Origin of the sequence: Proteus sp. G2609, from assembly GCF_963896135.1 — a bacterium.
Classification (GTDB): Bacteria; Pseudomonadota; Gammaproteobacteria; order Enterobacterales; family Enterobacteriaceae; genus Proteus; species Proteus mirabilis.
Window position 1 is genome coordinate 1 of record NZ_CAWQNB010000041.1, and the last position, 57,671, is coordinate 57,671.

The window sequence follows — 57,671 nt, forward strand, 5'->3', positions numbered from 1 at the left end:
GCCGTGCTTGCCTGTGGAGGGAGGGTGCAGTCAGACCGCCCGTCGAAGCAGGAACCCGCCGAGTTGATTCAGACATCAGTCTGAACGCAGTAGGGATCCACGTCCTTTAGAGCGTGGAGGATGTCAAAGAAGGATATCATTTATTGTCGATATCCTTTTTCTATATTAATTCTCATCCCTTATCTAAAATTTGGTTATTTTTAACACATCCGAATAAAATATTTCTGTTATTGCTTAATAATTAAGGCAATTTTTATCTTTTATGTCTGTTAGTTGCTGTAAAAACCTTTTATACTTAAGCACTGTATAAATGAACAGCAAGCGGTAAAAACCGCATATAGGCATAGATAAGGAATGACAGCCGAAGGACATTTACTTTTTTCTGTTGCAACACTCGTCTTAGCACAGAAATTAGAAATAACCCCCGTTCTTGCTCAAGGTGATTGGTTTCACATGATCCCTGCTGTCTTATTAGGTTCACTACTACCAGATTTAGATCATCCAGGCTCTATATTAGGACGCCTCTTTCGGATAATCTCATTACCGCTATCAAAACTCTGTGGTCATCGTGGCTTCACACATAGCCTACTCGCCTTTTGTGGTTTAGCCATTTTATGGGAAACACAAGTTGCGCCTTATATAGCGATTTCGGCTGATTTTTTTCACGCCCTTTTGCTAGGTTACTTAAGTCACCTACTGGCAGATATGCTAACACCATCAGGTGTACCTTTTTTATGGCCACTAAAAATGCGTTTTGCCTTACCGATTTTAGCGAAAAAAAATAGCAAAAAAGGAGAACGATTTATTTCTGTCATCATCTTAGTTGGTGCACTATTTCTGCCCCCACACCTAACTTTTTCTCTTCCCACACAAATAAATCACTGGTTACAAATGTACCACGATAAACGTACACCTTTTTAACTCTCCTTGACAGTTCTCTACTTTCCTCTATCTATTTATAGTTAATTAGTCTTTTTTATACTAATCTTCCTTGTTTTTATAACTAAACGACTATATAAAAGAATAATTGATTATAAAAAGTTATTAACAATACTGTTACCATATAGCGAGTTGATGCTGTTATATCCTTTCTTATTACCTAAGAACTCATATCGCATACAATCGCCAAATTTATATATAAAAATCTCGTTGGAGAGTTAAGATGAATTTTCCGTTAATTATTAACGTACTCGTCTTTGTTGTGCTATTACTCATCTTGGCTAAATTAAGCCAACGTCAGTGGAGCCTGTCAAAGAAAGTTCTTGTCGGTTTGGTCTTTGGGGTGGTGTTTGGGCTGGCGTTACATGCATTCTATGACGCACACGATCCTATTATTAAAGAATCTATCCTTTGGTTTAACATCGTTGGTAACGGTTACGTACAACTGTTACAAATGATCATTATGCCATTGGTATTTGCTTCTATTTTAAGTGCAGTATCACGTTTACACCAAGCATCATCATTGGGAAAAATTAGTGCACTAACCATTGGTACACTTCTATTTACAACGGCAATTGCTGCTCTTATTGGTATTGTTATAGCCAATATCTTTGGTTTAACAGCTGAAGGTCTTGTTCAAGGGGAACAGGAAGCGCAGCGTTTAGCCGCTATTCAACATAATTATATAGGTAAAGTGTCTGACTTAACTGTACCTCAATTAATTTTATCTTTTATTCCTAAAAATCCATTTGCCGATTTAACTGGTGCAAGCTCAACCTCGATTATTAGTGTAGTTATCTTTGCGGTATTCCTAGGAATGGCTGCAATAAAACTGCTTAAAGAAGATAAACCTCGCGGTGAAAAAGTATTAGCAGCGATTGATAGCTTACAAGCGTGGATCATGAAGTTAGTCCGTATCGTTATGGCATTAACACCTTACGGTGTAATGGCACTGATGACTAAAGTTGTGGCAAGCTCCAATCTGCATGACATTATTCAACTCGGTAGCTTCGTTGTTGCCTCTTATGTTGCGCTGGGCTTAATGTTTGTCGTTCATGGTTTATTAGTTGGATTTACTGGCTTAAGCCCAATTAAATTCTTCAAAAAAGCAGGACCATTATTAGCATTTGCATTTACAAGTCGTTCGAGTGCTGCCAGTATTCCATTAAATATCGAAACACAAACTCGTCGCATTGGTGTTCCTGAATCGATTGCCAGTTTCTCATCGTCTTTTGGTGCGACAATTGGTCAGAATGGTTGTGCCGGTATTTATCCTGCTATGTTAGCCGTTATGGTGGCACCAACAGTCGGTATTAATCCTTTCGATCCTCTTTGGATTGCCACTTTGGTGGGTATCGTAACCATTAGCTCAGCAGGTGTTGCGGGTGTCGGTGGTGGTGCAACCTTTGCAGCCCTGATCGTTTTACCAGCAATGGGATTACCTGTAACACTGGTTGCCCTACTGATTTCTGTGGAGCCTCTTATCGATATGGGTCGTACTGCATTAAATGTCAGTGGCTCTATGACCGCAGGTACTATTACTAGCCAAATGATGCGCCAAACAGATAAAGAGATCTTTAATCAGGAAGAAGAAGCTGAACTTAATGTGAAGTAAACCACATTAACAATTAAGTTAAATCTCTTAAAGCCAGTTTAATTTTAAACTGGCTTTTTTATTTTGATATTAATTTAACTGCCTTTTATCATTCAATAGATATGATGATCATGCATCACTAGCTCTGAGGCTTAACTTAATACCTATAAAAATATTAAGCGATGAGGATATTTGGCTGAACCAGAACGGTCTGTTAAATAAAACGAAAAGCGATTGTAGGAATTAATTAAAGCTAATGAATCACCAACAAAAATGCCAGAAACATTTCTGTCTCTGGCATTTGTAAACTGATAATTAAAAATTATTTATCGCTAATAGTTTCTTTTACTTGAGATATTCGCCATTACGTAGTGCTTCAATACGTTTATCTAATGGTGGGTGTGATAAAAATAACTCACTAAATGACTTATTACGGCCATTAATACAGAAAGCCATCATACTGCTCTCTTCTTGTGGCTCATAGCTGGTTTTTAAGCGTTGTAATGCCGCTATCATCTTCTCACGGCCAACCAGTTTTGCAGAGCCTGCATCCGCATGAAATTCACGGTAGCGAGAGAACCACATCGTAATAATACTTGCCAAAATGCCAAAGACAATTTCAAGCACCATAGAAACGCCCATATATACCCATGGGTTTCCGTTACTGTTTTCACTCTCTTCATCGCTCGAAATAAAATTCGCCACAAATTGAGCAATGATACGGGAGATAAAGATCACGAAAGTATTCACAACACCTTGTAATAAGGTCATCGTTACCATATCACCGTTGGCAACATGGCTAATTTCGTGTGCAATAACAGCTTCCGCTTCGTCACGGCTCATACTGGCTAATAATCCGGTACTCACCGCCACCAGCGAAGCATCACGACGAGCTCCAGTTGCAAACGCATTAATATCTGGTGCATCGTAGATTGCAACTTGAGGCATTTTAATCCCCACTTGCTCAGACTGACGTCTTACAGTATCAAGTAACCAACGTTCTACTTCAGAGGTTGGATTTTCAATCACTTGACCACCAACGGATCGTAATGCCATCCATTTTGACATAAGTAAAGAAACAAATGCACCACCAAAACCAAATAGGCCAGCCATGATCATTAAACCCTGAACACTGCGGCCTTGAATACCTGTTAAAGATAAGATGATCCCGAACACAAACATGACAGCTAAGTTTGTTAACAGGAATAAGGCAATCCTCATCATATTGATACTGTTCCTATTTTATCTAATTACCACATTGCAAAAACTATCTTATAAATAAGGCTTTTTTTTATTTTATCAAGTCTTTTAACTTGTTTGCTACTAAAAACGATATAACTTTACATTTTAATAAAAGAAAATGTAATTAGTAGCTAAATTATGGAGGATTATTTTCACATAGAGGAGGAATAACAGTCTAGGCAAGATAGGCCCAAAAATAAATGCCTAGTGATGAAATTTTAACAAAATAAATTAATTGAAGGCGTTTTGTTAGATTAAAGGCTTGGATGCCAGCTTTATCTATTTTTGTACATGGCTTACCATCAGGCAAGCCATGCACCTATACAGGGATGAATTCTGTTATCCCTTACCCTATAAACAATTACATTTTAAAACGATATGTCGTTGTCATAGAGCCTGATAATGAGTGAGCACGTCGTGAGTGACCATCATACAGTTTTGGTGTGGTGTAATCATTTTCTTGTTGATGGTGCCAACCAATACCGCCACTTAAAGAAATAGAAAGATTAGCCGTTGGCTTCCAGTAGCTAAATAAGCCAAACTGCCCTTGTTTTAATCTTTCGCCGGAGTAACTAAATTCACTATAGTTAGTCCGTGCACCAACAGACAACTCATTGTTAACTTTGTATGCAGCTTCTAATGCCCCCATCACTTCACCATCACGCACATAGTCAATATCTGCATAAGCTGGTGAGTTAAAGCGTCCACGAGTATTCCCAATTGGGTTACGCGCAAATTGACCAACACCATTGGCTTTTTTCGCATCGGTATAAGTCACACCCGTACGAATGGTCCACGCTGATTCAGGAATACGCCATTCCATAGTACCAGCAAAGTGCCATGCATCCTTATCAAAGTTACGTTTACCTGCATTAGCATTGGTTAATGTGCGTTTTCCTTCACTGCCATAATCGTGGTAATAAACAACACCACCTAGAGTAACGTCTGATGTTAACTTATATTTTGTTTCTAAACCGTGTTGACGGAATACATCATCCGCCTGACCATAGAAATAATAGACTTTTAATGGTTTGGAATTATAGTTAACTCCCCCAGTAATAACATGGTCAATATTATGTCTAACACCATTACCATCACTGAAATACATTCTATCGATATTTGGGCTATCACGACGCATAACTTTTCCGTCGAGATACAGCAAATCTAAACTCCAATCACCCATCGCCGTATTAGTGTAATAGCCGTTATAACTGTTTAATGATAAGCGCTGTGAGTTAGTAAAAATACCTGTATTCTTCAAGGTAAACCAACCCGCTTTACCATTAATTAAAACAGGATCTAAATCGAATCTCACTTTTGCAAAACGTTGACCAATTTTGTTATAGCCTTTTGCTTCGCCATCATCATTATATAATATGGCACGAGAAGCGAAGTCTTTACTTGCTCCTAATTTAATACCACCATAATAAGAAACATCGAATCCAAGAATGCCACCTAAATAACCAGATCTGAAATCAGCTTGGAAGTTTTGACCCCAAGCATTAGCAACTTGTTTTCTATAACGTTGCTCTTGTTTATCAAAACGGTTTTCTGTTTTTAGGTATTTCCACATATTAATGGTAGTCAGCTCAAGTTCAGAATCAGAAATAAATGAGCTTTCTTTAATTGTATTTTCCCAATTCCCAGCATTAGCAGCGCTCACAGCTAAAAAACAAGGGGAAAACATAAACAACACCATTCTTTTTAGTTTCATTTTAAATTCAACCTGGTTAATAACTATTTAAATTTATTTATATTCAATAAGTTAAACAAAGTACTATTTTTATATTTAGCTAAAAGTAACGCTCGCTTAAATTGTATAAACTTAAGCCAAATCGCTATTTTTTTAGCATCAATAATGCTAGGTAGTCATCTCACCACATTGTTATTTACTTTTTTGAGCAATGAAATGCTTAAGCAAATTATAAATAACTTACCTTCTAGTCATTAGTCCTTAATGAGAAAATCTATTCTAAAATCAGCGCATTCTAGCGTTTATATAACTGCGCCGATGAGAAGAGATTTTGCACTTAGCATTTGGGTGAGATTTTTAATCTGTTACTATTACCTTAGTATGTCAGAATGATACAAAATTTTATGATCTGTATGCTATCGTAATTTTATGTCAACTAGAGCGATCATTGTCACAACATGTTACATTTATTGCAATAAGTAAACCATTAAATGTGAATTTAATCACATTTAATAAGGCATTTATTTTTTTATCTTATTTAATAGATAAAAATCTAGTTTTTATTTACCTTATAAAAGATTTTTTATCTAAAACCCCTTGTATTCCATTTGATTATATTTTTCAAAGCTAGCATCAAATAGATTTTAAATAAAAACTTAGATTACATGATATTAAGAATATTTTTATATAAAAGCAGTTAAATACCTTAATGAATTCTTATGTTACTGGTAACTAAATGTGACTACTAAGAAAAATAGCCAAATAATAGTATGAGATGATTTTCTCACTAAAGATATAACTAAGGTTATTATAAAGCATTAGATACCAGATACTTTTTCAGACAAATATAGGGAAATAAAAACCCCCAATAATTGATTAATCAACTATTGGGGGTAAATTTGAATCACTTTCTTAAGTAGAAAAACTTAATTTAATAACTTCTTAGGTTTTAATACCTTTGCAAGATCATCCGCAATATTAGCCGTTTCATCTAAGTAAGGATCAGGGCCTTCATAATCCTTCGGCAAATCATCAAGTGATTTTAGTGGTGGCTTACCCTCTAACTTAAGACGTTGGTTAATACGCTGTAATTTTATGGCTTCTAGCTCTTTATTCTCTTTTTCGCGCTCTGCAAAATTAAGAATAATAAACTTATCTTCACCTTTGGCTTTAGCTTCATTGTAGCGCTTGATGTCGTCAAAGATATATGAAAACTCTCTATCATTCGCGATACGTTTAGCATGTTGATCCGCCAATGTAGGTAGTGCTTGTTTTATTTTCTCTGAATACTCAGACAGCTTATAATTAGCCGGTGGAATACTGTCCCAAGGTAAAGCATTATCTTCATTGCTTTCCCCCATTTCTGAATTATCAAAGCTTGGTAATAACAAGTCTGGTGTCACCCCTTTTAATTGGGTACTTCCGCCATTAATACGATAGAATTTTTGGATAGTGTACTGAACTGAACCTAAACTAGGCCAATCAGGACTTAACATCTGATCATAAACTCGTGTCAATGAACGATATTGTTGCACCGTTCCTTTACCAAAGGTTTGCTCACCGACAATTAATGCGCGCCCATAATCTTGCATTGCAGCAGCAAAAATTTCAGAAGCAGAAGCACTAAAGCGGTTAACAATAACCACTAGTGGCCCTTTATAATAGACAACATCATCACGATCATAATCTTGGCGTACTCGACCATTATTATCACGGACTTGAACGACGGGACCACTTGGAATAAATAAACCCGATAATGCAATAGCTTCCGTTAATGCACCGCCCCCATTACCTCGTAAATCAATAACTAAAGCAGATACATTGTCTTTAGCCACTTTTTGTAGTTGGGTTTTAACATCATTAGTTAAGCCGACATAGAAACTAGGAATATCTAAAATAGCGATTTTATCACCATTAATCACTTTTTCGGTTAACTTGACCGCTCTATCTTCTAGGCGGATCTGTTCTCTTGTTAAAGTGATAGTTCTTGGCTTCGCCCCTTTTTCATCAGAGATAACTTCTAGTTTAACTTGGCTACCTTTAGGGCCTTTGATTAACGCGACAACGTCATCTAAGCGCCAACCAACCACATCAACCATGGGTTTATTATGTTGACCGACAGCGATAATTTTATCACCTACTTTTAGCGCTTTACTTTTAGCAGCCGGTCCGCCCGTTACCATGGAATTAATCATTGGATAATCATCATCCATTTGTAATACGGCACCAATCCCTTCTAATGAAAGGCTCATCTCTGAATCAAAGGCTTCCGTATTTCTTGGTGATAAATAACTGGTATGAGGATCAATTTCACGCGCAAAAGCCGTCATGATAATTTGGAATACGTCTTCACTTTGGCTTTGTGTTTGGCGACGTAATGCAGCTTTATAACGTTTTGTCAGTGTTTCTTTGATTTCACTGTCTGTTTTGTCAGAGAGTTTAAGTGTTAGCCAGTCGTATTTTACTTTTTCATCCCAAAGCTTATCTAATTCAGCTTGCGTTTTCGGCCATGGCGCTTTGGTTCTATCTAACTGAAATTTATCTTGTCCAGTGAGATCGATAGGTTGATTTAATCGATTTAAAGCATATTGAAAGCGCTCAAAACGTCTTTTTTGCGCAAGATTAAATAGATCATATAAGGGACCTAATTCACCTGTTTTTAAATATTCACCCACTTTAGTTTTATCTTTATCAAACTGGGCAATATCTGACGCTAATAATACGTTATGGCTATAATCCAATAAATTAAGATAGCGATTAAAAATCTTTTCGGAAAAACTCGCGTCTAACGAGAATTGACGATAGTGGGAACGTTCAAAACGAGCGGTGACACGTTCACTCACTGTGGAATGTTGTGGCTCTTGCTTTAATGTCGGTAATTGATTAATAGTCACCATGGCTGGCGTGGCTGGTTTATCAGCCATGACAGCAGAAGTGCCTGTTAACGCTAATCCGATAGCAAAAGCCACATTTAAAAGTTTGTTCATGCTCTGGTTGGCCTCCGTATCAGAACTTTAAATGTTCCGTGCGTACATTCATTGCCAAACCGTTAGGCAATTGTACACGTACACCCTCTTTCGCTATTTCTAGCACTGTCGCATCCATCACGCTACTTCCAACGTTAACTTTCAGCGATTGACCTACAGTAAGCACTGAGATGTCTTTGACTGGGGTTAACTTTTCAGTATTTTGGCGTGGCGCTTTGCGAGGCGCTTGATTAGCTTGCTTTTGAGGGCGAGGCTGTCGTTTTTCACCATCTTTAGGTGCTTGACGACGAGGATTTGGCTTTTTCGCTGCCGGACGTTTACTGGTCTCCTTATCACCTTCAGCTTCGCGCTTTTTAGCACGTTGCTCAGCTCGTTGAGCTTGAACGCGCGCTTTCGCTTCGGCTAATTGTGTACGAGCATGTGCAATATGCTCTGCTTCCAGCTCTCCGCAGTCGTTACCATTCAAGTCGACACGTTTAGCCCCTTCTTTTACACCATAAAGGTAGCGCCAACTTGAGGTATACAAGCGTAAGGCAGAACGTAACTGTGTCTTACTCAGCTGAGTTTCATCTTTTAGATGCTCAACGAGATCTTGAAAAATACCGACTTTCAAAGGGCGTGCTTCACCCTCAGCGATAAAACACTTAGGGAAACGTTCCGCTAAAAAAGCGATGATTTCTTTACTACTGTTCAACTTAGGTTGATTTTCCATGAAATTTCCTGATTACAACGGTTTTGCCAACCAGCGCAGGCATGAACAAGCGACATTATAATAGTGTTGCCAACAATTTCTACGGCAAACGCCTGTTATCTTACACAAAATTCACAATATTTTGCGGTATGACACGTTTTTAAATGCTCGCAGAGCACGTCACACAACGCTTTAAGCCCATTTTCATCTTTTTTATCAAAACGACCAAAAATAGGGCTATCGATATCGAGAACGCCGATAATTTGTCCATTTACCTCTAAAGGTAGAACAATTTCAGACTGACTTGCACTATCACATGCAATGTGTCCACTAAATTGGTGCACATCATTAACTCTTAGAATTTTGTTTTCTGAGAATGCCGTTCCGCAGACTCCTTTTCCAAAACCAATCCTGACACAAGCCACTTTACCTTGGAAAGGACCAAGAACTAATGAGTTACCATCATTAAGATAAAACCCGACCCAATTTATCTTGTCTAACTTCTCGTAAATCAATGCACTGGTATTAGCAAGTGATGCGATAAAGTCATTTTCACCAGACAACAAGGCTGACAAATTATCAGTGAGTTCCTGATAAAAATTTAATTGTGGCATCAGAAGATCCTATTTGCATAACGAAAGCATAACTAAAATAGATAACATATCTTGTAATTTAGCTTATTTTATCTTGAGGTTGAATACAGACTTTTCAATAAGTCTACAAAAAAACGATAATACACACTAAAAGCGCACAAAAAAAATCAGATACTTATTATTGTAAAATGAAAAGCGTAAATATAATAAAAATGGTAATTTGTGACCCACTGAGTATAGAGGTTTTTTTTGGGCTTAAGCTAGGATAAGCGAGAAGAAAGACCAAATAGGCGGATAAATGAGCGATTTAGTCACCAAAGAAAACAAATCAATACATTGTCAGGAGTGTGACCACCTCGTATCACTTCCTACAGACCTCAAGCGCGGCGAAGACGCCTATTGCCCACAATGTCAAGCCAAGTTAGCGACCTATCGTGATTGGTCATTAACCCGGCTATTAATTCTTTCTATCACCATGCTGATATTCGCGTCTATCGCTTTTACTCAACCTCTTATCAAGATCCATTTATTAGGGACCATGATATCAGCCAATGTTCTTGACGGTATTCGCTTAATGTCACAACAAGGCTCTCCATTAACGGCAACAATGGTTGCCTTTTGTGCCGTTGCCGCTCCTCTTAGTCTACCCATTGCCATTTTATATCTCCATTTAGGGGCTCGTTTACATCTAAATTTACGTCCCGTGCTATTAATGTTAGGTAAGCTAAAAGAATGGGTAATGCTGGATGTTTATTTAATTGGCCTTGGTGTTGCCACCATAAAACTGGGCGATTATGCCACAATCTATATTGGTCATGGCTTAGTTGCTTTTTCAGCTTTAATGGTTTTAAGTCTATTAATGCTTATTAACATTAATATGGATCAACTATGGCAACAGTTTTATCCACAAAAAGAGATAAAAACGAGTCCAGCAACCTGTCATGCATGTCATTACCATTTTAAAAAACCACCTTCGAGCCATTGCCCAAGATGTAAATCTTGCTATAGTGCTCGTCAACCAATGAGTTTGCAAAAAACCTGGGCAGCACTCATCACAGCGATGATCTTGCTATTACCGGCAAATCTATTACCTATCTCAATCTTTTATTTAAATGGCCAGCGTAATGAAGACACTATTTTTTCTGGCGTTCTCTCTTTAATTAATTCAGGTAATACACCTATTGCAATTATTGTGTTTATTGCCAGTATCTTTGTGCCTTTCTTTAAGATAATCATTATGCTGGGGTTACTATTGAGCATTCATTTTAACTCACGTATTCACCCTCTATTGCGCATGAAACTTTATCGATTTGTCTCTTGGATCGGCCGATGGTCAATGCTCGACCTGTTTGTGATTGCGCTGATGATGTCATTAATTAATCGAGATCAGTTAATGACATTCACTATGGGACCTGCAGCTTTTTATTTTGGTACAGCTGTCATTCTCACTATCCTTGCCGTTGAATGGTTTGATAGTCGTTTATTATGGGATACTTATGCAACAAGAAGAAAACAACACACAGGCAACCCAAGCCGAAATACGTCGCAAACGTAAAATTTCGACTTTTTGGTTACTCCCTGTTATCGCTATTTTTATTGCGAGTTGGTTGCTTTTCCAACACTGGCAAGAAAAAGGCGTACAAATCACCATCGATTTTCAATCAGCCTCTGGTATTGTTTCAGGGAGAACACCTATCCGTTACCAAGGTGTTGATGTAGGTATTGTACAGGACGTGACGCTCAGTAATGATTTACGTCGAGTCATTGTTACCGCTGATATTCGAAAAAACCTTGCTAATGCATTACGTAAAAATACGCAATTTTGGCTTGTTACCCCAAAAGCCAGTCTTTCTGGTGTTTCGGGATTAGATGCCTTAGTGGGAGGCAACTATATCAGTATGCTTCCTGGAGATGGGGAAAAGCAGTTTCAATTTGTTGCTCAAGAGGTTCGTCCTAAAGCCAACATTGATAAAAACCAACAAATTATCACCTTAACGGCGGATAATTTAGGCTCTCTTAATGTCGACTCTCAAGTTTATTATCGCAAAGTTCCGGTCGGTAAAGTTTACAGCTATGCCATACGTCCAGATAATCAAGGTATTTTTATCGAGCTGAGTATCGATAAACAATATGCTCATCTGATCCGCCAAGATAGTCATTTTTGGAATGTATCCGGCTTTCAGGGCAACTTTAATCTAAAGAGTGGTGCTTCTATTAAAATGGAAAGTGTTTCTGCTTTAATTAATGGTGCTATTGCCTTTGATTCTCCGGAAAATAGTCCCCCTGCCCAAGAAAATCAACAATTTGTGCTACAGTCTGCCACTTCCGTGGATGCAGGCAAAGCCTTATATGGTGAAGATGGATTAATTATCTCATTAACCAGTGAAGAGAGCTGGGGTGTAGATGCCGGGCAACCTATTCTATTTAGAGGCATTACGATAGGACAAATTATTCAGCGCAACATCAGTGATGATGGGGTTATTTTCGATGCCATCATTGCACCTGAATATAAACACTATATTTACGAAAACAGCAAATTTGTCGCTAATAGCCGAATTAACGTCAATATGGGCTTAAATGGTATTGAGATCCAAGGAGCCACACCTCAAGAGTGGCTTGAAGGCGGTATCCACCTTATTCCGGGTAGCCAAGGCACCCCTAAAGAACAATATCGCCTTTATCGCAATGATTTTTATGCTAAAGCAAGTATTGAGGGCAATGAGTTACCTGTCACTTTGACACTTAAAGCAGCTAGTCTACCGGGTATTCAAAAAGGTTCCGTGGTGCTTTACCACCAATTCCAAGTTGGAGAAATCGTCGATGTACGGCCTTTAATGGATGAATTTGATATTGATGTCCATATTTCTAAACAATATCGTCACCTGCTTACTGAAAAGAGTGTGTTCTGGACTGAAGGTGCTGCGAAGGTTTCATTAAATGGTGCGGGATTAACGGTAGAAGCAACGCCGCTAAACCGTGCCTTAAAAGGCGCGATAAGCTTTGATAACTTTGAAAATATTAATAACAATGTTTCAAGATATAAACTTTATCCTAGCGAAACGAGTGCTAGAGCCATTGGTGCTCAAATTACTTTAAAAACCTACGATGCCAGTAAACTTTCTGAAGGAATGCCTATTCGTTATCTAGGTATTGATATCGGTCAGGTGGAAACGCTAACCCTTTCTGCGGATAAAAAAGCGGTGAGTGTATCAGCGGTACTCTACCCTGAATATGTGAAAACTTTTGCACGTTCAGGAAGCCGATTTGCGGTAGTCACCCCTGAGTTAACCGCTTCAGGCCTCGATAATTTAGATTCTCTTATTCAGCCTTATATCAAGGCAGAGCCAGGCAATGGTGGCGTATACCGCATATTTGAATTACAAACGGCAAATATTACCGACTCTCGGTATCTAGATGGCCTTAACCTTGTATTGAATGCGACTGAAGCAGGATCTGTGCAAATTGGCACACCTATCTATTATCGTGGTTTAGAAGTAGGTGCGGTAACCGGACTAGAATTAGGTAATATGTCTGACAGAGTATTGATCCACATTAGAATTAGTCAGAAATATCAATATCTGGTACGTAATAACACAGAGTTTTGGCTTTCATCAGGTTATAACTTCTCATTTGGTTTAACTGGTGGAGTATTCCGCAGCGGTACATTTAAGCAGTTTATACGTGGTGGCATTACATTTGCTACACCGCCATCAACCCCACTCCAGGCTAAAGCAAAACAAGAGCAGAATTTCATTCTCAATGCTAAAGAGCCAAAAGAGTGGAATGAATGGGGTACTGCGATACCTAAGCCATAAACGGTAATATCATCAACTTTATTTAACACATTTATTTAAAACGGATCACAAAATTTGATCCGTTTTTTTTATTGCTAAAAAATACTTTGGAAATGACTTCCATTTATACTATGCTTAAAACTGTCCGATTAAAAAGTGCTCACCATGCTGTTCACTTTTAAGCTTAAACTATGAAAGCACAACACAACATCGCATAACCTTGGAGCTATAGCATGAATAAAACAACCTTAAAAATTGCTTGTTATGAAATTGAAGATGTTACTTTGAAACACTCTTCCGATAACCAACTCACTTATGTTCATATTCCATGTGATTATGATAAAGAGTTTTGTATGCAATTAGATGGATGGGATGAAAACACCAGCATTCCTGCGCAACTGAAAGATAAAAATATTCTGCTTTATCGTCATGCCTATGACAAAGAAAACCACCATTGGATTTTAAAAGTAGCCTAATCGCATGTTAAAGCATCATAAAAAAAGCCAGGTAAATCATTTACCTGGCTTAGGGAAAAGGCTCATTGCGAGCCGTGCGCTAAAAAGTGATACTGAATGAGAAAATAGCGTGTAAAAAACTGCTTATGCCACATCTATTTCACAACCTTATTGTTAAATAATAGCTAACAATATGTAAAGATCCAGTAAACACTCCTACCACACTTCATATTCTTTATAAAAAATCAAATAACTCATTTTTTATCTTTTAAATCAAACAAATAACAAATGTGTTTTTTTTATTGCAACTCAATCAAATGATTAGTTTTTTTCACAAAGAGACAAAAATGCACTTTCTATAGCTTCCAGTGATTTTTTCTTATCAGGTGTATTGGGATCAGGAAGTAGAATACTATCAATTAGTTGAGCATTAACTTTGCCACTTTTCATTTGTTCCATGGCAATATTATTAAGTGGATATTGAGCTAAAGTTGCGGGATTAATCACAAACCAAGCACCATCTGCACGACAATTTAGCATGACTTCTTCACGGGTGAATGGCCAAGCATCACCAAACTGAAGCTTACTGACTGTTGATATTGGTGCACTGAAAGTTTGAAAAGAAAAAAGCATCAATATGCCCGCAAATAAAAAACGTTTCATGGTTATCTTCCACTTAAAAAATTGATTAATACAAGTATATATCAATCTATACAGGTGAGTTAATCGCAAAAATGGCCACTGTCAAAATAACCATAGTACCAAGTAATAACTCAAACCAACTATTAATAAGCAACCATTGAAAGTTATTCTTCTTACGGATATGAGGCACTAATACATACCTATTCACTAATGCCAATCCTAACATCAAGGCAACAAAGGCTATTTTTAGCCATAACATACTTTGGTACTCTGAGGAAAGTTGTGTTGTTGCAGGCCAACCGGGGAGTAACATAATGGCACTCACAATCCCACTAGCTATAACCAATAAAACAGCGAAGTGACCAAATAATGAGAAGCGTTTCATGGTGGCAATAATAGGCTTGATCATGCCATCAGCTAATTCATCTTTATTACGTAAAAACTGTAGGCACACAACAAAAGGCCATAAACCACCAAACCAATACGCTCCACTAATAAGATGGATACTCTGATTTAGTTTATAAATTACGGCTTCACTACCTGTAAACATGGCACTATGGCCAATAAAAGCATGTAGCACAAGCATCAATGTTGAGATAAATAACAGACTAATATTTCTAATGCTACGTTGATGAATAAAGAGAGCGATTAATGCGAGAGAGGATAAAACTAATTGCCATTGCCAAATTTGTCCAAAAGAGGTTCCCAATACGGCTTGCCATATTGTTAGTGACCAAGCGTCTTGCCAGCCATCTCCCATAATGCCTGATTGCACTATCATCCATAAATAAGTGGAAACAAATACAGTGATAGTGCTAATCGCCAATGCTGGACGTAAGCGTACTTGAATAAGAGGAACAAACTTTTCTTTAGCGAGAATGGCAGCCGAACAGCTCAGTCCGAACATGAACATGACTGCCACAAAATGAAAAATTCGGCATAAAATATAAACGTCTTCAGGAGTCATTATTTTACACTAAATTGATAAGAACCTTTTGTTTTGTGCCCATCGACAGAAACAACACTCCAATCTACAGAGTAGTTCCCTTCTGCTAATTCACCTTCTAATGGCAATAACAATTTTGTATTGTTAACGGGATCAAGACTTAATTTACCGACAGTAATTTCTTTACCCTCTTTATCAGTGACTTTTACTTTACTAAAGGCCAACTCAATCCCTTCAGAGAAATCGAGTGTAATCACTTTTGGTGCTTGCGCTTGTTCAATAGCCGCACCCTCTGCAGGTAATTGTGATTTTAGATGTGCGTGTGCTAAGGCTTGTTGGCATGACATGCCTAAAAATAAAACAGCGATGGCGGATAATTTACCCCATGATGTCTTAAGTGTGTTTAATGACATAATAACCTCTTAAATTACAGGTGATTTTTCTATTTATGATAAAGAAGATTTTATAGCAAATTGACTTTAATATCTGCGCTTCTTTATCGTTGAAATAAAAGGTTGTGAACTAGCACTCAAAATATAACTTATTTAGCGCCATTTTTGTTTCAAATATCACCCTTTTTACACTTAACAAAAATATAATACTTTAATTGACACACTACACAGTTCAATACATAACCAAATAATCTAAAAGCCAAACTAAAATAGGCTATAAATCGACGACTCAAACTAGAGAATAGAAAGAACAGAAAATAGACAAAATAATAATCAGCAAAGCTTAAGAAATGATTAAATTAAAGGAGTAGAAAAATAAAAAATCGATTACGTCTATATAAAATAGTTATATGGATATGCAATATTGCACTAACTGGGTCGATAAAAAAAGCTCTACTGTGCGATTACAGTAGAGCTTGTTATGTTAATCTGAGCAATGCTTATATGCACTTAGCCAACCAGGTTAAAACAGCAGTATAGTTATTCTTATTATTTAAATATGTGCGGATGTAGAAAGAGCACTTAAGTCTTTATCTAACAAGAACAATGCCTTACCACCATCACCGACCATAGCAAGTTTATCCAGAATAGATTTAAATAACTTCTCTTCTTCATGTTGTTCAGCAACATACCATTGTAAGAAGTTAAATGTTGAGTAATCTTGTGTTGTCATTGCTAGGTGAGCAAGTTTATTAATTTCAGCTGTAATAAACTTCTCGTGCTCATAAGTTTTAGTAAATAAATCAGATAAAGATAAAAATTCAGCGGGTGGTGCTTCAATAGTCCCTAACAAAGGCATAGCACCTGTATCACTTAAATAATCAAATAAGCGTTGCATATGCTCCATTTCTTCACGGGAATGTGCTTTTAAAAATTTGGCAGCACCATCAAATCCTTTATCATCGCACCAAGCGCTCATCTGCAGGTAAAGGTTAGCTGAATAAAACTCAAGATTCAGCTGTTCATTGAGTTTATTGATCATATCTTGATGTAACATATTTTACTTCCTAACCATGAAAATTAACATTATGGATATTATGCACAGCTAAAAATAAAAATATAGTAAATTTAAATATACTTTTTATATATTTTATACTTTTAGAGAGAATAAAAATAAAAACCAATCTCATTTATGATGACTTAAAAACAAATAATAATTAATGGAATTGATTATCATTAACCATTATGGCCAAAATAAATATCAACTACACACAACCCATTGTATGTAAAGGATATTTTTAGTTACAATCATTTCTTCAAAAATAAATTTTATTAAAAACAAATAAATTCACTTTTTATAGTCTTCTATTAAATTTAGTAACGCTCTAAAACTGCACACTCTAATTTATATTAAATATAATTTATCATATGGAATATCGATATTTACTAAAAACATCAAGATATTTTCCTTTATTTATTATCTTTTTTATTGCGTTTTCTACCATCAATAGCAATCTTATGATAGATCAACCTTTTTACATAAAATAAATATGAATATCTCAAAAAATGAAAATATTTCTATTTTTTTATACCGTTTTTTATTTGCACTGATAATATTAAGAGGTGACTGATTTTTGGTGCGTATAATAACAACCCGCTAAAGCCCCCAACATATAAAAGGTTAATGAGGAGCCACTATGACAAAAACTGTATTAGTTCCCATCGATTTTACTGAGCTTGGTTTATTGGATAAAGTTGTCACTCATCTCAAAGCATTAGCGATGGCCGATAAACTAAATATCCACTTTTTATCTGTTATTCCTAGCTATGAGTCCTTTGTCGGATTTGCTTTTGGCAGCCAAGACCGTCTTGCCAATGATAAGCAACGTATTGAAATTGCATTATCTACGTTAAATGATAGTTTATCTCATATTGAAATTCCCAATAGCACATCCCAATCTTATATTTCCGTAGGTAACCCACGCGACCGTATTTTAGAGACCGCAAAAAAAATCCAAGCTGATCTGATTGTGATAGGCTCACGTAACCCTGGAATGAAAACCTACTTACTAGGCTCGACAGCGTCTTCTGTTGTTAGCTATGCAGAATCTTCTGTATTAGTTGTTCGATAACTCAACGCCAAGATTTTTCCTATCAGAAGTCAGGTTACGCCAATAACCTGATTTCTTATTTTTTATCTAAATAATCGCTTTAGAATAAAATTTTATTGTCTCAAAATCTTATTCTTCCTATAAAAAAGAAATAAACATTTTAACAATAAGAATTTTATGAAAATAAACTCATATCGAGCGTAAGATAATATTTATTATACAAAACAATATATTAATAAAATGTTAATAAATTTATATTGTTTGCAAAGTTACTTTATGTAAAAATGCGTTTTTTTATGACTACAATTAAATGACCCTCTAACAGGAATTATGATGAATAAAGAATATTCTGCCAAATGGGAAGAGCGTTTTGATTTCTTCGAAAAATATGGTTCTCCTAAATCTCCAGAATACAAGGCTGCATATAAAGCACTGACTTTCGGTAAGCGTATTCTAATTGGGATGAATATCTGGGCTTTCTTCTTTGGCTTTATTTATTTTCTTATCCTTGGTTTATGGCGTAAAGCATTAACTTTATTCGGGATTAATGTTGCTATTATCATTGTGGTAAGTTTTATCGTGGAAGGACTTTCCCTAAGCCCTTCAATTCTCAATGTAGTCAGTATTGTGCTCAACTTCTTATGGGCGGCGACAGCTAATTATGCTTACTACTTAAAAGAAAAGAAAAATGATCAAGGTTGGAACCCGTTCACCGGTGTATTCTAAAAATAGATCAATAAGTTAAGTTAAATTAAATTAACATTAATCAAATTAGCAGAAAATCAGTGGTTTTTGCTACCTAAAAGGGCTCATCAGTAGCCCTTTTTTATGGCTTAATCCTCATTTTTCACCTTTTCCCTCGCCCTTCTCACATATGAAAAATTTACCCAGCGATTTGTGATCATTTAATGAGTTAAGAATTTCACTTTAATATTAAATAAAATACAAGATTTGTCCCTAAATCAAAAACATAAATTATTTTTATAAAATAAATAATTTCACTAAAAAATAACACATAAAAAACACTTATCACTATTTATACAATATTCAATTTATCATTTGCTATATTTTAAATTTAATAACAATATTTATAACCCAGTTAAATCTTAGGGTTATTCTTTAATATGAACAACCAACAATAAATAATGCTATATTGAATAATAAATTGATAAGGAAAAGAGATGTCTGAACACTTTCAAGGTAAATTTGAAGCAGAATTGAAATACCACTTAAAACGACCTCAAGATTTTATTGATGCATTACAACTCGCTGGAGCAACTTTATTTATATCGAAAAATGATGAAACAGATTGGTATTTAGAACATCCAAATACGCCTTTCCCTGCTCCCTCTATAAGTTTGTGCGTAAGAAAAATGGTCCCCTCTGGTATCAATTTATTAATTGTAAAAGGCCCAGAACAAGCCCAATGTGAAGCAGTAAAAATAGAAGATGCAGAAAAAACGGTTTCGATGTTTAAAACATTAGGTTATCACTGTATTTTAAACTATACAAAATCCCGTCAAATCTACTTTCTAGAACAATTTCATATCACTATCGATAAATTAGACAATCTTGGCTACTTTGCTGAATTTGCTATTATGACTGATGATGAGAGTAAACTTGCTGACTATAAACAACAGTTACATAACTTAGCATATCAATTTGGCTTTAATGATAGTGAGCAAGAGCATCATAACTATAAAACAATGCTTTTAAGCAAGTTAGCTTAACTAACACGATGCACAATCTCGAGCAAATAAGATACTTGAAAAAAGCTAACATTTAATAATGCTAGCTTTTAAGCTTTTTCACTATCTCAAAGATGTTGAAACGCTGTGATCTCTTTTTTGCCATGAGCTTGTAAAAAATCAAGCACCTTTCTTGGTGATGTATTCAATATCTTCTGTTGTGGAAATTGGATCTCCGCCAATACTTCTAATACTCGCTCAAAATTCCCCAAAGATGATGCAATATGTGAATCGGAGCCAAGCGCAATTAAACCTCCGGCATCAAGCACCGCTTTTGCTATTTCAATGCAGTTTTTCTCACTTCCTACTCGAGAATGTATAAAAGAAGAATTATTCATTTCTAATGCAACATTGAACTCAGCAGCAACCTTTGCGACTTCCTTGATATCTATAGGATATTTAGGGTTTCCCGGATGGGTGATCACCTGTACTAAACCACTACTTATTGTTGCAATAAGCGCTTTAGTATTATCAACCATACCTAGTGATCCCATAACAGGATCATGAAAACCAGCGAGTACAATATCTAATTTTTTACTCATCTTCTCAGTACAGTCGATTTCACCTTTTATATTTTTGATATTTGCTTCGATGCCATAAAGAATACCAACACCATCGACCATTCTGGGGATCACCGGCAAATTTGAAAAATGCCATTCATGAGGAGCGTCATCCATATCGGGACCATGATCTGTAATCGCAAATAGCTTAATCCCTTTATTTTTAGCTTGTTGAAAATATTCGCTAACCGTACTATAAGCATGTGTACTCGCAATGGTATGTGCATGTAAATCAACTGGATACATAAAGCTCCCCTTTTTCTGGCATACTATAACAACTGACACAATAGCTTTTTTTTTCTAAAGATAAAACCCGTTTGAGATCTTGCTATTTTGATGGTGCGTAAAGAATTACAGATAAAAACCGCTAAATATGCTTTAATCATGAGCATAAATTTTAAAATTAATTAGGCAATTTATGTTCAATTATCCAGCAACATCCCATTTTGACGAAGAAAGTGAAACTTACGAGATTACTTATCGTGATTTTGACAATATACATGCAGTGGCATATACAGAAGATGATATTGAACTAGAAGCCTCAGATATTTTACATGTAGGACTTGAAGAGTTTATTTCGAGTAAAATGCCGATCCCTATGCCTTCTGAGCCTCAATCAGGGGATTTTATTGTTTATCTTCCCCCTATTAGTTGCTTAAAAATCGCATTACATAATGCCATGTTAACAACAAAAACTAAAAAGGCAGATCTGGCAAGAAAAATGAATCTAAATAGCGCCCAAATTGAGCGTTTACTCGATATCAATCAAACTTCAAAAATCGATAGCCTAGAGCAAGCGCTTTACCTATTGGGTTACCACATTGCTATATCTGTGCATAAACAGCGCTAGTTCGATATTTTCATCTAATAAAAAAGGTGGCCATAATAATTTACGCCACCTTGCTATCATATAACTATAGAGTATACAAAATAGTATACAAAGTATGACTACTTATCATGATTAAAGTTGCTTACTCGCTAAGTATTTAGCGTGCTGAGTATAAATAGCAACGATATCTTCATTATAACCCACTAACCCTGCAACTTGGTTAACCATATCAATATGATCTTGCGCATAATCATCTTTTATCAATTTACCTAATCGCATACTCGAGCGACCAACTAAGCCGTCATTTTGTTTTTCAGTAAAGAATGTATTTAACACACGCATTGCCGCATGAGTAGGATCCAGTAGATTCCCCTTTTCCCCAGCAATTAATCCCTGAATATAGCTACCAAAACAGTAGTAATGAACCCCATTGACGATTTCATCACCTTCACCACCAGGGATTTTAGGTAATGCCTGTGGGTATTTGTTATTAAATTCTGTGACTTGCTCTGTTGTTAAAGACTCTAATGCGGCAATAGCATCTTGAGGATCGCCTCTATGACCAGAAAATGTTGAGATAATAGTACCAAATGCATTTAATACTTTTTCGACAATATATTCTGGGATACTGTCTTTACGCATAATGCGTCGATATAAGTCGGCTATTTCTGAACCATGATTTACACCATTAATTGAAGTTACCGAAGCAACACTATCAGGATAATTAGCCGCAACGTAACGACAAGCTAATGGCCCTTGGCTATGACCTATAAAATTCACTTTTTTCGCTTGTGTCTCTTGTAAGAGAGTCTGGACAAATTGCCACAACTGCTTGCCACGCACTTCATTTGAATTAAAGGCAGAAAGAGAAGCGGTAAAAACTTGATGCCCATATTGCCTTAAGGCATCTGCAATACCATAAAAGTAGGGAAAACCAACAATTTCATTAAAACCAGCTAAACCATGAACTAAAACGATAGGATATTTCGTTGACATACATCCACTCCTTGGGGTTAAAAACACTTAATTAAATTGCTAACATCCTATTAGCAAATGTTGAACTCATTAGATAAATTGCAATAAACAATATTATTGCAATTCTTTATTTGCTATCAGTTTGTTTAGAATAAGCCTTAAATTACGATCGTAAAGTACTATTTTCATTTTTCTCAATAATAAATATTAATTCGGCCATAATTAACATCCCTTCCACAATGCCTTCTGCTTTTTTGAGTTTTTTTCCGATATAAGTATCAGAGCATCGATGCGCTTGTGCTAATTGAATAAATGTTTGTCCAAATACATAGTAATCGACTAGTAATTCATAATCTTTTTTATGATTTTTTAGTAGTTTACTCATACATACCGAGACTATGATGCCTTGGCGATCAGTACAGGCTTTTCTTAATTTAACACGTATTGGCACATTTTCACGTTTATTTATTGTTAATGTATTGATATATAAATTATTATTTACAACCCATGAGCCCCAGGCTTTCATCAGTTTTGATATTTTTTGCATATAAACATCCTGTTTATCTTTCTAAAATACACTATATGATCACACTGTTTTTTTATACAGTCTTTGTAATGTATAAATATAGTTATTTATCTAAAAAATACAATAGAAATAATAAAATTAAATATCAATATATAAATAGAAAAATAGCTAAAAATAATATTTCTAGCTATTAAAATAATATAAATTTATATCAGAATTTTTGCATCAAAAATTAGATAGATATAAATTAATTTATTATGGAAGTGTTTCTTCTGGACGCAAAGTAAGTACTTCATACCCATCAGCAGTAACTAAAATAGTATGTTCTGATTGTGCCGATAATTTTTTATCACGGGTGACTACAGTCCAACCATCTTTTTTGGTTTTTATTTTGTGTCCACCTTGGTTAATCATCGGCTCAATGGTAAAGGTCATCCCTTCTTTTAGTACAACACCTTGTCCTCGAATACCATAATGTAATACTTGAGGGGCTTCATGCATTTCTCGACCAATCCCGTGTCCACAATACTCTCTTACAACACTATACCCATGACTTTGTGCAAAGCTTTGGATTGCATGACCGATATCACCGAGTGTTGCACCAGGTTTAACTTCTTTGATACCTTCCCACATCGCTTGGTAAGTTGTTTTGACTAATCTTCTTGCTATAGGTGAGGCATCTGGCATGACATACATCTTGCTAGAATCAGCAATAAAACCATTTTTTTCTAGTGTAATATCGACATTAATAATATCTTTACTTTTTAATAGCTCATCTGCTTTAGGAACACCATGGCATACTACCTCATTAATTGAAGTATTAAGTACATACTCATAACCATATTGTCCTTTGCTTGCAGGTCTCGATTGCAGATCATGAGTAATAAAATCGTCTACTTTATCGTTAATTTCTAATGTAGAAACACCTGGCACAATAAAATCATCAAGCATTGTAAAAACTTGGGCTAATAAACGACCTGATTCACGCATTAATTCAATTTCCTCAGGGGTTTTAATCGTAATTTTATCCATATTAATCTCCTTTATATTTACTTATGCTCTTGTTTTATTGCTTCTTTTTCTAACATTTCATTAATAATCATTGGAAACGTTTTTTCTGGATTTAATTCTGCTTGAATACCAATTTTTATCCAAAACTCTGCTTGTGCATTAACTGATCGAGACATCACATTACTTGCTTTACGAAGATACTCATGTAGCTCATCAGAAATTTTTACAATACCCACACTTAACCCTTATATACGAATTATAATAAAACATATATATTATATAATAAAAGTAATCTATTTAGCTTGCAATGATCAGATAGTGCTTCTATTTGGATTTATGTGCTTAAATCTGCATAAATGCGTATCAGTTATTAAAATAGCAACACAAAGTAACCTGATAAGTTATAAAAGAGGTCGATAGATATTGATTGATCTTTGATGTGGATTTATTTTGATATTTTCTCTTTTCGATTATAATTGTAATATCTTGTCCTCCTTTACTTGTTCTCTTTCTTTGCTAACACTGCTTATTTTTCGCCTTTCTCCCTCTGAAAATTTCTGCATTCAGCCCTCAATCATTTAAAGTCAAAATATATTATTTAAGGAATTACTATGTCCCAAAAACCTTGCCGTATTATTTTAACCGGAGGTCCCGGCTCTGGTAAAAGCACTATTATCAATAAGTTAAGAAGAAATGGCTACTCTTGCTCAATAGAAGCAGGTCGAGCCATTATTCAAGATCAAAGTCATATTGGTGGTTCAGCCCTTCCTTGGATTGATCCGATCGCTTTTGCTGAGTTAATGTTAAGCTGGGAGCTACGATCATGGCATGATGCATCCAATATAGATGATAACAGCAAACCTTATTTTTATGACAGAGGCATACCGGATATAGCAGGTTATTTACACTTTTGTGAGCGCCCTATTCCCCAACATCTTGAAAACGCAATAAGGCTATATAGATATTCTACAACCGTGTTTATTGCTCCACCATGGAAAGAAATTTACTTACAAGATAAAGAGCGCCAACAGACATTTGATGAAGCCGTAGCAACTTATCAAGCGATGCTGGCGATATATAGACAGTATAATTATACCTTAATTGAATTACCCAAAGCCGATGTTAACCAAAGAGTAAAATTTATTATAAACAATATAACATCGCTATCTTAGCTTAGCGCTTATATTGACTATACCATCAAGGACAAAAAATAGACTCTCCTTGATGGTATTATTTAATATGAGGCAATAATTTTTAAATCTGGTTTTTCTCCTCGCATAATAGCTCTTTGCTGTTCATGCACCGCTTCATTAATTGCCTTTTGTTCTTCAACTGTTCGCGTATTCTTTCCACAAACTAATGTTGAACAAACCGGATATCCTATATTATGCGTTCTAGAAGTGCCAACTCCGACACTCATTTGCTCGGTACAGCCAATTAAAAACATAAATGGTATTAACAAAAAAATTGGGCGCATAGTCTTCCTAAAACATAAAGGTTAAATTTAATATGCATCAAAAACATATTTTGGTCTGTAGCTCCACTTAACTTCAACTTCTTGTTTATCTTTATTCCATACAGGTATCGCTTCTGGCAGAATAATCATTGACTGATCATTCTTTCTTATACGTTGTTCCTTTTTATAGGAATATTCGCTATTAGTGGGTGTGGTTGGATCTTCAAATCCAAATTTAAATAATTGATTGAATTTCTGTTTTTCCTCCTTGGCTTGCATTTCAAAACGAGATTGTTTTGATAACATAAATGTTGGATAACGACTTTCATCGTGGTGATATTGAACAGTAGGAGTGGCTGTCTCTGTTGCCACCTTTTCTATAGAGCCAGATACATTCCTCTCTTTATCAACACAACCAACAACTACAAATAGAGCAAAAATTAGAATAAAAGACCAATTCATATCTTAAATAGGAGCAATAAATAGATGCAAATAATTATTCCATAAAATTTATAGGCAACAAAATGAATTACAATTATTTCATATAAAAAGCATTCTTTATTCAAGTAACAAGAATATATAAAATAATAATACAAATAGATGGGTTATGGCAGGATAATTATCTTGATTAGAGATTGTAATATTAAGTAAAAAAGAAATATTTCCACAAAAAAACAAGAAAGAAATAGTTTATATTAAAATAATATTAAGATGACCATATAATAACACTGGTTATTATATGGTCATTGTTACATTGGAAAATTTTAAATTTGAAATAAAAATAAAGCCTTATTATTCGCTAAACATAAGACTTTAATTAAATCTATTTTTTATTGACCAGCAGACATTTTTTTCATTTGCTCTAAAGAATCTAAAGCTTGTTTACAGGTGCTTTCTTGAACATCTTTAGGTAATGCAGCAAATTGTTCTTTTGATTGAGCATATTGCGCTTTCATTGTTTCTGCTTGTGCTTTAGTTGCATCATTTTGTTCCATTAATGCGACATAGGCATCAGTTTCTTTAAAATAATCTTCGCAAGATTTTGTTAATTCAGCCGAAACAGCAACAGAAGATAATGATAATAAACCTAGTGCTAAAATAATATTTTTCATAAATATCCTATATTTTGTAATTAATAAAAAAAATGATACCTGCGTCTTGAATTTTTATTATCGCAAAGAAAATTAAAATTAGGATAAGGATAATCTTAATTGCCATTATATTTCTCTATGAATATCAGATAAAAAAATAATAATTAACAACTAAAACTGGTATGTTTATAAAAAAACATCTCTTTATAAAAACCTAAATAAAATTTAACTATACAACTTAACTAAATTAAATATTTTTATGCAGTATAAAATAAAAACATATAAACAGTATTAAAATTTTTAGTTCTTATTCACAAACAATCAAAAGATATAAATATCATGAGAAATATTACCTTTAAACCATAATAAAAGAAGGCCATTAGCTATATGGCCTTCTTTTATTATTTCTATTTAATTTTATTAATTACATACAGTACTTATTTGTGCTACTCATCTTCTGGGGGATTTTTTAAGATCTGATGTATTTCTTCTTTTAGACGTAATTTTTGTTTTTTTAATTCAACAACTTCTTCTCCATATCCTCGCCTATCTCGGTGTTCTAAGCGTACAATTTTATGGTCAAGTTCATTATGTTGTTCAAACAGGGCACGGAAATGGGGATCAGTTTGACGAAGCTTAGCAATTAAATCACGATATTCTGGAAACATATTACCTACCTTCCATTATCAATGAGTGATGAGTGTCATACTACTTTTAAGTCTCCCTTAAATTGCTGTCACTGTCATACTCTTTATGTGAAAAACAAGAGCGATATCAAGTAAAAATTAACATAAAACTACAACAAAGTAGGATATCGACACACTATTGCATGAAATTGGTCTAACTTAAGACTATAAAACAGGATAAGATAAAAATGCTCATATTTTATACGAACATCACTATTCTTCTATCAAAAAGCACTTATTGTTAATTCTATAAATAAATTTGAATTAAAGTAAAAGAGTTCTCTAATAGTTTTTATATACCCATCTATTTGAGACACTAAGCCCAATGCCGCCACATTGGGCTTTTCTTTTTGCAATCAGTAAGTTGATAACACTAATAACTTAACTGATTGAAATAGAATCGCTAACAATCTATTCAATAATTTTTTATCGAGGGTTTTAGTTAAGATTGTTTATTGTTACCCTCGTATTTCATTAATTACTATGCCCATTTTTAGATTGTTCTAATTGTAATACCTGTTCCTTCCACTTGGAAAGGGCTAGCTCCTTTAGCCAATCTGCAAGTAATGGCATCGTTTTTATTGAATCTAATGCAGCTCGCTCTTGTTTGGTTAAACGAATAACAACGACTTCAGTTTTCATTGTAGACATATCAGCCTCTTTTTATAAAAAAAAGAATACTGACATAAAATATAAACAGAACGGTCTGACTTACATCCTTTTACAAAATATTATAATTTAACTTACATTAACAAAGCATTAAATACAAAAAGCAGTCCTATTTCCCTTGTTTTAAATATAAAATTCACTTATTAAAAATAGTTATTTTCTTTCTATAATAATAGATACAGTAGTGGAATTAATATATCATAAACCATAACGTAATCTTAAAGATTGAGGATAAGGATAAAAGTATTTTTGTTTACTCAGATAATTATCTGGGTATTCTGATAAGTAATGATTAATTAATGTTAATGGTGCCAATAAAGGTTGTATTCCTTGACGATACTCTAAGATCAATTGGCTTAATGCTTGTCGCTGCTTAGAAGTTAAATCTTGCTTAAAATATCCTTGCACATGCATAAGAACATTAGTGTGATTACGACGTGTGGCTTGATGTTGTAATAGAGCCATAAATCGATTACGGTATTCAACAAAGAAAGTCTCTAATGAATCCCAATCTTTATTGTTAGCAACAAAGCGCCCTAGTTGCCGATAAAGCGGTTGTGAATGAGCTAATAACAATAGTTTGTATCTTGTATGAAAATCAATTAATGCCTGGCGAGTAAAGTTATTTATTTTCAATTGATTTAGCTCATTAAGCGCAAACACCCGTGTAATAAAATTTTCTCTAATATAGGGATCGTTTAACCGCCCATCTTCTTCTATAGGTAACCACGGCATTATTCTTTTCAGATTTTCAGTAAAAATGCCTGTACCCGATTTTTTATTGCCGTTGCCTATTGGATCATAAACCCGGACACGTTCTAATCCACAACTGGGTGATTTCGCACACACGATATAACCGCTAAATTGATTAAACCTCCTCAAATATTCGATAGAGTAATCATTCATCAATTGGGTTAAGTCACCTTCACTTCCATTACTAAATTTTAACCTGACTTCACCAGTCTTAGACTGAACTAATCGTAACGCTGGTCTGGGTGTCGGTAAACCAATAGCCATTTCTGGGCAAGTAGATTGATATTCAAAGAACTCAGATAATTCATCAGCAGCAAGATGACAACATTTATGCCCACCATCAAACCTCACTTTATCCCCTAATAAGCATGAACTAATACCTACGATAATTTTTTTATGCGTAAAATCATTTTGTTTAAGACTCATAAGAGTTTTGGGCATGGCTATGACCTCATATGAAACAATCACCTAACCTGACTAATCAGATTAATAAATCTATGCTCATAATTTATCTTAGTAACATAATGCTACTTTTACTATGTTTATCATTTAATTAGTTTGTAAAATATTATTAAAAGAAAGGATAGCCGTTAACCACTGATATCACAATATTGATAGATATGAATAGCAAATAGCTAATATACTTACAGCAAATATTAGCTATCTGATTAAATTGATTGATATTTAGTAATAATTAAGTTATTAATCAATAAGTTAAAACCGTGTTAATGCACGGAACTATAATACTCAATAGATAAATCATCCACTTTTGCACCACTAAACTGAGCCCATAGTATAATTGCAGATAATACTTCTTTTTCATTCGTTGCAATAAATAGATTTACAAAGGACGTTTCGTTCCATAGTCCACTCACTTTATAAACCACTTTGTTCATCTTTACTCCACCTGACGCTATCAATGACTTTAAGGAAACACAGATTCAAAACTGTTATAAAGTTATTTTTAACATGGGTGCACTTTTGCTTTTTCCAAGTCATATAATCATCAAAAATAGATGCTTTTTCTAAACATATTCTATTTATAACTATAAGTTTTTATTATATTCACCTTGTTATTGATTATTAGTATTAAGCCTTTCACTGCGTCAGTTCGTAACTTTCAGAAATTAATGATTTTAGCTCAGTATCATCAAAATCTGTGTCTAAGCGAATAGAAATCCAATGCTCTTTGTTCATATGATAAGCGGGATAAACTGCTTTTTTTAAGCGTAGAGCACCCACTAAAGGCACCGGTACTTTTAAGTTAATCACATCGACTTTATTATTTTTACCCGTATCAAATAGCTTGTTTTCAGCGACATCCATGATGACGGCGAACCATTTAGAATGATTATGATGTCTGAAAACCGCATAATTAGGGTACTTACTCCATAAATATTCGGGGATTACGGCATATGTTTTCTGTATATACTCAATAAGCTCTTTTCTATTCATTGTCCGGTCATCTCATAAAATGATGTATAACTTGGTCACTAAACGCATGATCTCTAACATTAAGGCATCAGCCTGTTAAATAATTTATTATACATTTGTTATTTAACAATGCTAAATGTAGAGAGAACCCGACTATATTGTTATTATTATTGCTACTTATTTTTATTATCAATACATAAATTATTTATAAATATTTTTAGTATTGTACATATTTTTAGCGCTCCAAATAAGTAAAAATAACTAAGTATTAATATCTAATTTACAATTAATTGGTAAATTTTAGTTGATTAATTCTCAATGGTTAGATAATTTAACGCTTATCCATTTTTGATCATCTTAAATGGACACACACTTTGATTTGATTATCCCCGTTTTGCTTAGTTATATTTTATAACTAAGCTTTTTTCGGTTACTTTAAGCGATACACACTAGAAGCAATACTGTTATTTATCAAACAGTTGTCATTCTATCAAATAAATTAATTCTCTGAGGCTAACTTTATCTCCAACTGTGTAACGCCTTCTTGATACATTTTCAATTTATTCAAACTATACTACTTTTTTTATAATTTTTTATTTCTCGCGGTAAATAACGCGACAACTCCTTGAATATGAATAGATACATCGTAAAAAAAACAAGATAATACTTTTTCTAAAGCATCTGCCGAGTCAGAATAGTTACTAAAAATACCTTTTTTGTTATAAACAGACATCAATTTATTACCAAAAAAATTGTGTTCAACATCAGCCCCCAAGATAGTAGCACCATATAAAACACCCTTTTCCGTTAATATTTTACTTATATTTTCTATCACTTTCTTTTTACCTTCCATTGTGCCAGGTAAGCAGTGTAATAGATAAAATAAAGAAATAGAGTCAAACGATGAATTGAATTCATTAGGAAATTTATGATAGATATCATGCTGTAAGCAATAAGTTAATTTATCATCAACAATATTCTTTTTAGCATAATCTAAGCTATTAATATTAAGATCTGTTAATGCTATTTTATTTATATTAGCTAAAGCTCTTTTTAAGTAAAATCCTGTTCCTACACCAATATCCATATGGTTCTCACCAAGATTATTTTTAAAATGAGGTAGCAAATATTTATCTGTATCACAACGCCATGCATAACGGTTAGAAATATTTAATACCCACCAGTCATAAAGTTTTAATGCTGTGGGGGTATATACTTTAACTCCATTGTGAGTGTCTAGTGTCATACAAAATCCTAGTCGTAAAATGATTATTCTATGATTTATACAAACCACGAATAACTGGAAATAACGAATAGTTAAACAGGTAACCATCTAAACAAGACAACATAATACATTGAAATTAAATAAAAAATAAATCAAGTCTTAACGATTAAGTAAGGTGTTATTGACATGAAAAGCGCCTATTGACCGGTTAAGAAATCTTCTTCCTCAGCTTAATGATAAGCAAACTTATTCATCTGTTTTATTTTTAGTAAATAAAAGATAGTAAACCGCCCTTGCACTGGATTATTTTATACATTTTACTGCATAACCAATTGATATATAGTATAAAAAACCACCCAAAATGCATAATCACAGATCTATACAGCATAACGCCATATTGAAATAATATAGCAATATCTTTCCATAATCAGTTAGTTTAATAAAAACAATTAAATAGAGTAATTACTCTACTGTATTAAAATAAAATTAATAATTACTAACAATTAATACTTACCTTTATCATCTAAATATGATTAAGTGATAATACTAACATTAGCTAATCTATTTTGGTGATAGTTATGTCTTTGAAACGTAAAATTGCGCTGGGGAAAAATGTATTAGAAGCCGCTCAAGAGAGAATTCAGTGGATATTTGATACTTTTGAACAAATCACTCTCTCCTTTTCGGGAGGGAAAGATTCTACTGCGCTTTTTCATCTTGTTGCCGCACAAGCGCGAAAACAGCATAGAAAATTTAATGTGATGTTTCTTGATTGGGAAGTTCAATATTCTGCGACTATAGATCATATTATAAAAATGAAATCTATCTACCAAGATTGTATTGAACGGTTTTACTGGATAGCACTCCCTATCACCACTGAAAGTGGCATCTCTCAATATGAACCTACATGGACAGCATGGGAGCCAGGTAAAAAATGGGTAAGACAACCGCCAGAAGATGCAATAACTGACCCTCACATTTTCCCTTTTTATCACCCTAATATGCTTTTTGAAGATTTTACCCCTGCATTTAACCAGTGGATCACAGGTAATCATCGCAGTTCGATTATCCTGCTAGGTATAAGAGCGGATGAATCTTTAAACCGATTTATTGCCATTAGTAATAATCGAAAGTTACGTTATGCCGATGATATTCCTTGGACAACGGCATCAGCAGAAGGCTTTTATTATATGGCCTACCCTATTTATGATTGGCATGTTAAAGATATCTGGACTTATATAGCACGTTTCAATTTACCCTATAACCCTATTTATGATCTGATGCACCAAGCGGGCGTTAGTTTAAGTCAAATGCGTATTTGTGAACCTTTTGGGCCAGAGCAACGCAAGGGACTATGGTTATATCATGTGCTAGAGCCTGAAACATGGAGTCTTGCTTGTGAACGAGTGAGTGGAGCTGATGCCGGAATGTTATATACGAATCCTCGTAATAAATCAGGTTTCTATGGGCGACATCAAATTAGCAAACCTTCCCATCATACGTGGAAATCTTATGCTCACTTTTTATTAGCCAGTTTACCAGAGAAAACAGCAGAACATTATCGTAATAAAATAGCGGTCTATCTTCGCTGGTATGCCGAACGAGATTACCCAAATGGCATACCTGATGCACAAGAAGGTGATACTAGCACTAAACAGATACCTTCTTGGCGACGAATTTGTAAGACCATCTTGCGTAACGATTTTTGGTGTAGAACATTAGCATTTAGTCCTACTAAATCACACTGTTATGATCGATATTTCAAACGGATACAAGGAAAACGAAAAGACTGGCAACTTATTTAGCAAGGTGTGAATATGACCATTGAAACTATAATTTCTGTTTTAAAAGAGTACCTAGCAAAACTAAATGATGAACAAAAAATTGAAGCTCTCAATAAAATAAAAATATCGCTTCATCAAATAAGCCCATTTAAAAATGAACCTACTGACTGTGTTCTTTGGATAAAGCAACAACAAGTTATCGCTAATGACTATAATCCCAATGTCATGTCTCCGACAGAAAAGAGATTACTAGAAACGTCTCTGGTAAAAGACGGTTATACTCAGCCTGTTGTTGTCTTACCTATTCAACAATCCAAAAATAAACCATCACAATGGCAAGTCGTTGATGGTTACCATCGTTATTTATTGAGTAAAAAAAATAGCTTAAACAAGCGAATTAACGGCTATTTACCTATTACTATACTTGATGTTGAAAGTCATACTATGGCTGACCAAATGGCAGCGACTATTCGCCATAATCGGGCTAGAGGGCAACATCAAGTGGCAGCAATGTCGGATATAGTTAGAGATTTATCAAGATTAGGTTGGAATGACCAAAAGATTGGTGATGAATTAGGTATGTCACAAGATGAAGTACTACGTTTAAAACAGATTAGTGGCTTAGCTGAATTATTTTCAGAGCACGACTTTTCAGAAGCTTGGACGGTTAAATAGAAATAACTTTATATAAAGCACCAATAAATATATTTATATAATTGGTGCTCACTTACCAATATCAATATCATAGAAATAATTTATATATACGATCTAGTTTCAGTTACTTATTAAAACCACTCTTGTTTACTCATTCTTAGTAAGAGTAATTTAAGTTAAAAAACCACCTTACTATAGCTATAGTTAAAAAATAAAAACCAATTTATCACAAAATTAATCCTTCCCATTTAAAAATAATATCTATATTTATTTTTCATTCATAAAGCCAATAAAAATTAAAGTAATTTAAAATATTTTCATCTTTATTGTCGCTATGATAATAACAATCAAATGATTGATATTGACGATCGTAACCATTCATTTGATAGATGAAAACTATCATTATATTACAAATCGATCGATAAAAACATTTTGATAATTACTTTATATTGATATTAATATATAAGAATAATCGATAATTTTGGTTATAAATACTAAAAATTTGCATTTATGTTAAATTTTACCGCTATCGATCTAAAAGTGATAGTTATTGTATTTCTGACTGTAGAATTAATAGCAGTACTAAATTAATACAGATATATAACATTTAATAGCAGTTAACTAAAAGTTAATTGTTTTTAAAAAATGCTTTATAACCTTATAAAAAATAGATGACCATGATAAACTCCACTATTGCACACAAAATAAAACAAAGAAGAAAAGAGTTAAGACTAACAGGCATAGAAATGGGAAATCGATTAGGGATAAGCCAGCAACATTATTCTCGAATAGAAAATGGTAACATAAAAATCACGGTAGAACTTTTGTTTTCTATTGCATTTATTCTCAATATGACGCCACAAAGTTTATTACCTAATTATAATTTATTGGATAAAAAAATCATTAATCTTTCAGATGAGAAAAATATCATCAAAGCAAAACAGGCTTTATCTGCAGAATTTATTATACCAATAAAAGAAAAATAATATTTTATACATATTATTTAACTTTATTCAAGAATAATTATTCTTTTTGCTTAATTAGATATCAAAAAACTCGCAAACAAAAAAATCAAAAGTATATTAAGCCCTCATATTAGTAAAATCCCCGCCAAAAGCAAATTATACTAGACCAATCAACACTATAGAATATCGATGGAATTCCTTTTTCGAAGGTATGCTTAATCGATACTTAAAATAACACCGTTGTTAATATTATACTGTGATACAAAAAAAGTTATTAAGATAACTTTAAGATTATTTATAAAAATATAATTATTCTTATTTATTACTATACATGTTGATAATTTTGTATATAAAATTATCAACAATCCATGCTTTTTATAAACCGGAGAAATCAAGTGCGGTATATATTATTATTTATCTCTTTGTTTTTTATTGTAATTTTTCTATTAAAAACACAGGGCAGTACCAAAAACGATGTTATTAACCAACCCACAGAAATAGAAAGAAAATTAAATAAAAAAGTCGAAAGATGTATGTTTCACTCAAAAATAAAAACTAAACGTTTGCCTTGGATAATGTTAACACGTAAACGTTCATGCTCTTAGTGAGAATAAGTGATCACTCTGGTTATTATAACTATTTTTACAAACAATACCGCTTATTTTATAATCAAAAAATCAATGTTACTTATTGAGTTATATTAATATATAGTATAGTTTATTAATTCCTACCTCTTACTATAATTAATTAAGTTTTTCTAAAAACTGAACTTATTCAGAATACTATAAATAAATTATACTTAATATAAATTAGTCTATATAATACCCTATGCAATTTTATTTTGATTATGAGCTAACAATGAGTTCTATAAAATCACCTATAATTATCTCTATCACCTCAATTGCAGGTGGCGGCAAAACAGCACTTTCTCATTATATAAGAGAAAAGCTTCCATCAAGCAAATGCCTTCATTTTGATGATTTCGACTGCCCTACAGCACCTGAAGATCTCGATGAGTGGATAGAACAAGGTGGTAATTATAGCGAATGAGATATAAAGCCATTTGTTGAACAAGTTAATCAGACAATAGAAGAGCCTCAATATACTCATATCATTTTGGATTATCCTTTTGCCAGATCTCACCCAGCGCTACAACAGATGATCGACTATGCCTTTTTTATTGATACACCACTAGATATCGCATTAGCAAGAAGAATACTGCGTGATTATAAAGAGAAAAGTGGAAATGATATTATTCATTATTTAGAAGAGTACTTAATCTACTCACGGCCCTCATATACAGCAATGACAGAAAGAGAAAAGCTAAGTGCGGACATTATTATTGATGGTAACGCATCTGTGTCTTTAATTGCACAGAATATCCTAAAGTATATTGTTTAACCTTAACGCTGTACCGTATTAAATCAATAGCATCCACCAATTTTACTATTACATACGGTGATCTTCTGGTGCTGTCTAATCGTATTGATTACGCTGTCAGAATATGGATCTGGCTTCATCGCATCTTTACTCGATTGCTCATATTTATCAATATCAGACTGTGGTGTCGAACATCCTGAAACAAAAAATACAGTTAGTAATATCGCTGAAACTAGCTTCATATAAAGTCCTATTGAGCTGAATAAATATTTTTCAATATCATTTAGTTATATTTATTTTTGTTACCTAGTGTAGCAGTCTATCCTACTATTTTACGACTAAAATTAATCTTTTATTAATTGATGCTCACCTATCATAAATAATAATGCTTATGAAAGGCACCCTGCATGTGAAACCCAAAATTTTAACTCTAGGGTGCCAAAAAATTAAACTGAAAATAGAATAGATATTAGCTATCGATTTACAATATTGCTTTGATACTCTCCGCAAGTGTTGTTGTACGCCGGCCAATTAATTTACTTAGGGTATGACTATCATCAAATAATCCACCTTTGGATGCGCCGATATCAGAATCAGCCAGCATATTTGATAATTTATCGGGTAAGCCTGCCGTTTTTAACGCAGCGACAAAATCGGCCTGACTTAAATTGTTATATATCACTTGCTTCCCGCTTTGTTTAGTCAATTCCTTAGCCAATTGCTCTAATGTCCAAGCTTCATCACCAGCAAGCTCATACACTTTACCTATATGTCCTTCTTCACTAATTACCCGAGTAGCAGCCAATGCATAATCGGCCCGAGTAGCTGAAGCTATTTTGCCATCACCAGCCGCCCCCAGAAAAACGCCATGCTCAAGTGCTGCAGGGACACTTGCCAGATAATTTTCTGTATACCAGCCATTTCGTAATAAAGTGTAAGAGATCCCAGAATCAGCTAGCATTTTTTCTGTTTCTACATGTTCCACATGCAAGCTTAATGGAGAGCGATCAGCATGTAATATGCTAGTGTAAGCAATAAATTGTACATCTGCTGATTTTGCTGCCTCAATGACATTACGATGTTGAATGGTACGTTTGCCAACTTCACTTGAGGAAATTAAAAGTAATTTATCGACACCCTGTAAAGCTGTTATTAATGAAGCTTTATCATTGTAATCCGCCTGACGTACTAAAACTCCTTTCTGACTTAAAGACGATCCTTTTTTTACATCACGAGCAAATGCCACTATTTGATTAGCAGGAACGGTTTGAAGAAGGTTTTCAATCACATGTTGACCTAATAGGCCTGTTGCACCAGTAATTGCAATCATAAGATAACTCCTTAATGTATCACTTGTGTTTTGATAACATAGCACCTAAACTTACCAAAAGTAAGTACATACAAAAAGGTAAGTATACAATGACAATATCCACACTCTCGCAGCAATTACGTGAAGGAAATCTATTTTCTAAACAGTGCCCATCCAGAGAGATCCTCAAACATGTTACAAGTCGTTGGGGCATACTCATTTTAATAGCCCTACGTGATGGAACACATCGTTTTAGTGATTTACGACGTAAAATTGGCGGAGTAAGTGAGAAAATGCTGTCTCAATCGTTACAAGTATTGGAGCAAGATGGTTTTATTAACCGAATGTCATATCCTGTTGTTCCACCCCATGTAGAGTACTCTTTGACAGATCTTGGTGAGCAAATAAGTGAGAAACTCACGCTTCTTGCGGATTGGATAGAAATAAATTTACCTAATATCTTGTCACGACAAGAAGTGGTAGAGATTTAATATAAGTATCTATACCATTTTTTGACATACTTTCTTGTAGCAACAATATTTAATCTTTTAAATATTTACCACTGTATAAACTATCATGCTGAAATCTCATTATTATAATCTCTTTTTATGGAAGTAAACTATTTCACATAATAAAGTTAGCACTATTTATTAATAGTGCTCCCTTTTATTTGGACAGAAAAGTAATCAATAACCAATGGGAGTAATTTATTATATCTACTCCATTCAACATTAGTCCCATACAGATATGCATCTCGCGCGACAGTGACTACTTCAATAAATTCATTAGGTATTTTATTGATTGACCAATTTGCCGCGACATCCTTTGATACAAAACGTCCAGTTCTCATCGTAAACCACATTCTTGCGAGAGTTAAAATAATATTACGTTCATCACCATCAATAGAAGAAGTTAAATTAGGTAGGGAATCTAAAATTGCTTTTCTTATTTGTTGGCTATTAATCTCAGGTAAGATAAAACCATCCCCCCAAAGGAGTTTTGAGTCTTTCTTCGCCTGTGCCAACATCAATGTATATTCTGGATCATCATGCTCTATATTACTTATGCCTTGTTCAAAAGAGTCTCTCAACCATTCTCCATAAATAAATTCACATCTAGCTGGGTATTCTAGATCCTGTAATTGGCCACCAACAAATATCGTGATTTCTAAGGGCCTACGTCCGAATTGATCATGAGGATATCGACCAGAACTAGCTAATAAATCAGTAATAAGTGATTTTTTTTCATTTTTAGTCAAAGCTGTTTTAACGATGACAAGAAGATCAATATCACTAGTAGGTTGAAGTCCACCTAAAACCGATGAGCCATGCAAATAAATTGTGTCCAATTTATCTTTACAAATTTTTGTTAATGAATTAAGCACTTGTTGAATTTGAAATGATGCGTCCACAGAAAGCGCCCTCTTAGAAATTTTGTTACTAACACAATATACTCTAGCGATTAAGTGTATCTATTGCGAGCCATAAACACCCAATCCATTTTTCTAGTGTAAGCTTGCACTTCTTTAAGCATCCGGTTTATTTTGCCCTTATTTATTCAAATATTATAATTTATAGGCTATTACAAAAAATTAAGGCTACACATTATGTGCAGCCTTAATCTTATTTAAGCTATCTCACTAAATTAGCTTTTATCTTTATTTTCTATCGCTATTGTTTGCCGTTTTTCTTCTTCAGGTAACTCATATTCAATAGCAATGGTCAGAAGTCCACTTGATAAATCGGCTTTTTCTATTTTGACATTTTTACCGAGGTCAAACTGCAATGTAAACTGCCCTTGAGATATACCTCGGTGGATCCATTTATCATTGTCTTCTTCTAATTTTTCTTCTTTTTTCCCTTCAATCAATAAGCGACTTCCTTTCAATGAAACCGATAAGTCATCTTCTTGATATCCAGGCACACTCACTGTTAGTTCATAATGGCTATCATCAATCTGTTTCAGATTATAAGTCTGAGTCGGTGATGAAATTGGTTTACTGCCTGTTAACTGGCTAAACAGGCGATCTATCTGATCAAAACGGTTTGAAAGTAGATTGTCAGATAAAGTTGGGAATAATGAAAAAGGTTTAATGTTAGGCATATAATTCCTCCTTCAGTATTTATTGAATTATGGGCGATATCTGATTGGCCCAATATATAAATATGAACGAGCAAGTATTTTTCAAGCCCTAAAATCTAAATTTTTTTTTAGCCAATATGAGATTGTAGATAGCAAAAAACCCCGCCGAAGCGAGGTTTTATATATTCAACTATTTAATGCTTAACTTATTTGAGCTGTCATCACACTTTTGCAAAAGATACATTTTGCGCCGTGTGGATTGTTCACTGTAACATCAAATTGTGATGTTCTATATTGTGAACCGCGACAACTTGGGCATTTAAAATAGAGGCGAATTGTAATAGCGCCTTTAGAGAGCCACCACGTTGCCTGCTGCAGGGCCTTTCATACCATTTTCCATGGTAAATGAAACTTGTTGGCCTTCAGCTAATGTTTTGAAGTTATCACTTTGGATTGCAGAGAAATGCACGAATACATCTTTGCTGCCATCTGCTGGAGTAATAAAACCAAAACCTTTACCTTCATCGAACCATTTTACTGTACCAGTCATTGAATTAGACATAGAATTTCCTTTAATTTATTTAATTTGCCATAAGGCATATATGGTTTGTTTGGTATTTTTACTTATGGGAATTAATTAGAAGGAATTCGCAATGAAGTGGTATCAAGGATAACGCTAAACGGGAACAACTTTAAACTGACTAACATAAATAGGTCTGTACTTCCAAACCAGTGACTTCATTAAGCCATAGAAAAACTCAGATAGCAAACTTTATTTTTGGTGAATAAAAAATCTATCAATAAGATTGATATAGACAAAATCATAAAAACTTATCAATAAAAATAAGTTTTTATTTCCTTAAATCAAAGAATTAAAATAAAAAGAGATACCAGATGTTCTTTAACCAAAACATGATCTGGCATCTCATATCACTCATCTTTCCACATTCAAATAATAAGAATAAGATTAAGATAGAAATTAATCAGTTATAAAATAGTTTTTAGTCTATTTTGCTATGCTCATTTTTCATCAGTTCAAATACAAAAGGCACTGAATTTCGCAAAGAGACATTGTATACATCTAAATGACCAATATTCGGATATTCATATACATATGCATTTGTGCCTGCTTCCAATACATCTCTTGCAAACTCTTGTTGCCAACGAGTTAGCACATGAATATCTTCTAAACCAATCCCTATAAATACGGGCTTATCAACAAGAAGTTTTCTATAATTTAAACTTGATGCTTCTTGCTCTAATAGCTCGTAAAACTTAGGTTTTAAGCTATTTGATGCGTTTAATTTATTATCCATTACCAATTGACTTAATGGACTGATACAAAGCGTTTTCGCTTTTTCAACATAAGGTATTGCTAATTCTTGGAAATAATCTTCCACTTTTAAGTTTGGATTTTTATCAGCAGCAGAAAGATATAAGTACATCGCGTAAGGTAGCTTTCTATCACCTTCATCTTGAACACCATCACTAATAAAGTTTTCAAGTAGATTATCACTAAAATAAGGCGTCCCTGTCACTATCGCACCTAAGATATTTAATTCTGGTGCATATTCAGGCTGATAGCCGACAGAGGCAAATGCAGCATGAGCCCCTTGAGATTGCCCCATAAAGATAAAGCGATTACTTAGCGAAAACCCACCTTTCAAGACAGCTTTTGCACTATCCAAAGCGCTCCATGCTGTTGCTCTTTCATCCATATAATGATGCAACCCTGATGAGCCTAAACCTGGATAATCAGGTGCAACAATCGCAAACCCAAGGGATAGCCAAGTATTTAAATATTGCGATACGCGACTATTTTTAGGTGTTAATGAAGGAGCACAAGTTGGCGCTATCCCTACCGTACCATGATTCCATACAATGACAGGCCAACCATTTTTAGGCGCCTGACTTTTCGGAATAAAAACAGCCCCAGTATCTTCACGGATAATTTCTCCATGAACACTGTCACAAGAAGTATAAGATATTGTGTATTGCGCAAAAGCTTCGCTTAACCCTAAGTCAGACGCTAGATCTTGGCAGTGTGTTATTACACCCGGTTTATTAGGGAGATTTTCATTAGTTTTATCGCAGGTAAATAATGATTTTTTAGTAAAGTGTTCCATAAATATTTCCTTATATTATTGATAAGTTTTTTTCCATTTAACTTAATTAGTCTTATAACTAGGGCATGTTTTTAGGCCTGTTATTCGCTAATTTCAGATAACAAAAAACCTCACTAAATGAGTGAGGTTTAACAAAGTTTAGTGTGCTTAGTAACAAATTGCCCACTATTTAGAGATGATAAGACAAATTTTTTCGAAATGCAATCTTTTACTGTATATAATTACAGCATTTTGTATATTATTGTGTACTATTTATCTTTTCGCCAACTAGGTATAGTTAATCAGTACAAAAAAATGTTGATAAATCATCACGTGATCGCCTTACTGCAAATAGTGTCGATATTACTAATAGGTTAGATTTTGTTGGCGAAGCTATTTTAAATTTCTCCTTTGGCATCTCATTGCGACTAATACACATTAATAATGCTATGGACAAATTGGTTTAATCTATTGCAATACTTAGTAGTTACTATTAGAGACTTTCTAACTAATTGGTTATATTAAAATTTCTATCAACCCCCGTGTTGATATCTAATTAAGTTTTATTTTTGCTTCATTTAAACACCCTGTGAGTATAAAAATCACAGGGTATTTTTTGTTTATAAATACCATTCTCTATATAACTATGTTAATCATTAGTGTAAAAATCCAATTAATAAGCTCACAGAAGTGAGTTTATTAATTAAAAATTATGAGGTTCTTTAGCAACAGCCTTACGGATCATCATATCCAATCAATCCGTAATCTTAGACCAATGTATTTACCTTTCACGTCGTTGACATCCTCCACCCCCTAAAGGACGAGGATCCCTACTGCGTTCAGACTGATGTCTGAATCACCTCGGCGGGTTCCTGCTTCGACGGGCGGTCTGACTGCACCCTCCCTCCACAGGCAAGCACGACATGTCCTGCCGCTAAAATGTTACGTGCCCCGTTGATATCAGCATTCGCTGTATATCCACATTCAAGGCACTCGAATTGACTTTGTGACGGGCGGTTTTCCTTAACATAACATGTAGTGCGCAAGCCAGTTATCAATAATACCGGAATAGCGCTATTCAATTAAAATTGCTACATTAATTGCCCCTGTATATTTATTGGCTTTGATGTTGCCATTAGCACAAAGGTTAAAAATTATGTTTTGTGTAAAACTCTTCATATTTTGTTGTGCTAGTTTATTACTACCGACGAGTCGCAAGGCCTCTTGTGCATTGGCTTGACAAATATTTGATTGTGCAGATTTTAAAGAAGCCACCACATAAGGCAGTGTGGTGATATTTTCAGAGCCATTGGTGGATAGCTCCATCCCTGTTTCACTGCCTGAGACTAAATTATTAAAAGGGCTCAGAGTGAGATAGATATTTTTATTAGCATAAGGACAATTGACACTGATACTGGCTAAATTATCTGCTAATTTAGTGGGTGTTGCATAATTTTTCGCGATTTGAGTCGGAAACTGAATATTGGTAGACGTTTGGGGGATAACGTCACAAGCTTTGAGTGCTTTAATATTCACATTATCCGTTGAACTTAATAATGTCTGAGAACTTGCAGAAGAACCTGAGCTAGTGCGAATGACGGCATAAAATTTTGAATCATCACGCATGGCATATTCACCGGCCTCTAATGGCCCGATGGCATACGCGGAATAACTGGATATTGTTAATGTTAACAAATGAACTTCATCACTACCATCTACGTATCGTGCTGAGAAAAAATTACTATTACCTTGTCTTGGCAAAAGACCCCAACTTAATTCACCAAAATCAGAGGAAAAATTATTATACATATTTGTCATAGCGGTGGTTTGGGAACGACTAAATGAAAATGAAGCATTCTCATATGTGCCATTAGCCCGTTTATAACGCAATGTACCATATCCACTGGGTGCTAAAACAATAAAGGCCCCTTTGGGATTGCTTTTATTGTAGATAGCCACACCCGCTCGTCCAATTTCGGGGTAAAAAGGCAGTGATTCCATCACAAATCGATAAGGCTCCCAGTTAAAGCTTATATAAGGTGAATTCGCCTGAAGCTTTGGACTTACCATCCCATAATTTTTCGTTGTTGAACCCACTGGCGGAGTGACCTCCCCTAAATAACCTGTTGAGCCAATAGGAACGGATAACTCTAACGCATTAGCGGAATGAAGGAATATTATTGGTATCAAGAATAACGATAAACCGTATCCCCCTATTTTTTTTATCATTGATGGACACATCGAATTTCGATACTTTGTCGAAAACGCTCTTTTATTCACGTGTATCTCCAGCATTAAAATAAAAATAATGTAAATATATATAAATGATTATAAAATAATATCACTTTTAAATATGATTACATCAGCCATTTCATTATTTTAAGATAATTAAAAATAAAGATAGAAAAATAAATTAAACCCTTCATTAATAGATTATTCAAATTAGAACAAGTAGCCTATTTACAAAAAAAATTTAATTAAGAAATAAAAAACATTTATTTATTATAAGTAATTAAATTTAGGGATTATTTGATCTACTTTAATCAAACAGGGCACTTTAATAATGGAATATAATCTAACTATTGAAGTGTTAAATGAAAAAACGAACAAACAGTGTTTATACTACTAGGTTTAAGCAAGAAGCGGTCGCATTAGTCAGCAAACAAGGTTATAGCGTTCCAAAAGCGGTAGCTTCTTTAGGGATCACCGATAAATTACTTTATAACTGGAAAGTAAAATTCGACGCTGAGTAATCAGGTAACAACTTGAACGCCAAAAATTAGATAAAAATCGTGATTTAATTGCTCAAATTTCAGGTGGTTTTGATAACTCGTTTTGATAACTTTTTGATAACCGTTTCAAAATTGACAATAAAAAACGGGAACTAATAAGCTCCCGTTAACTATTTCTCAAATCAACAATTACATATGCTTGATAATCGCGTCACCAAACTCGCTACATTTCAGCAGTTTAGCGCCGTCCATTAGACGTTCGAAATCATAAGTAACGGTCTTAGCTTCAATCGCGCCTTCCATACCTTTAATGATTAAGTCAGCCGCTTCTGTCCAACCCATGTGGCGTAGCATCATCTCCGCGGAGAGAATAATAGAGCCTGGGTTAACTTTATCTTGTCCGGCATATTTTGGTGCTGTTCCGTGAGTCGCTTCAAATAATGCACACTCATCACCAATATTAGCGCCAGGAGCAATCCCAATACCACCAACTTGTGCTGCTAATGCATCAGAAATATAGTCGCCATTTAGGTTCATACAAGCGATAACATCATACTCGGCTGGGCGTAACAGGATTTGTTGTAAGAATGCATCTGCGATAACATCTTTAACAATAATATCTTTGCCTGATTTAGGGTTCTTAATTTTAACCCAAGGACCACCATCTAACAGCTCACCACCAAATTCTTCACGGGCTAATTCGTAACCCCAATCTTTAAAGGCACCTTCGGTAAATTTCATAATATTACCTTTATGCACCAATGTAACGGAGTCGCGATCGTTATCAATTGCATATTCAATCGCTGCACGAACTAAACGTTTAGTCCCCTCTTCTGAACATGGCTTAATACCGATACCACAATCTTGTGGGAAGCGAATTTTGGTTACACCCATTTCATCTTGCAGGAACTTAATCACTTTATCAGCTTCTGCTGAGCCGGCTTTCCACTCAATACCGGCATAGATATCTTCTGAGTTTTCACGGAAGATAACCATATCCGTCAGTTCTGGGTGTTTTACTGGGCTTGGAGTGCCTTTGTAATAACGCACTGGGCGCAGGCAAACGTAAAGGTCGAGTTGTTGGCGTAGTGCCACATTTAATGAACGGATACCACCACCTACTGGTGTAGTAAGAGGACCTTTAATAGAAACACGATATTCACGGATAAGATCTAAGGTTTCTTCTGGCAGCCAAACATCTTTACCATAAATTTGTGTTGATTTTTCACCGGTGTAGACTTCCATCCACTCAATCTTACGTTCATTGCCGTAAGCTTTTTCAACCGCTGCATCAACAACTTTTAACATTGCTGGCGTGACATCGATACCGATACCATCCCCTTCGATATAAGGGATAACCGGATTATTTGGAACAACAAGCTTACCTTTAGCATCTAATGTAATTTTAGCACCATTAGCCGGAACAACTACTTTGCTTTCCATTTACCTCTCCTTTCATGTAAGCGCACGCTTTGTTAATTTTTTGTAAGAGACCTGTCAATACTACTTGATTATTCAGCTAACGCCAATCGCTTCTCTTTTAAGGTATAATCAATCTCCCATTTTTGACAAAAAATAGCTATGGCAAATCAATTTAACAATAGATCGAAACTACGCAAATCTCACGCACTAGTAGGACAAAAAAAACCTTCTCGCCCTAGAGGTGAGCGTAAAGTGATTATCTTTAATAAACCCTTTGATGTCCTTGTGCAATTTACCGATGACAGCGGTAGAAAAACGCTAAAAGATTTTATCCCCATTCCTGATATTTATGCGGCAGGACGGTTAGATAGAGATAGTGAAGGTCTGTTAGTATTAACAAATGATGGCAAATTACAGGCCAAATTAACTCAACCAAATAAAAAAACAGGGAAAGTCTACTATGCTCAAGTAGAAGGCATTCCCACAGAGATAGCGTTACAACAATTTCGTGAAGGACTTAACCTAAAGGATGGGAAAACACTACCTGCAAAAATTGAAAGGGTAGAACAGCCAACGTGGGTTTGGACGCGATTTCCACCTATTAGAGAGCGTCAATCTATTCCGACTAGCTGGTTAAAAATCACTTTATTTGAAGGAAAAAACCGCCAAGTTAGACGTATGACTGCCCATATTGGTTATCCCACATTACGCTTAATTCGTTTTAGCATGGGAAATATTACCTTGGATAATCTATTACCGGGTCAATGGAAGGAGATTAATTTTGTTTAAACCACATATCACTGTTGCTTGTATTGTTCATGCAAACAATAAATTTTTAGTTGTTGAAGAAACGGTAAATGGTAAAGCCACATGGAATCAACCCGCAGGACATTTAGAAGCAAATGAAACCCTGATCCAAGCGGCACAACGAGAGTTATGGGAAGAAACCGGTTTAACCTTGCCGGTACAATATTTTCTGAAATTGCATCAGTGGGTGGCACCGGACAATACGCCATTTTTGCGTTTTTTATTTTTGATAGAAGCACCAGAACAATTAGCCACACAACCACATGACGATGATATTAATGGCTGCTACTGGGTGACCGCGCAAGAGATAATCAATAGCCAACAATTACGTTCACCGCTGGTAAAAGAAAGTATTCTTTGTTATCAACAAAATGAACGTTATCCACTCTCTTTACTGGATAGCTTTGGTTCAACATTTGCCTCTTAACAATGACTTTCATAGTTAAGAAGGCAAAAAATGTATTCGTTTGATGCACCCTTGATAGTGATATGGTAAAGTATGGCGCTTATTTTTCCGCAGTGAGATCCATTCATGTCAGATAACAGCCAAAAAAAAGTCATCGTTGGAATGTCCGGTGGCGTAGATTCATCCGTCTCAGCCTATCTTCTTAAGGAACAGGGATATCAGGTCGTTGGTCTGTTTATGAAGAACTGGGAAGAAGATGACGATACAGAATATTGCTCAGCTTCTGCCGACCTTGCCGACGCGCAAGCCGTGTGCGATAAGCTTGGCATAGAACTTCACACTATCAATTTTGCCGCTGAATATTGGGATAATGTATTTGAACACTTTTTATCTGAATATAAAGCTGGCCGCACCCCTAATCCCGATATTCTATGTAATAAAGAGATAAAATTTAAAGCATTTTTAGAATATGCAGCTGAAGATTTAGGGGCCGACTATATTGCAACGGGCCACTATGTTCGTCGCCGTGATATTGATGGTAAAAGCCAATTACTGCGCGGTGTTGATAACAACAAAGATCAAAGCTACTTCTTATATACATTAAGTCATCAGCAAATCGCCCAAAGCCTTTTCCCTGTCGGTGAAATGGAAAAACCTGAGGTGAGAAAAATTGCCGAGAAGCTTGATTTAGCCACCGCGAAGAAAAAAGACTCTACGGGGATCTGCTTTATCGGTGAACGCAAGTTTACTGATTTCTTATCGCGCTATTTACCTGCCAAACCGGGTCCTATCGTCACCGTAGATGGCGAAACCATTGGTGAACATCAAGGGTTGATGTACCACACCTTAGGTCAACGTAAAGGTCTGGGTATCGGTGGCACAAAAGAAGGTAGCGAAGATCCTTGGTATGTAGTCGATAAAGATGTTGCAAATAACATATTAATTGTCGCACAAGGTCATGAACACCCTCGATTAATGTCCGTAGGCTTAATTGCTCAACAACTTCATTGGGTCGCAAGAGAGCCTATTACCGAAGCTTTTCGTTGCACGGTGAAAACACGATATCGCCAAGCTGATATTCCGTGTACAGTAACACCATTAGATGAAGATAAAATTGAAGTCCGTTTTGACTATCCTGTTGCTGCTGTTACACCGGGGCAATCGGCCGTTTTCTATCAAGACGAAGTCTGTTTAGGTGGCGGTATTATTGAAACACGTATTCAGGAGTAGATGTGGCTAAAGATTTTCGTGATATTACCCTTGCACTGGCAGGTATCTGCCAGGCAAGTCGTCTTGTTCAGCAAATTGCTTATCAAGGGAATGCAGACGAGAAAGATGTTGAAGTCATGATTAACAGCATTTTTAATATCAACCCAACTTCAACCTTGGATGTTTATGGTAATCAAATAAGTCATTTGAAATTAGGTTTTCAAACCATAAAAGCTATCCATCAAGCGGTAAGAAGAGAAAAACTCACGTTTGAGTTGATGACTTATCAACAAGGCCTGATTAACCTTGAACGTATCATCAACAAAAATAACGATTACAGTTCGCATTTGTCACAAAAAATATCTCAACTTGAACGACAAAAAAATTATTTTGAACCGCTTTCTGACGGATTATTTAATGCTCTCGCTGGCGTTTATAGTGATGCGGTCAGCCCTGTAGGGCCAAAAATTCAAGTTAATGGTTCGATTGAGTTACTTAAAAACCCTATTATTCAAGCCAAAGTTCGTGGATTACTTCTGACAGGTCTTCGTAGTGCCGTACTTTGGCGTCAAGTAGGTGGTCGCCGTTTTGATTTTTTACTCCATCAAAAAACCATCTTACGACAAACTGATGATTTTCTCGCTCAATGTTAATACTTTAAAATTCAACCTGGGAGTTGCCAACAATGGAATTATCTTCGCTGACAGCGATTTCACCGATTGACGGTCGTTACGGTAGTAAAACCTCGTCGTTACGGACTATTTTTAGTGAATTCGGTCTTTTGAAATTCCGTGTACAGGTAGAAGTTCGCTGGCTACAAAAGCTAGCATCTTGCACCGACATTAAAGAAGTTCCCGCCTTTGAACAAAACGCAATCGATTACCTTGATGCAATTGTTGCTAACTTCAATGAAGATGATGCTGCCCGTATCAAAACTATCGAGCGCACCACCAATCATGATGTGAAAGCGGTTGAATATTTCTTAAAAGAAAAAGTGGCAGCTATCCCTGCACTACAGCAAGTTTCTGAGTTTATTCACTTCGCTTGTACTTCTGAAGATATTAATAATTTATCCCATGCCATCATGTTAGAAACAGCACGCCAAGAAGTGCTACTACCTGCATGGCGCGAGCTTATTGATACTATCAGTAAAATGGCGCAAGCATATCGTGATTTACCCCTGCTTTCTCGTACTCACGGACAACCGGCAACACCTTCAACGGTAGGAAAAGAGTTTGCAAACGTTGCATACCGTATGGAGCGTCAATATCGCCAACTTACTCAAGTAGAAATTTTAGGTAAGATTAATGGTGCAGTAGGTAACTATAATGCTCACTTAGCTGCCTATCCTGAAGTTGATTGGCACCAATTTAGTGAAGAATTTGTTACTTCATTGGGGATCACATGGAACCCATATACTACTCAAATTGAACCACACGACTATATTGCCGAGCTTTTTGATTGCATCAGCCGCTTTAATACAATTTTAATTGATTTTGACCGTGATATTTGGGGTTATATCGCTCTTAATCACTTCAAACAGAAGACTATTGCCGGTGAGATTGGCTCATCAACAATGCCTCATAAAGTGAATCCTATCGATTTTGAAAACTCTGAAGGTAATTTAGGTTTAGCTAATGCCGTTATGGGGCATCTTTCCAGCAAATTACCGGTTTCGCGTTGGCAACGTGATTTAACTGACTCAACCGTACTACGTAACCTAGGTGTCGGTATCGGTTATGCATTAATCGCTTACCAATCAACCATGAAAGGCTTAAATAAATTAGAAGTTAATGAAAGTCATCTTCGTGAAGAGTTAGATAGCAACTGGGAAGTTCTTGCTGAACCAATCCAAACAGTTATGCGTCGCTATGGTATTGAAAAACCTTATGAAAAACTTAAAGAGTTAACTCGTGGTAAACGGATCACGGCACAAGATATGATTGTGTTTATTGACGGTTTAGCACTACCAGAACAAGAAAAAGCACGCTTAAAAGCGATGACACCTGAAAGCTATATTGGTTTTGCCAGTCAACTTGTTGATAAATTAGATTAATTTATCCCATACTTAAAAGGCAGATAATCTCTGCCTTTTTTTATATCGATTACCCATCCGTCCTAAATAAGATAAAAACTATCTATAACTTAAACACATTGTCCGTTACGGTATTCTTTAGGTGCTAGATTGACTATCATTATCTTAACTTCTCTTACAGCAACTGATTTTTACTGATGTACACAAGGTGGAATATGCGGATCTTAATTATTGAAGATAATATCTTACTTCGCCATCATTTATCTGTGCAGTTTCGCGATGCAGGACATCAAGTTGATGCAGCACAGGATGCGAAAGAAGCCGATCACTTTATCGCAGAAAGTACACCTGATGTCGCCATTGTTGATTTAGGTCTTCCTGATGAAGATGGTATCAGCCTTATTCGTCGATGGCGGGAAAATAATATTACTATTCCTATTATGGTATTAACGGCTCGAGAAAGCTGGCAGGAAAAAGTGACCGCATTAAATGCCGGTGCTGATGATTATGTGACAAAGCCTTTTCATTTTGAAGAGATCGTGGCACGCGTTCAGGCATTAATGCGAAGAAACATGGGCATTGCCTCACAAATACTGACTATTGCCCCTTTTGAGTTGGATTTATCACGTAAAGAGTTCATGATCTTAGGTGAGCAAATCAAGCTCACTGCATTCGAATATACTATTTTAGAAACATTAATGCGTAATCAAAACAAAGTGGTGAGCAAAGATGTGCTAATGCGCCAACTTTATCCTGATGCAGAGCAGCGAGAAAGTCATACCATTGATGTGCTTATGGGGCGTCTGCGCAAAAAAATTCTCCAAAAATATGATAATGATGTCATTGTAACTGTACGTGGACAAGGTTATCGTTTTGATATGAAAGCTTAATATGCATAAAAAACAACGTTCGCCCTTCTCTTTACGAACAAGATTTTTACTTGCCACCAGCGCCATTATTTTAGCACTGACACTCTCTTATGGTTTGGTTGCCATAGTCGGTTCTATTGTCAGTTTTGATAAAACGACTTTTATGCTAATGCGTAGCCAAAGTAATCTCTACTATAGCTTAGCGCAATGGAAAGATGGGCAATTGCAGATTGAATTTCCGACTAACCTCAATAACAACAACACATCGCTGGTGGTTATTTTCGACGAGAAAGGCAATGTGCTATGGACGCCAACGGATTTACCTCAGGTGATCCCAAACAGTATCGCGCCAAAATGGCGCAATAAAGAAGGCTTATTTGAAATTAGTGTGAATGTTAAAACGACACGTTTTATGTTACAGCAACTGCCTCAATATCGAGCCTATCTAAAAAAACTCAACGAATATTCAAGTAATGATACCTTAACGCATTCCGTGGTTATTAATCACTATCCTGCGGCGGATAATATGCCTTATCTATCCATTGCGGTTATCGATCCTATTCCTCAAAGTCTGCAAAATGTAAGTAGAGTCTGGGATTGGTTTCTCTATATATTACTAGCTAATTTTCTTTTGGTGATCCCATTAATTTGGTTAGCAGCCCATTGGAGTTTAAGGCCGATTAAATCCATTATTGAGCAGATCAGCGCGTTGGAAAAAGGCACTCGCGATAATTTAGATGAAAATCCTCCTAAAGAGCTCAAAGGATTAGTTTATAATCTCAACATTTTATTGCGTAATGAACGCAACCGTTATAGTAAATACCGTACCAGTTTATCTGATCTGACCCATAGCTTAAAAACCCCCCTTGCTGTTTTACAATCAACATTACGTGCTCTACGTGCTGGCAAACAAATGTCTATAGAACAAGCTGAGCCAATTATGCAAAGTCAAATTGAACGAATTTCACAGCAAGTTGGTTATTATTTACATCGAGCTTCTCTTCACGGCGATCACGATATAACAACACGCAAGCTCCACTCTTTATCAGGCTTACTTGACAATCTTTGTAGTGCACTTAATAAGGTCTATCAATCCAAAGGCGTTGATATAACGTTAAATGTTTCCCCTGAAATTATGTGGTTAGGTGAAAAGAATGATTTTATGGAAGTCATGGGGAATGTACTTGATAATGCTTGTAAGTACTGCTTAGAGTTTGTTGAGATCAATGTAAGTCATGATGACAATTGTGTGATTATCACCGTAGATGATGATGGCCCAGGAGTCAGCCCAGAAAAAAGGGAGCTTATTTTTCAGCGTGGTACACGTGCAGATACATTGCGCCCAGGACAAGGCTTAGGATTATCAATTGCTGTTGATATTATTGAGCAATATAACGGTGATATCACCATTACTGATAGTCCATTAGGGGGGGCAAGACTCATCGTCACCTTTGCTGAGCAACAACTCACTACTGAAATAGAGTAACGCTCTTCTCTATCAACTTATATTATTGCTGATTTAATTTAGGTCTTATCACAATAAGATTGCGAGATGTATGATAACTACGCAGTTGTCAGTATATTACTCGTTATTACTCACATTGCACCAAGGAATGTTTAGCAGGAAGTTGTAATTCATTATATGATATTTTTAGGCTTCCCAAATTCAGGAAATACACAATGGACTATAAACTTAATTTAGATTGGCAATCATTTTTAGAAAGCCATTGGCAAAAACGTCCTTTATTAATCAAAAACGGCTTCTCTGGTTTTGTTGATCCTTTATCTCCTGATGAACTTGCAGGTCTTGCAATGGAAGATGAAGTGGATAGCCGTCTTGTGAGTTGTCAAGATGGGCAGTGGGGAGTTAAACATGGGCCTTTTGAGCACTTTGAAGGTTTGGGCGATAAAGATTGGTCGTTATTAGTTCAAGCGGTCGATCACTGGCATTTTCCAAGTGCGGCATTGATGAAACCTTTTCGTGTGTTGCCCGATTGGCGTATTGATGATTTGATGATCTCTTACTCTGTTCCCGGAGGCGGTGTGGGTCCTCATCTTGATCAATATGACGTATTTATTATTCAAGGGCAAGGTCGTCGTCGTTGGCGTGTGGGTGAGAAAATCCCAATGAAACAGCACTGCCCTCACCCGGATTTACTTCAAGTTGATCCTTTTGACGCCATTATCGATGAAGAATTAGAGCCGGGTGATATTCTGTATATTCCACCTGGATTTCCTCATGAAGGCTACGCCATTGAAGAATCACTAAACTATTCTGTTGGCTTTAGAGCTCCTAATGCACGAGAGCTATTTAGCGGTTTTGCTGACTATGTTTTAGCAAATGACTTAGGAAGCTACCGTTACAGTGATCCTGATCTTACTCCTCGAGATAATCCGGCATTAGTCCAGCATCAAGAATTAAATAAGTTGCATGATATGATGGAAGACTTACTTGCCCAACCCGAAGTATTCCGTCATTGGTTTGGGGAGTTTATTTCTCAATCTCGCCATGAACTTGACTTAGCCATTCCTGAACCTTTATATGAAAATGCTGAGATCCACGATTTACTGCAACAAGGTGAACAACTTCATCGCTTAAACGGTATTCGCGCACTGCGTGTTGGTGATAGTTGCTTTGTTAATGGTGAATTAATGGATACTCATCATATTGAAGCTGCAGATGCCCTTTGCCAATATGATTGTATTGATAAACAACATTTAGGTGATGCTTTAGCAGATCCAAAATTTATACGCTTATTGACGCATCTTGTTAACCAAGGCTATTGGTATTTTGAAGATTAAGTATAAATAAACTATTTTTATACAAACACACCCAGCTAATTATAGCTGGGTGTTATTTTAACTATGTTAATAAACAGTAACTGTTATCTTATTAAATAATACATCGCCTCTTTTAGTAACGTTCTTGTGCCATAAAATAACCATGGCAAAACGATAAAGAACGCACTCTGTAGCCCTAAAAGTAACCAGGTATGCTTATCATTTGATAAATATAAAGAAAATATAATAAGATGGGTAATTAAAAAATAGCTGAAAACGATAATAAACGATGCTTTATACTCTTGTTTACTAAGAGTATTATCACTGGTTATCGGTATTTTTTTACACAGACATTCTGATCTTGTTTGTTTTATTATTATTTTGGAGAGTACAGCCATTACGCAAATATCCTTATATCATTTTATTTAGATTATAAAGAATATTATTTGAAATAATCGGCCAATAACTTATAAAAAACAAACTTATTTTTAAAGCTTAATTTTAAATAATATGAAAACAAACCCTATATTTAAAATATAAAGATAAAATAATAGCCGAGATTGTCGGCTATTATGGGGTAATTATTTTACATAACTGCTCTATTAACAAATAACTTTTGCTTTTTCTCTTTCGGCAGTAATTTCAGCAATTCGCATAATAACACTTACTGCGGCCTCCATACCTTCTAAAGAGATAAATTCATGTTTGCCATGAAAATTATAACCACCCGTAAAGATATTTGGGCAAGGTAATCCGCGATAAGAAAGCTGAGCACCGTCTGTACCACCACGAATAGGCTTAATATCAGGTTCAATATCACAATCAATCATTGCTTGTTTGGCAATATCAATAACATGTGGATACTGAACCACTTTATCATGCATATTGTAGTAGCTATCATCAATAGTTAGTTCAATATAGCAATCAGGATGTAGACCTTTACCTACTTTTTCAGCAATCGTGATCATGTTTTGTTTACGCTTTTCAAACTGATTGCGATCAAAATCACGAATAATATAGTGCATTTCGGCTCTTTCCACCGTACCTTTAATACTTTGTAGGTGATAAAAACCTTCATAGCCTTCTGTGTTTTCAGGGGTCTCTTCAACAGGTAATTCTTGGTGAATACGCGAAGCGAGTCCTAACGCATTTACCATCACTCCTTTGGCACTACCGGGATGAACATTATTACCAACGATTTTAATACTCACAGAAGCGGCATTGAAATTTTCATATTCCAATTCGCCCACACCACCACCATCAACGGTATATGCCCAGTTAGCACCAAATGCTTTTAGGTCGACATAATGTGCACCACGCCCTATCTCTTCATCCGGCGTAAATGCAATACGGATATCACCATGAGGTCGATTTTGTGCTTTTAAACGTACCATCGCAGTGACTATCTCTGCGATACCGGCTTTATCATCAGCACCTAATAGAGTTTTACCATCCGTTGTAATTAATGTTTTACCAATCATTGAGTGTAAAATTGGAAACATAACCGGTGATAATACTTCATCACCAATACCTAGCGCGATATCACCACCACGGTAATCTTCAAGCACTTGAGGTTTTACATGTTTACCTGAAAAATCAGGTGAAGTATCAAGATGGGAAATAAAGCCAATAACAGGTACAGGCCAAGATACGTTAGAGGGCAAACTCGCCATAACGCATCCTTTATCACTGAGTGTCACATCAGAAAAACCCAGTTTTTTTAATTCTTGTACCAGTGCCTTCGCTAATTTTAGCTGACCATCGCTACTTGGTGACATTTTCGATGATGGTTTCGATTGTGTATCAAAACTAATGTATTCAAAAAACCGTTCTAATAATTTATCCATTTTGCCCCCTAAATCTCTCTAATAACAATAATAGGGAACTCTATAAAATAATTATTGCGTCAAATCAGCTTTAGGATCATTAATTAAATCAAACAATTTATGGACATATGCATCAACCACTTGGCTTGCGGGGCCATAATGTTTTTCTTCAAACTCACTCTCCACTAAGCTAGGTTCAAGGTTAAGCTCAACCGTGTGAGCCCCTGTCAACCGTGCTTCATGGACAAACCCAGCAGCAGGATAGACATTCCCCGAAGTGCCAATAGCGATAAAGAGATCTGCCTGTGCTAAAGCGTGATAAATTTCATCCATGCCGATTGGCATTTCACCAAACCAAACAATATGCGGGCGTAGAGGAGAGGGAAATTGGCAACAATGGCAATAATCTGTCGTTGATAAATCCCCTTTCCATTCAAAAACTTGACCTGATTGCGGACAGCGGACTTTCAATAACTCACCATGCATATGGAGAATATGTTTACTCCCTGCTTTTTCATGTAAGTTATCAATATTCTGCGTGACCAGCAGGAAATTATCCTTTCCAAGATATTGCTCAAGTTTTGCTAATGCATAATGTGCTTCATTAGGTTGAATTGAAGGTTGTTGTAATTGACGACGGCGCTCATTGTAAAACTGCTGAACCAGCTTAGGGTTGCGGTGATATCCCTCTGGCGTTGCCACATCTTCAACGCGATGCTCTTCCCACAATCCATCTTCTGATCGAAAGGTTTTTATACCTGATTCAGCCGAAATGCCCGCCCCGGTTAGCACCACTACTTTGGGTAAATTCATTTCATGTTCCGTTTTATGGGTTAAATGAAAATAACGACAACGTGAGTGTTGTCTACGTAAACTTTTTATCTTACGAAACTTCCTAAGCCGACGATGACGAAGTTTAAGTTTCATCATGGCAATCCTTGGTTTTTATATTTAACAATCAATAAAAATTGATAACTTTACTGTCTTATTTCCGTTTATATCCATTTTATGTCAATAAACTTACTGTCCACTTAAAATTCTAGCAGGATCGAGTTTAGTTGCTCGACGAGCAGGATACCAACTGGCAATCAAACTCAAAATAACCGTCGTCAAAAATACGGAGAAAACATCAATTGCATGTATTTCTGAAGGTAAGAAATCGACAAAATAGACATCTCCTGATAGCACACTATGCCCTGTCATGGATTCAATTACCGAGACAATAGGGGTTAAATTTAGTGAGACAACTACCCCCATAATAACACCGGCCACGCATCCGATCATGCCTGACAACAGTCCGTACCATAAGAAAATATTGCGAATATGGCTATCTCTTGCGCCTAACGTTCGTAAAATAGCAATATCTCCGCTCTTATCTCTTACCGCCATAATCAGCGTCGAGACAATATTAAAACAAGCAACCCCAATCACTAAAATCATTGAGAGATACATAATGCTGCGGATCATCTGAATATCGCTATACATATAACCATAATCGCTGATCCAGCTTTTAGCATAAACATAGGCTTGGCTATTTAAGCCTGCATTATGAATAATTTCATTAGCTAGAAATGGATCGCTTGTTTTCACTTCAATACCCGTAATTCCTTTACCGTAATCAAGATACTGTTGCGCATCTGCCAATGGAATTAACGCTAATTGGTGATCGAGCATACCACTGAGTTTAAATATGCCACTGACTTGTAAACGAATGCGTTTAGGTTGTAATAACTTTTTCGGATCATCATTGTTAGGGATCAGAATAGTTAACCAATCACCTTGTTTGATTTTTAAGGCATCGGCAACACCTTGGCCAATAATGATTTGCTGTTGACCCGCTTGAAAATGTTGCCATGCATTATTTTGCACATAGCTCGGTAATAAACTGATATCACTTTGTTTATTCGGTTCAACCCCCATCACTTGTACCGCTTTTAATTCTGTTCCTTTTTCAAGTAATCCGGTTAATAGAATATAGGGGGCAGCAGCAACAACACCCTCAGTATTTTCAATCCGAGATAGTGCCGGTTGCCAAGATATAAAGGGTTGTTCTACCGAATAAATTTGTCCATGGGGAACCACAGAAAGAATGCGGTTTTTTAATTCACGTTCAAAACCGTTCATGGCACTTAATCCGATAATCAATACCGCCACACCCAACATAATGCCCAGCGTTGAGATAATCGAAATTAATGACACCATACCAGCACGTTTTCGTCCTTTTGAAAAACGTAATGCGGTAACTAAAGCAAGTGGCAACTGC

At 35.4% G+C, this 57,671-nt stretch carries 60 protein-coding genes and 1 pseudogene (1 of these 61 running past the window's edge); 25 read left to right on the forward strand and 36 right to left on the reverse strand.

The features are described from left to right. The first annotated feature begins 354 nt into the window (after positions 1-354). Together AACV01_RS15275 and AACV01_RS15280 are read left to right on the forward strand one after the other, a co-directional pair. Positions 355-921 carry a metal-dependent hydrolase gene (locus AACV01_RS15275; protein WP_020945544.1) on the forward strand — a complete coding sequence of 189 codons (567 nt, stop codon included), beginning with the start codon at positions 355-357 and terminating at the stop codon, positions 919-921. Positions 922-1,162: 241 nt separating this feature from the next. After that, positions 1,163-2,554 (forward strand): L-cystine transporter, encoded by a 1,392-nt coding sequence (locus tag AACV01_RS15280; RefSeq protein WP_004242579.1) that lies wholly within the window; start codon positions 1,163-1,165, stop codon positions 2,552-2,554. 324 nt (positions 2,555-2,878) lie between these two features. Here AACV01_RS15280 and htpX read toward each other — a convergent pair whose 3' ends face one another. The 5 genes from htpX to AACV01_RS15305 form a co-directional block, all read right to left on the reverse strand. Further along, positions 2,879-3,757 (reverse strand): protease HtpX, encoded by an 879-nt coding sequence (htpX, locus tag AACV01_RS15285; RefSeq protein WP_046334978.1) that lies wholly within the window; start codon positions 3,755-3,757, stop codon positions 2,879-2,881. A 379-nt stretch (positions 3,758-4,136) separates the two neighbouring features. Beyond that, positions 4,137-5,489, reverse strand: coding sequence for an OprD family outer membrane porin (locus AACV01_RS15290; protein ID WP_004242576.1), 1,353 nt, complete (start codon positions 5,487-5,489; stop codon positions 4,137-4,139). Positions 5,490-6,394: 905 nt separating this feature from the next. Next, positions 6,395-8,455: a carboxy terminal-processing peptidase gene (gene prc, locus AACV01_RS15295; RefSeq protein WP_017827230.1), complete on the reverse strand. Its 2,061-nt coding sequence runs from the start codon at positions 8,453-8,455 to the stop codon at positions 6,395-6,397. A gap of 19 nt (positions 8,456-8,474) precedes the next feature. Next, complete coding sequence (gene proQ, locus AACV01_RS15300; protein ID WP_004242572.1) at positions 8,475-9,167, reverse strand: RNA chaperone ProQ; 693 nt, start codon at positions 9,165-9,167, stop codon at positions 8,475-8,477. 95 nt (positions 9,168-9,262) lie between these two features. Next, positions 9,263-9,760 (reverse strand): GAF domain-containing protein, encoded by a 498-nt coding sequence (locus tag AACV01_RS15305; RefSeq protein ID WP_004242571.1) that lies wholly within the window; start codon positions 9,758-9,760, stop codon positions 9,263-9,265. Positions 9,761-10,037: 277 nt separating this feature from the next. Here AACV01_RS15305 and AACV01_RS15310 point away from each other — a divergent pair, with 277 nt between their 5' ends. From AACV01_RS15310 to AACV01_RS15320, 3 genes are all read left to right on the forward strand, one after another. Continuing rightward, complete coding sequence (locus AACV01_RS15310) at positions 10,038-11,294, forward strand: membrane integrity lipid transport subunit YebS (protein ID WP_041701106.1); 1,257 nt, start codon at positions 10,038-10,040, stop codon at positions 11,292-11,294. Next, positions 11,236-13,554 (forward strand): PqiB family protein, encoded by a 2,319-nt coding sequence (locus AACV01_RS15315; protein WP_046334980.1) that lies wholly within the window; start codon positions 11,236-11,238, stop codon positions 13,552-13,554. The genes AACV01_RS15310 and AACV01_RS15315 overlap by 59 nt, the downstream gene beginning before the upstream one ends. Before the next feature lie 212 nt (positions 13,555-13,766). Continuing rightward, entirely contained in the window at positions 13,767-14,009 is a 243-nt protein-coding gene (locus AACV01_RS15320; RefSeq protein WP_004242567.1) for a DUF1480 family protein, read from the forward strand. A gap of 300 nt (positions 14,010-14,309) precedes the next feature. Here AACV01_RS15320 and AACV01_RS15325 read toward each other — a convergent pair whose 3' ends face one another. The 4 genes from AACV01_RS15325 to ftnA all read right to left on the reverse strand — a co-directional run bounded on the left by AACV01_RS15325 (position 14,310) and on the right by ftnA (position 17,025). Continuing rightward, positions 14,310-14,651 (reverse strand): YebY family protein, encoded by a 342-nt coding sequence (locus tag AACV01_RS15325; RefSeq protein ID WP_004242565.1) that lies wholly within the window; start codon positions 14,649-14,651, stop codon positions 14,310-14,312. 46 nt (positions 14,652-14,697) lie between these two features. Then, on the reverse strand, positions 14,698-15,597 hold the full coding sequence (gene copD, locus AACV01_RS15330; RefSeq protein WP_046334981.1) for a copper homeostasis membrane protein CopD: 900 nt from the start codon (positions 15,595-15,597) through the stop codon (positions 14,698-14,700). Further along, positions 15,597-15,989: a copper homeostasis periplasmic binding protein CopC gene (gene copC / locus AACV01_RS15335; RefSeq protein ID WP_004242563.1), complete on the reverse strand. Its 393-nt coding sequence runs from the start codon at positions 15,987-15,989 to the stop codon at positions 15,597-15,599. The genes copD and copC overlap by 1 nt, the downstream gene beginning before the upstream one ends. 532 nt (positions 15,990-16,521) lie before the next feature. Beyond that, on the reverse strand, positions 16,522-17,025 hold the full coding sequence (ftnA, locus tag AACV01_RS15340) for a non-heme ferritin (RefSeq protein ID WP_004242561.1): 504 nt from the start codon (positions 17,023-17,025) through the stop codon (positions 16,522-16,524). A gap of 640 nt (positions 17,026-17,665) precedes the next feature. Between ftnA and AACV01_RS15345 the strand changes: the two genes are divergently transcribed. From AACV01_RS15345 to cyaB, 3 genes are all read left to right on the forward strand, one after another. Further along, positions 17,666-18,100 (forward strand): universal stress protein, encoded by a 435-nt coding sequence (locus AACV01_RS15345; protein WP_004251473.1) that lies wholly within the window; start codon positions 17,666-17,668, stop codon positions 18,098-18,100. Between the two features lie 309 nt (positions 18,101-18,409). Next, on the forward strand, positions 18,410-18,805 hold the full coding sequence (locus AACV01_RS15350) for a DUF2628 domain-containing protein (protein ID WP_004242555.1): 396 nt from the start codon (positions 18,410-18,412) through the stop codon (positions 18,803-18,805). Between the two features lie 455 nt (positions 18,806-19,260). Beyond that, on the forward strand, positions 19,261-19,809 hold the full coding sequence (gene cyaB, locus AACV01_RS15355; protein WP_020945539.1) for a class IV adenylate cyclase: 549 nt from the start codon (positions 19,261-19,263) through the stop codon (positions 19,807-19,809). A gap of 86 nt (positions 19,810-19,895) precedes the next feature. Here the strand turns inward: cyaB and AACV01_RS15360 are convergent, their stop codons facing one another. Then, positions 19,896-20,633 (reverse strand): phosphatase, encoded by a 738-nt coding sequence (locus AACV01_RS15360; protein WP_020945538.1) that lies wholly within the window; start codon positions 20,631-20,633, stop codon positions 19,896-19,898. Positions 20,634-20,805: 172 nt separating this feature from the next. Here AACV01_RS15360 and AACV01_RS15365 point away from each other — a divergent pair, with 172 nt between their 5' ends. Next, entirely contained in the window at positions 20,806-21,237 is a 432-nt protein-coding gene (locus AACV01_RS15365; RefSeq protein ID WP_004247923.1) for a hypothetical protein, read from the forward strand. A 111-nt stretch (positions 21,238-21,348) separates the two neighbouring features. Here the strand turns inward: AACV01_RS15365 and AACV01_RS15370 are convergent, their stop codons facing one another. The 4 genes from AACV01_RS15370 to AACV01_RS15385 all read right to left on the reverse strand — a co-directional run bounded on the left by AACV01_RS15370 (position 21,349) and on the right by AACV01_RS15385 (position 23,964). Next, positions 21,349-22,212: an esterase/lipase family protein gene (locus tag AACV01_RS15370; RefSeq protein ID WP_161683187.1), complete on the reverse strand. Its 864-nt coding sequence runs from the start codon at positions 22,210-22,212 to the stop codon at positions 21,349-21,351. A 142-nt stretch (positions 22,213-22,354) separates the two neighbouring features. After that, entirely contained in the window at positions 22,355-22,738 is a 384-nt protein-coding gene (locus AACV01_RS15375; RefSeq protein ID WP_161683189.1) for an antiterminator Q family protein, read from the reverse strand. Between the two features lie 234 nt (positions 22,739-22,972). After that, complete coding sequence (map, locus tag AACV01_RS15380) at positions 22,973-23,749, reverse strand: type I methionyl aminopeptidase (protein ID WP_004242544.1); 777 nt, start codon at positions 23,747-23,749, stop codon at positions 22,973-22,975. 17 nt (positions 23,750-23,766) lie between these two features. Then, on the reverse strand, positions 23,767-23,964 hold the full coding sequence (locus AACV01_RS15385; RefSeq protein WP_004242542.1) for a ParD-like family protein: 198 nt from the start codon (positions 23,962-23,964) through the stop codon (positions 23,767-23,769). A 375-nt stretch (positions 23,965-24,339) separates the two neighbouring features. Here AACV01_RS15385 and AACV01_RS15390 point away from each other — a divergent pair, with 375 nt between their 5' ends. Next, the gene (locus AACV01_RS15390) at positions 24,340-24,900 is read left to right on the forward strand and encodes an AAA family ATPase (RefSeq protein ID WP_004247920.1); all 561 of its coding nucleotides are present in this window, start codon (positions 24,340-24,342) and stop codon (positions 24,898-24,900) included. A 62-nt stretch (positions 24,901-24,962) separates the two neighbouring features. On the opposite strand, the gene AACV01_RS15395 is transcribed toward AACV01_RS15390, so the two are convergent. From AACV01_RS15395 to AACV01_RS15435, 9 genes are all read right to left on the reverse strand, one after another. Next, a complete protein-coding gene (locus AACV01_RS15395) occupies positions 24,963-25,205 on the reverse strand; it encodes a hypothetical protein (protein ID WP_041701105.1) in 243 nt (80 codons plus the stop codon). Positions 25,206-25,232: 27 nt separating this feature from the next. Beyond that, a complete protein-coding gene (locus AACV01_RS15400) occupies positions 25,233-25,646 on the reverse strand; it encodes a hypothetical protein (protein WP_046334907.1) in 414 nt (137 codons plus the stop codon). 368 nt (positions 25,647-26,014) lie between these two features. Beyond that, positions 26,015-26,296, reverse strand: coding sequence for a DUF5339 domain-containing protein (locus AACV01_RS15405; protein WP_004242536.1), 282 nt, complete (start codon positions 26,294-26,296; stop codon positions 26,015-26,017). Between the two features lie 425 nt (positions 26,297-26,721). Then, positions 26,722-26,943, reverse strand: a complete 222-nt coding sequence (locus AACV01_RS15410) for a YdcH family protein (protein ID WP_004242534.1) — start codon at positions 26,941-26,943, stop codon at positions 26,722-26,724. 492 nt (positions 26,944-27,435) lie between these two features. Continuing rightward, positions 27,436-27,612 (reverse strand): hypothetical protein, encoded by a 177-nt coding sequence (locus AACV01_RS15415; RefSeq protein ID WP_175215752.1) that lies wholly within the window; start codon positions 27,610-27,612, stop codon positions 27,436-27,438. Between the two features lie 216 nt (positions 27,613-27,828). Next, positions 27,829-28,824 (reverse strand): YbgA family protein, encoded by a 996-nt coding sequence (locus tag AACV01_RS15420; protein WP_036908063.1) that lies wholly within the window; start codon positions 28,822-28,824, stop codon positions 27,829-27,831. A gap of 284 nt (positions 28,825-29,108) precedes the next feature. Next, positions 29,109-29,279, reverse strand: a complete 171-nt coding sequence (locus AACV01_RS15425; protein WP_004242531.1) for a hypothetical protein — start codon at positions 29,277-29,279, stop codon at positions 29,109-29,111. 202 nt (positions 29,280-29,481) lie between these two features. Then, positions 29,482-29,838 (reverse strand): MmcQ/YjbR family DNA-binding protein, encoded by a 357-nt coding sequence (locus tag AACV01_RS15430; protein WP_004242530.1) that lies wholly within the window; start codon positions 29,836-29,838, stop codon positions 29,482-29,484. A 562-nt stretch (positions 29,839-30,400) separates the two neighbouring features. After that, positions 30,401-31,063 carry a class I SAM-dependent methyltransferase gene (locus AACV01_RS15435; protein ID WP_004247914.1) on the reverse strand — a complete coding sequence of 221 codons (663 nt, stop codon included), beginning with the start codon at positions 31,061-31,063 and terminating at the stop codon, positions 30,401-30,403. Positions 31,064-31,620: 557 nt separating this feature from the next. On the opposite strand from AACV01_RS15435, the gene AACV01_RS15440 reads away from it, so the two are divergent. The 5 genes from AACV01_RS15440 (at position 31,621) to AACV01_RS15460 (ending at position 35,846) form a co-directional block, all read left to right on the forward strand. Further along, positions 31,621-32,847 carry a phosphoadenosine phosphosulfate reductase gene (locus AACV01_RS15440; protein WP_161683191.1) on the forward strand — a complete coding sequence of 409 codons (1,227 nt, stop codon included), beginning with the start codon at positions 31,621-31,623 and terminating at the stop codon, positions 32,845-32,847. Positions 32,848-32,859: 12 nt separating this feature from the next. Next, positions 32,860-33,501: an IbrB-like domain-containing protein gene (locus tag AACV01_RS15445; RefSeq protein ID WP_004247912.1), complete on the forward strand. Its 642-nt coding sequence runs from the start codon at positions 32,860-32,862 to the stop codon at positions 33,499-33,501. A 650-nt stretch (positions 33,502-34,151) separates the two neighbouring features. Further along, entirely contained in the window at positions 34,152-34,466 is a 315-nt protein-coding gene (locus tag AACV01_RS15450) for a helix-turn-helix domain-containing protein (protein WP_026090443.1), read from the forward strand. A gap of 837 nt (positions 34,467-35,303) precedes the next feature. Then, positions 35,304-35,495, forward strand: coding sequence for a hypothetical protein (locus AACV01_RS15455; protein ID WP_230629642.1), 192 nt, complete (start codon positions 35,304-35,306; stop codon positions 35,493-35,495). Between the two features lie 108 nt (positions 35,496-35,603). After that, on the forward strand, positions 35,604-35,846 hold the full coding sequence (locus AACV01_RS15460) for a hypothetical protein (protein ID WP_237585041.1): 243 nt from the start codon (positions 35,604-35,606) through the stop codon (positions 35,844-35,846). Positions 35,847-35,869: 23 nt separating this feature from the next. On the opposite strand, the gene AACV01_RS15465 is transcribed toward AACV01_RS15460, so the two are convergent. Next, entirely contained in the window at positions 35,870-36,067 is a 198-nt protein-coding gene (locus tag AACV01_RS15465; RefSeq protein WP_046334258.1) for a hypothetical protein, read from the reverse strand. A gap of 239 nt (positions 36,068-36,306) precedes the next feature. Next, positions 36,307-37,155 (reverse strand): SDR family oxidoreductase, encoded by an 849-nt coding sequence (locus tag AACV01_RS15470; RefSeq protein ID WP_161683192.1) that lies wholly within the window; start codon positions 37,153-37,155, stop codon positions 36,307-36,309. 89 nt (positions 37,156-37,244) lie between these two features. Between AACV01_RS15470 and AACV01_RS15475 the strand changes: the two genes are divergently transcribed. Then, positions 37,245-37,625, forward strand: coding sequence for a winged helix-turn-helix transcriptional regulator (locus tag AACV01_RS15475; protein ID WP_046334267.1), 381 nt, complete (start codon positions 37,245-37,247; stop codon positions 37,623-37,625). A 152-nt stretch (positions 37,626-37,777) separates the two neighbouring features. On the opposite strand, the gene AACV01_RS15480 is transcribed toward AACV01_RS15475, so the two are convergent. From AACV01_RS15480 to AACV01_RS15505, 7 genes and pseudogenes are all read right to left on the reverse strand, one after another. After that, positions 37,778-38,545, reverse strand: a complete 768-nt coding sequence (locus AACV01_RS15480; protein WP_049196708.1) for an aminoglycoside adenylyltransferase domain-containing protein — start codon at positions 38,543-38,545, stop codon at positions 37,778-37,780. A 233-nt stretch (positions 38,546-38,778) separates the two neighbouring features. After that, positions 38,779-39,237, reverse strand: a complete 459-nt coding sequence (locus tag AACV01_RS15485) for an Hsp20 family protein (protein WP_161683197.1) — start codon at positions 39,235-39,237, stop codon at positions 38,779-38,781. A 180-nt stretch (positions 39,238-39,417) separates the two neighbouring features. Then, positions 39,418-39,558 carry a cold shock small protein YmcF gene (ymcF, locus tag AACV01_RS17900; RefSeq protein WP_419776249.1) on the reverse strand — a complete coding sequence of 47 codons (141 nt, stop codon included), beginning with the start codon at positions 39,556-39,558 and terminating at the stop codon, positions 39,418-39,420. A 7-nt stretch (positions 39,559-39,565) separates the two neighbouring features. Further along, complete coding sequence (cspE, locus tag AACV01_RS15490) at positions 39,566-39,778, reverse strand: transcription antiterminator/RNA stability regulator CspE (protein WP_004247907.1); 213 nt, start codon at positions 39,776-39,778, stop codon at positions 39,566-39,568. A gap of 439 nt (positions 39,779-40,217) precedes the next feature. Next, on the reverse strand, positions 40,218-41,342 hold the full coding sequence (locus AACV01_RS15495) for a lipase family protein (RefSeq protein ID WP_046334260.1): 1,125 nt from the start codon (positions 41,340-41,342) through the stop codon (positions 40,218-40,220). Positions 41,343-42,160: 818 nt separating this feature from the next. After that, positions 42,161-42,346: pseudogene (locus AACV01_RS15500) on the reverse strand (zinc ribbon domain-containing protein); the annotation flags it as partial. 49 nt (positions 42,347-42,395) lie between these two features. Beyond that, entirely contained in the window at positions 42,396-43,550 is a 1,155-nt protein-coding gene (locus tag AACV01_RS15505) for a hypothetical protein (RefSeq protein WP_237585042.1), read from the reverse strand. Positions 43,551-43,915: 365 nt separating this feature from the next. On the opposite strand from AACV01_RS15505, the gene AACV01_RS15510 reads away from it, so the two are divergent. Beyond that, positions 43,916-44,074 carry a transposase gene (locus tag AACV01_RS15510; protein ID WP_046334262.1) on the forward strand — a complete coding sequence of 53 codons (159 nt, stop codon included), beginning with the start codon at positions 43,916-43,918 and terminating at the stop codon, positions 44,072-44,074. Positions 44,075-44,242: 168 nt separating this feature from the next. On the opposite strand, the gene icd is transcribed toward AACV01_RS15510, so the two are convergent. Next, positions 44,243-45,496, reverse strand: a complete 1,254-nt coding sequence (gene icd, locus AACV01_RS15515; protein WP_004247120.1) for an NADP-dependent isocitrate dehydrogenase — start codon at positions 45,494-45,496, stop codon at positions 44,243-44,245. A 138-nt stretch (positions 45,497-45,634) separates the two neighbouring features. Between icd and rluE the strand changes: the two genes are divergently transcribed. The 8 genes from rluE (at position 45,635) to AACV01_RS15555 (ending at position 53,603) form a co-directional block, all read left to right on the forward strand. Beyond that, complete coding sequence (gene rluE, locus AACV01_RS15520; RefSeq protein ID WP_020945526.1) at positions 45,635-46,264, forward strand: 23S rRNA pseudouridine(2457) synthase RluE; 630 nt, start codon at positions 45,635-45,637, stop codon at positions 46,262-46,264. Then, complete coding sequence (locus AACV01_RS15525) at positions 46,257-46,709, forward strand: NUDIX hydrolase (protein ID WP_087726602.1); 453 nt, start codon at positions 46,257-46,259, stop codon at positions 46,707-46,709. The genes rluE and AACV01_RS15525 overlap by 8 nt, the downstream gene beginning before the upstream one ends. Before the next feature lie 105 nt (positions 46,710-46,814). Then, positions 46,815-47,918 carry a tRNA 2-thiouridine(34) synthase MnmA gene (gene mnmA / locus AACV01_RS15530; RefSeq protein WP_004247117.1) on the forward strand — a complete coding sequence of 368 codons (1,104 nt, stop codon included), beginning with the start codon at positions 46,815-46,817 and terminating at the stop codon, positions 47,916-47,918. 2 nt (positions 47,919-47,920) lie between these two features. Further along, complete coding sequence (gene hflD / locus AACV01_RS15535; protein WP_113976686.1) at positions 47,921-48,550, forward strand: high frequency lysogenization protein HflD; 630 nt, start codon at positions 47,921-47,923, stop codon at positions 48,548-48,550. Between the two features lie 32 nt (positions 48,551-48,582). Then, positions 48,583-49,953: an adenylosuccinate lyase gene (gene purB, locus AACV01_RS15540; RefSeq protein ID WP_004247115.1), complete on the forward strand. Its 1,371-nt coding sequence runs from the start codon at positions 48,583-48,585 to the stop codon at positions 49,951-49,953. Positions 49,954-50,147: 194 nt separating this feature from the next. After that, positions 50,148-50,822, forward strand: a complete 675-nt coding sequence (phoP, locus tag AACV01_RS15545; RefSeq protein ID WP_004247114.1) for a two-component system response regulator PhoP — start codon at positions 50,148-50,150, stop codon at positions 50,820-50,822. A 1-nt stretch (position 50,823) separates the two neighbouring features. Continuing rightward, the gene (phoQ, locus tag AACV01_RS15550) at positions 50,824-52,287 is read left to right on the forward strand and encodes a two-component system sensor histidine kinase PhoQ (protein ID WP_088207154.1); all 1,464 of its coding nucleotides are present in this window, start codon (positions 50,824-50,826) and stop codon (positions 52,285-52,287) included. 194 nt (positions 52,288-52,481) lie between these two features. After that, on the forward strand, positions 52,482-53,603 hold the full coding sequence (locus AACV01_RS15555; RefSeq protein ID WP_004247836.1) for a ribosomal protein uL16 3-hydroxylase: 1,122 nt from the start codon (positions 52,482-52,484) through the stop codon (positions 53,601-53,603). Between the two features lie 581 nt (positions 53,604-54,184). On the opposite strand, the gene pepT is transcribed toward AACV01_RS15555, so the two are convergent. From pepT to lolE, 3 genes are all read right to left on the reverse strand, one after another. Then, complete coding sequence (gene pepT, locus AACV01_RS15560; protein WP_004247111.1) at positions 54,185-55,429, reverse strand: peptidase T; 1,245 nt, start codon at positions 55,427-55,429, stop codon at positions 54,185-54,187. 51 nt (positions 55,430-55,480) lie between these two features. Further along, positions 55,481-56,338: a Sir2 family NAD+-dependent deacetylase gene (cobB, locus tag AACV01_RS15565; RefSeq protein WP_004247834.1), complete on the reverse strand. Its 858-nt coding sequence runs from the start codon at positions 56,336-56,338 to the stop codon at positions 55,481-55,483. Positions 56,339-56,428: 90 nt separating this feature from the next. Next, positions 56,429-57,671 carry the 3' portion of a lipoprotein-releasing ABC transporter permease subunit LolE gene (gene lolE, locus AACV01_RS15570; protein ID WP_004247833.1) on the reverse strand. The gene runs 5 nt beyond the window's last position, so 1,243 of the gene's 1,248 nt are visible here — the last part of the coding sequence; its start codon lies beyond the right edge, outside the window; the stop codon is at positions 56,429-56,431.

What these genes read in the sequence shown, in the direction of transcription:
- AACV01_RS15275 (WP_020945544.1), top strand. Translation starts at nt 355, where the DNA reads ATGACAGCCGAAGGACATTTACTTTTTTCTGTTGCAACACTCGTCTTA.
- AACV01_RS15280 (WP_004242579.1), top strand. Translation starts at nt 1,163, where the DNA reads ATGAATTTTCCGTTAATTATTAACGTACTCGTCTTTGTTGTGCTATTA.
- htpX (WP_046334978.1), bottom strand. Translation starts at nt 3,757, where the DNA reads ATGATGAGGATTGCCTTATTCCTGTTAACAAACTTAGCTGTCATGTTT.
- AACV01_RS15290 (WP_004242576.1), bottom strand. Translation starts at nt 5,489, where the DNA reads ATGAAACTAAAAAGAATGGTGTTGTTTATGTTTTCCCCTTGTTTTTTA.
- prc (WP_017827230.1), bottom strand. Translation starts at nt 8,455, where the DNA reads ATGAACAAACTTTTAAATGTGGCTTTTGCTATCGGATTAGCGTTAACA.
- proQ (WP_004242572.1), bottom strand. Translation starts at nt 9,167, where the DNA reads ATGGAAAATCAACCTAAGTTGAACAGTAGTAAAGAAATCATCGCTTTT.
- AACV01_RS15305 (WP_004242571.1), bottom strand. Translation starts at nt 9,760, where the DNA reads ATGCCACAATTAAATTTTTATCAGGAACTCACTGATAATTTGTCAGCC.
- AACV01_RS15310 (WP_041701106.1), top strand. Translation starts at nt 10,038, where the DNA reads ATGAGCGATTTAGTCACCAAAGAAAACAAATCAATACATTGTCAGGAG.
- AACV01_RS15315 (WP_046334980.1), top strand. Translation starts at nt 11,236, where the DNA reads ATGCAACAAGAAGAAAACAACACACAGGCAACCCAAGCCGAAATACGT.
- AACV01_RS15320 (WP_004242567.1), top strand. Translation starts at nt 13,767, where the DNA reads ATGAATAAAACAACCTTAAAAATTGCTTGTTATGAAATTGAAGATGTT.
- AACV01_RS15325 (WP_004242565.1), bottom strand. Translation starts at nt 14,651, where the DNA reads ATGAAACGTTTTTTATTTGCGGGCATATTGATGCTTTTTTCTTTTCAA.
- copD (WP_046334981.1), bottom strand. Translation starts at nt 15,597, where the DNA reads ATGACTCCTGAAGACGTTTATATTTTATGCCGAATTTTTCATTTTGTG.
- copC (WP_004242563.1), bottom strand. Translation starts at nt 15,989, where the DNA reads ATGTCATTAAACACACTTAAGACATCATGGGGTAAATTATCCGCCATC.
- ftnA (WP_004242561.1), bottom strand. Translation starts at nt 17,025, where the DNA reads ATGTTACATCAAGATATGATCAATAAACTCAATGAACAGCTGAATCTT.
- AACV01_RS15345 (WP_004251473.1), top strand. Translation starts at nt 17,666, where the DNA reads ATGACAAAAACTGTATTAGTTCCCATCGATTTTACTGAGCTTGGTTTA.
- AACV01_RS15350 (WP_004242555.1), top strand. Translation starts at nt 18,410, where the DNA reads ATGATGAATAAAGAATATTCTGCCAAATGGGAAGAGCGTTTTGATTTC.
- cyaB (WP_020945539.1), top strand. Translation starts at nt 19,261, where the DNA reads ATGTCTGAACACTTTCAAGGTAAATTTGAAGCAGAATTGAAATACCAC.
- AACV01_RS15360 (WP_020945538.1), bottom strand. Translation starts at nt 20,633, where the DNA reads ATGTATCCAGTTGATTTACATGCACATACCATTGCGAGTACACATGCT.
- AACV01_RS15365 (WP_004247923.1), top strand. Translation starts at nt 20,806, where the DNA reads ATGTTCAATTATCCAGCAACATCCCATTTTGACGAAGAAAGTGAAACT.
- AACV01_RS15370 (WP_161683187.1), bottom strand. Translation starts at nt 22,212, where the DNA reads ATGTCAACGAAATATCCTATCGTTTTAGTTCATGGTTTAGCTGGTTTT.
- AACV01_RS15375 (WP_161683189.1), bottom strand. Translation starts at nt 22,738, where the DNA reads ATGCAAAAAATATCAAAACTGATGAAAGCCTGGGGCTCATGGGTTGTA.
- map (WP_004242544.1), bottom strand. Translation starts at nt 23,749, where the DNA reads ATGGATAAAATTACGATTAAAACCCCTGAGGAAATTGAATTAATGCGT.
- AACV01_RS15390 (WP_004247920.1), top strand. Translation starts at nt 24,340, where the DNA reads ATGTCCCAAAAACCTTGCCGTATTATTTTAACCGGAGGTCCCGGCTCT.
- AACV01_RS15395 (WP_041701105.1), bottom strand. Translation starts at nt 25,205, where the DNA reads ATGCGCCCAATTTTTTTGTTAATACCATTTATGTTTTTAATTGGCTGT.
- AACV01_RS15400 (WP_046334907.1), bottom strand. Translation starts at nt 25,646, where the DNA reads ATGAATTGGTCTTTTATTCTAATTTTTGCTCTATTTGTAGTTGTTGGT.
- AACV01_RS15405 (WP_004242536.1), bottom strand. Translation starts at nt 26,296, where the DNA reads ATGAAAAATATTATTTTAGCACTAGGTTTATTATCATTATCTTCTGTT.
- AACV01_RS15410 (WP_004242534.1), bottom strand. Translation starts at nt 26,943, where the DNA reads ATGTTTCCAGAATATCGTGATTTAATTGCTAAGCTTCGTCAAACTGAT.
- AACV01_RS15415 (WP_175215752.1), bottom strand. Translation starts at nt 27,612, where the DNA reads ATGTCTACAATGAAAACTGAAGTCGTTGTTATTCGTTTAACCAAACAA.
- AACV01_RS15420 (WP_036908063.1), bottom strand. Translation starts at nt 28,824, where the DNA reads ATGCCCAAAACTCTTATGAGTCTTAAACAAAATGATTTTACGCATAAA.
- AACV01_RS15425 (WP_004242531.1), bottom strand. Translation starts at nt 29,279, where the DNA reads ATGAACAAAGTGGTTTATAAAGTGAGTGGACTATGGAACGAAACGTCC.
- AACV01_RS15430 (WP_004242530.1), bottom strand. Translation starts at nt 29,838, where the DNA reads ATGAATAGAAAAGAGCTTATTGAGTATATACAGAAAACATATGCCGTA.
- AACV01_RS15435 (WP_004247914.1), bottom strand. Translation starts at nt 31,063, where the DNA reads ATGACACTAGACACTCACAATGGAGTTAAAGTATATACCCCCACAGCA.
- AACV01_RS15440 (WP_161683191.1), top strand. Translation starts at nt 31,621, where the DNA reads ATGTCTTTGAAACGTAAAATTGCGCTGGGGAAAAATGTATTAGAAGCC.
- AACV01_RS15445 (WP_004247912.1), top strand. Translation starts at nt 32,860, where the DNA reads ATGACCATTGAAACTATAATTTCTGTTTTAAAAGAGTACCTAGCAAAA.
- AACV01_RS15450 (WP_026090443.1), top strand. Translation starts at nt 34,152, where the DNA reads ATGACCATGATAAACTCCACTATTGCACACAAAATAAAACAAAGAAGA.
- AACV01_RS15455 (WP_230629642.1), top strand. Translation starts at nt 35,304, where the DNA reads ATGAGTTCTATAAAATCACCTATAATTATCTCTATCACCTCAATTGCA.
- AACV01_RS15460 (WP_237585041.1), top strand. Translation starts at nt 35,604, where the DNA reads ATGATCGACTATGCCTTTTTTATTGATACACCACTAGATATCGCATTA.
- AACV01_RS15465 (WP_046334258.1), bottom strand. Translation starts at nt 36,067, where the DNA reads ATGAAGCTAGTTTCAGCGATATTACTAACTGTATTTTTTGTTTCAGGA.
- AACV01_RS15470 (WP_161683192.1), bottom strand. Translation starts at nt 37,155, where the DNA reads ATGATTGCAATTACTGGTGCAACAGGCCTATTAGGTCAACATGTGATT.
- AACV01_RS15475 (WP_046334267.1), top strand. Translation starts at nt 37,245, where the DNA reads ATGACAATATCCACACTCTCGCAGCAATTACGTGAAGGAAATCTATTT.
- AACV01_RS15485 (WP_161683197.1), bottom strand. Translation starts at nt 39,237, where the DNA reads ATGCCTAACATTAAACCTTTTTCATTATTCCCAACTTTATCTGACAAT.
- cspE (WP_004247907.1), bottom strand. Translation starts at nt 39,778, where the DNA reads ATGTCTAATTCAATGACTGGTACAGTAAAATGGTTCGATGAAGGTAAA.
- AACV01_RS15495 (WP_046334260.1), bottom strand. Translation starts at nt 41,342, where the DNA reads ATGGAACACTTTACTAAAAAATCATTATTTACCTGCGATAAAACTAAT.
- AACV01_RS15505 (WP_237585042.1), bottom strand. Translation starts at nt 43,550, where the DNA reads ATGATAAAAAAAATAGGGGGATACGGTTTATCGTTATTCTTGATACCA.
- AACV01_RS15510 (WP_046334262.1), top strand. Translation starts at nt 43,916, where the DNA reads ATGAAAAAACGAACAAACAGTGTTTATACTACTAGGTTTAAGCAAGAA.
- icd (WP_004247120.1), bottom strand. Translation starts at nt 45,496, where the DNA reads ATGGAAAGCAAAGTAGTTGTTCCGGCTAATGGTGCTAAAATTACATTA.
- rluE (WP_020945526.1), top strand. Translation starts at nt 45,635, where the DNA reads ATGGCAAATCAATTTAACAATAGATCGAAACTACGCAAATCTCACGCA.
- mnmA (WP_004247117.1), top strand. Translation starts at nt 46,815, where the DNA reads ATGTCAGATAACAGCCAAAAAAAAGTCATCGTTGGAATGTCCGGTGGC.
- purB (WP_004247115.1), top strand. Translation starts at nt 48,583, where the DNA reads ATGGAATTATCTTCGCTGACAGCGATTTCACCGATTGACGGTCGTTAC.
- phoP (WP_004247114.1), top strand. Translation starts at nt 50,148, where the DNA reads ATGCGGATCTTAATTATTGAAGATAATATCTTACTTCGCCATCATTTA.
- phoQ (WP_088207154.1), top strand. Translation starts at nt 50,824, where the DNA reads ATGCATAAAAAACAACGTTCGCCCTTCTCTTTACGAACAAGATTTTTA.
- AACV01_RS15555 (WP_004247836.1), top strand. Translation starts at nt 52,482, where the DNA reads ATGGACTATAAACTTAATTTAGATTGGCAATCATTTTTAGAAAGCCAT.
- pepT (WP_004247111.1), bottom strand. Translation starts at nt 55,429, where the DNA reads ATGGATAAATTATTAGAACGGTTTTTTGAATACATTAGTTTTGATACA.
- cobB (WP_004247834.1), bottom strand. Translation starts at nt 56,338, where the DNA reads ATGATGAAACTTAAACTTCGTCATCGTCGGCTTAGGAAGTTTCGTAAG.